54 protein-coding genes and 1 tRNA gene (1 of these 55 running past the window's edge) are annotated in these 57,671 nt (G+C 53.1%); 28 read left to right on the top strand and 27 right to left on the bottom strand.

Going from position 1 to position 57,671, the window contains the following annotated elements; translation table 11 throughout:
• Positions 1-102: 102 nt before the first annotated feature.
• Positions 103-1,668 carry an AmpG family muropeptide MFS transporter gene (locus TH5_RS03675; RefSeq protein WP_114120727.1) on the top strand — a complete coding sequence of 522 codons (1,566 nt, stop codon included), beginning with the start codon at positions 103-105 and terminating at the stop codon, positions 1,666-1,668.
• Between the two features lie 116 nt (positions 1,669-1,784).
• Here TH5_RS03675 and ptsN read toward each other — a convergent pair whose 3' ends face one another.
• The 13 genes from ptsN to rph form a co-directional block, all read right to left on the bottom strand.
• The gene (gene ptsN / locus TH5_RS03680) at positions 1,785-2,249 is read right to left on the bottom strand and encodes a PTS IIA-like nitrogen regulatory protein PtsN (protein ID WP_062950151.1); all 465 of its coding nucleotides are present in this window, start codon (positions 2,247-2,249) and stop codon (positions 1,785-1,787) included.
• Between the two features lie 41 nt (positions 2,250-2,290).
• Positions 2,291-2,890 (bottom strand): ribosome hibernation-promoting factor, HPF/YfiA family, encoded by a 600-nt coding sequence (gene hpf / locus TH5_RS03685; RefSeq protein WP_114120728.1) that lies wholly within the window; start codon positions 2,888-2,890, stop codon positions 2,291-2,293.
• Positions 2,891-3,052: 162 nt separating this feature from the next.
• The gene (gene rpoN, locus TH5_RS03690) at positions 3,053-4,621 is read right to left on the bottom strand and encodes an RNA polymerase factor sigma-54 (protein ID WP_114120729.1); all 1,569 of its coding nucleotides are present in this window, start codon (positions 4,619-4,621) and stop codon (positions 3,053-3,055) included.
• A 49-nt stretch (positions 4,622-4,670) separates the two neighbouring features.
• A complete protein-coding gene (lptB, locus tag TH5_RS03695) occupies positions 4,671-5,498 on the bottom strand; it encodes an LPS export ABC transporter ATP-binding protein (protein WP_114120730.1) in 828 nt (275 codons plus the stop codon).
• A gap of 15 nt (positions 5,499-5,513) precedes the next feature.
• Positions 5,514-6,377 carry an LptA/OstA family protein gene (locus TH5_RS03700; protein ID WP_114120731.1) on the bottom strand — a complete coding sequence of 288 codons (864 nt, stop codon included), beginning with the start codon at positions 6,375-6,377 and terminating at the stop codon, positions 5,514-5,516.
• The gene (gene lptC, locus TH5_RS03705) at positions 6,374-7,081 is read right to left on the bottom strand and encodes an LPS export ABC transporter periplasmic protein LptC (protein WP_114120732.1); all 708 of its coding nucleotides are present in this window, start codon (positions 7,079-7,081) and stop codon (positions 6,374-6,376) included. The genes TH5_RS03700 and lptC overlap by 4 nt, the downstream gene beginning before the upstream one ends.
• A gap of 3 nt (positions 7,082-7,084) precedes the next feature.
• On the bottom strand, positions 7,085-8,083 hold the full coding sequence (locus tag TH5_RS03710; RefSeq protein WP_114120904.1) for a KpsF/GutQ family sugar-phosphate isomerase: 999 nt from the start codon (positions 8,081-8,083) through the stop codon (positions 7,085-7,087).
• A gap of 215 nt (positions 8,084-8,298) precedes the next feature.
• Positions 8,299-8,910, bottom strand: a complete 612-nt coding sequence (locus TH5_RS03715) for a ribonuclease D (protein ID WP_114120733.1) — start codon at positions 8,908-8,910, stop codon at positions 8,299-8,301.
• 139 nt (positions 8,911-9,049) lie between these two features.
• The gene (locus TH5_RS03720) at positions 9,050-10,000 is read right to left on the bottom strand and encodes a glycosyltransferase family 2 protein (protein WP_114120734.1); all 951 of its coding nucleotides are present in this window, start codon (positions 9,998-10,000) and stop codon (positions 9,050-9,052) included.
• Positions 10,001-10,140: 140 nt separating this feature from the next.
• Positions 10,141-10,227: transfer RNA gene (locus tag TH5_RS03725), tRNA-Leu, on the bottom strand.
• Between the two features lie 169 nt (positions 10,228-10,396).
• Complete coding sequence (gene hemW, locus TH5_RS03735) at positions 10,397-11,590, bottom strand: radical SAM family heme chaperone HemW (RefSeq protein ID WP_114120736.1); 1,194 nt, start codon at positions 11,588-11,590, stop codon at positions 10,397-10,399.
• Between the two features lie 112 nt (positions 11,591-11,702).
• Entirely contained in the window at positions 11,703-12,299 is a 597-nt protein-coding gene (gene rdgB, locus TH5_RS03740) for an RdgB/HAM1 family non-canonical purine NTP pyrophosphatase (protein WP_114120737.1), read from the bottom strand.
• A gap of 98 nt (positions 12,300-12,397) precedes the next feature.
• Positions 12,398-13,114: a ribonuclease PH gene (gene rph / locus TH5_RS03745; RefSeq protein WP_097051831.1), complete on the bottom strand. Its 717-nt coding sequence runs from the start codon at positions 13,112-13,114 to the stop codon at positions 12,398-12,400.
• 335 nt (positions 13,115-13,449) lie between these two features.
• Between rph and hrcA the strand changes: the two genes are divergently transcribed.
• The 4 genes from hrcA (at position 13,450) to TH5_RS03770 (ending at position 16,605) form a co-directional block, all read left to right on the top strand.
• The gene (hrcA, locus tag TH5_RS03755) at positions 13,450-14,508 is read left to right on the top strand and encodes a heat-inducible transcriptional repressor HrcA (protein WP_114120739.1); all 1,059 of its coding nucleotides are present in this window, start codon (positions 13,450-13,452) and stop codon (positions 14,506-14,508) included.
• Positions 14,509-14,557: 49 nt separating this feature from the next.
• The gene (grpE, locus tag TH5_RS03760; RefSeq protein WP_114120740.1) at positions 14,558-15,208 is read left to right on the top strand and encodes a nucleotide exchange factor GrpE; all 651 of its coding nucleotides are present in this window, start codon (positions 14,558-14,560) and stop codon (positions 15,206-15,208) included.
• Positions 15,209-15,357: 149 nt separating this feature from the next.
• Complete coding sequence (locus TH5_RS03765) at positions 15,358-16,101, top strand: NAD-dependent deacylase (protein WP_114120741.1); 744 nt, start codon at positions 15,358-15,360, stop codon at positions 16,099-16,101.
• A gap of 36 nt (positions 16,102-16,137) precedes the next feature.
• Entirely contained in the window at positions 16,138-16,605 is a 468-nt protein-coding gene (locus TH5_RS03770; RefSeq protein WP_114120742.1) for an SRPBCC family protein, read from the top strand.
• 20 nt (positions 16,606-16,625) lie between these two features.
• Here the strand turns inward: TH5_RS03770 and TH5_RS03775 are convergent, their stop codons facing one another.
• A complete protein-coding gene (locus TH5_RS03775; protein WP_114120743.1) occupies positions 16,626-17,333 on the bottom strand; it encodes an ArsR/SmtB family transcription factor in 708 nt (235 codons plus the stop codon).
• A gap of 75 nt (positions 17,334-17,408) precedes the next feature.
• Between TH5_RS03775 and TH5_RS03780 the strand changes: the two genes are divergently transcribed.
• The 3 genes from TH5_RS03780 to TH5_RS03790 are packed head-to-tail and all read left to right on the top strand — an operon-like array spanning position 17,409 to position 19,052.
• Positions 17,409-18,332 carry a DMT family transporter gene (locus TH5_RS03780; RefSeq protein ID WP_114120744.1) on the top strand — a complete coding sequence of 308 codons (924 nt, stop codon included), beginning with the start codon at positions 17,409-17,411 and terminating at the stop codon, positions 18,330-18,332.
• Between the two features lie 28 nt (positions 18,333-18,360).
• The gene (locus tag TH5_RS03785; protein WP_114120745.1) at positions 18,361-18,690 is read left to right on the top strand and encodes an NIPSNAP family protein; all 330 of its coding nucleotides are present in this window, start codon (positions 18,361-18,363) and stop codon (positions 18,688-18,690) included.
• Positions 18,687-19,052 (top strand): antibiotic biosynthesis monooxygenase family protein, encoded by a 366-nt coding sequence (locus TH5_RS03790; protein WP_114120746.1) that lies wholly within the window; start codon positions 18,687-18,689, stop codon positions 19,050-19,052. The genes TH5_RS03785 and TH5_RS03790 overlap by 4 nt, the downstream gene beginning before the upstream one ends.
• An 84-nt stretch (positions 19,053-19,136) precedes the next feature.
• Here TH5_RS03790 and TH5_RS03795 read toward each other — a convergent pair whose 3' ends face one another.
• Entirely contained in the window at positions 19,137-20,045 is a 909-nt protein-coding gene (locus TH5_RS03795) for a DMT family transporter (RefSeq protein ID WP_114120747.1), read from the bottom strand.
• Between the two features lie 246 nt (positions 20,046-20,291).
• Here TH5_RS03795 and TH5_RS03800 point away from each other — a divergent pair, with 246 nt between their 5' ends.
• The 9 genes from TH5_RS03800 to TH5_RS03840 all read left to right on the top strand — a co-directional run bounded on the left by TH5_RS03800 (position 20,292) and on the right by TH5_RS03840 (position 28,056).
• Entirely contained in the window at positions 20,292-21,233 is a 942-nt protein-coding gene (locus tag TH5_RS03800) for a LysR family transcriptional regulator (protein ID WP_114120748.1), read from the top strand.
• A gap of 75 nt (positions 21,234-21,308) precedes the next feature.
• Positions 21,309-22,301 carry a UDP-glucose 4-epimerase GalE gene (gene galE, locus TH5_RS03805; RefSeq protein WP_114120749.1) on the top strand — a complete coding sequence of 331 codons (993 nt, stop codon included), beginning with the start codon at positions 21,309-21,311 and terminating at the stop codon, positions 22,299-22,301.
• 150 nt (positions 22,302-22,451) lie between these two features.
• Positions 22,452-23,291, top strand: a complete 840-nt coding sequence (locus TH5_RS03810; protein ID WP_114120750.1) for a glycosyltransferase family 2 protein — start codon at positions 22,452-22,454, stop codon at positions 23,289-23,291.
• 153 nt (positions 23,292-23,444) lie between these two features.
• The gene (gene ppa, locus TH5_RS03815) at positions 23,445-23,969 is read left to right on the top strand and encodes an inorganic diphosphatase (protein WP_062950116.1); all 525 of its coding nucleotides are present in this window, start codon (positions 23,445-23,447) and stop codon (positions 23,967-23,969) included.
• 377 nt (positions 23,970-24,346) lie between these two features.
• Positions 24,347-24,520: a macro domain-containing protein gene (locus TH5_RS26135; protein WP_385970117.1), complete on the top strand. Its 174-nt coding sequence runs from the start codon at positions 24,347-24,349 to the stop codon at positions 24,518-24,520.
• 81 nt (positions 24,521-24,601) lie between these two features.
• Positions 24,602-25,099 carry a L,D-transpeptidase family protein gene (locus TH5_RS03825; RefSeq protein ID WP_244204812.1) on the top strand — a complete coding sequence of 166 codons (498 nt, stop codon included), beginning with the start codon at positions 24,602-24,604 and terminating at the stop codon, positions 25,097-25,099.
• Positions 25,100-25,168: 69 nt separating this feature from the next.
• The gene (locus TH5_RS03830) at positions 25,169-26,143 is read left to right on the top strand and encodes a DUF2333 family protein (RefSeq protein WP_114120752.1); all 975 of its coding nucleotides are present in this window, start codon (positions 25,169-25,171) and stop codon (positions 26,141-26,143) included.
• Between the two features lie 162 nt (positions 26,144-26,305).
• Positions 26,306-26,875 carry a NifU family protein gene (locus tag TH5_RS03835; RefSeq protein WP_114120753.1) on the top strand — a complete coding sequence of 190 codons (570 nt, stop codon included), beginning with the start codon at positions 26,306-26,308 and terminating at the stop codon, positions 26,873-26,875.
• A 194-nt stretch (positions 26,876-27,069) separates the two neighbouring features.
• Positions 27,070-28,056, top strand: a complete 987-nt coding sequence (locus tag TH5_RS03840; RefSeq protein WP_114120754.1) for a glucosaminidase domain-containing protein — start codon at positions 27,070-27,072, stop codon at positions 28,054-28,056.
• Between the two features lie 77 nt (positions 28,057-28,133).
• Here TH5_RS03840 and TH5_RS03845 read toward each other — a convergent pair whose 3' ends face one another.
• The 4 genes from TH5_RS03845 to TH5_RS03860 all read right to left on the bottom strand — a co-directional run bounded on the left by TH5_RS03845 (position 28,134) and on the right by TH5_RS03860 (position 32,320).
• Positions 28,134-28,595, bottom strand: coding sequence for a hypothetical protein (locus TH5_RS03845; protein WP_114120755.1), 462 nt, complete (start codon positions 28,593-28,595; stop codon positions 28,134-28,136).
• Positions 28,596-28,697: 102 nt separating this feature from the next.
• A complete protein-coding gene (locus TH5_RS03850) occupies positions 28,698-29,306 on the bottom strand; it encodes a hypothetical protein (RefSeq protein WP_147250046.1) in 609 nt (202 codons plus the stop codon).
• On the bottom strand, positions 29,260-31,527 hold the full coding sequence (locus TH5_RS03855; RefSeq protein ID WP_114120757.1) for an NADP-dependent malic enzyme: 2,268 nt from the start codon (positions 31,525-31,527) through the stop codon (positions 29,260-29,262). The genes TH5_RS03850 and TH5_RS03855 overlap by 47 nt, the downstream gene beginning before the upstream one ends.
• Positions 31,528-31,822: 295 nt before the next feature.
• Complete coding sequence (locus tag TH5_RS03860) at positions 31,823-32,320, bottom strand: hypothetical protein (RefSeq protein ID WP_007088542.1); 498 nt, start codon at positions 32,318-32,320, stop codon at positions 31,823-31,825.
• 183 nt (positions 32,321-32,503) lie between these two features.
• On the opposite strand from TH5_RS03860, the gene mutS reads away from it, so the two are divergent.
• From mutS to trpS, 4 genes are all read left to right on the top strand, one after another.
• Complete coding sequence (gene mutS, locus TH5_RS03865; protein WP_114120758.1) at positions 32,504-35,227, top strand: DNA mismatch repair protein MutS; 2,724 nt, start codon at positions 32,504-32,506, stop codon at positions 35,225-35,227.
• Positions 35,228-35,450: 223 nt separating this feature from the next.
• On the top strand, positions 35,451-38,204 hold the full coding sequence (locus TH5_RS03870; RefSeq protein ID WP_114120759.1) for a [protein-PII] uridylyltransferase: 2,754 nt from the start codon (positions 35,451-35,453) through the stop codon (positions 38,202-38,204).
• 546 nt (positions 38,205-38,750) lie between these two features.
• A complete protein-coding gene (gene murJ, locus TH5_RS03875) occupies positions 38,751-40,301 on the top strand; it encodes a murein biosynthesis integral membrane protein MurJ (RefSeq protein ID WP_114120760.1) in 1,551 nt (516 codons plus the stop codon).
• A 172-nt stretch (positions 40,302-40,473) separates the two neighbouring features.
• Positions 40,474-41,472 carry a tryptophan--tRNA ligase gene (gene trpS / locus TH5_RS03880; RefSeq protein ID WP_114120905.1) on the top strand — a complete coding sequence of 333 codons (999 nt, stop codon included), beginning with the start codon at positions 40,474-40,476 and terminating at the stop codon, positions 41,470-41,472.
• A gap of 75 nt (positions 41,473-41,547) precedes the next feature.
• On the opposite strand, the gene TH5_RS03885 is transcribed toward trpS, so the two are convergent.
• Positions 41,548-43,074, bottom strand: a complete 1,527-nt coding sequence (locus tag TH5_RS03885; RefSeq protein ID WP_114120761.1) for a hypothetical protein — start codon at positions 43,072-43,074, stop codon at positions 41,548-41,550.
• A 196-nt stretch (positions 43,075-43,270) separates the two neighbouring features.
• On the bottom strand, positions 43,271-44,419 hold the full coding sequence (gene ribA, locus TH5_RS03890; RefSeq protein WP_114120762.1) for a GTP cyclohydrolase II: 1,149 nt from the start codon (positions 44,417-44,419) through the stop codon (positions 43,271-43,273).
• Between the two features lie 235 nt (positions 44,420-44,654).
• Here ribA and TH5_RS03895 point away from each other — a divergent pair, with 235 nt between their 5' ends.
• Positions 44,655-45,344, top strand: a complete 690-nt coding sequence (locus TH5_RS03895) for a response regulator transcription factor (RefSeq protein WP_114120763.1) — start codon at positions 44,655-44,657, stop codon at positions 45,342-45,344.
• 275 nt (positions 45,345-45,619) lie between these two features.
• Here TH5_RS03895 and TH5_RS03900 read toward each other — a convergent pair whose 3' ends face one another.
• A complete protein-coding gene (locus TH5_RS03900; RefSeq protein ID WP_167443457.1) occupies positions 45,620-46,315 on the bottom strand; it encodes a YggS family pyridoxal phosphate-dependent enzyme in 696 nt (231 codons plus the stop codon).
• 55 nt (positions 46,316-46,370) lie between these two features.
• Between TH5_RS03900 and TH5_RS03905 the strand changes: the two genes are divergently transcribed.
• A complete protein-coding gene (locus TH5_RS03905) occupies positions 46,371-47,009 on the top strand; it encodes a thiamine phosphate synthase (protein WP_167443458.1) in 639 nt (212 codons plus the stop codon).
• Positions 47,010-47,043: 34 nt separating this feature from the next.
• Positions 47,044-48,264 (top strand): glycosyltransferase family 9 protein, encoded by a 1,221-nt coding sequence (locus TH5_RS03910; protein WP_114120766.1) that lies wholly within the window; start codon positions 47,044-47,046, stop codon positions 48,262-48,264.
• A 74-nt stretch (positions 48,265-48,338) separates the two neighbouring features.
• Here the strand turns inward: TH5_RS03910 and TH5_RS03915 are convergent, their stop codons facing one another.
• From TH5_RS03915 to TH5_RS03930, 4 genes are all read right to left on the bottom strand, one after another.
• Entirely contained in the window at positions 48,339-49,343 is a 1,005-nt protein-coding gene (locus tag TH5_RS03915; protein ID WP_114120767.1) for a porin, read from the bottom strand.
• 313 nt (positions 49,344-49,656) lie between these two features.
• Entirely contained in the window at positions 49,657-50,679 is a 1,023-nt protein-coding gene (locus tag TH5_RS03920; RefSeq protein WP_114120768.1) for a porin, read from the bottom strand.
• Between the two features lie 511 nt (positions 50,680-51,190).
• Positions 51,191-52,213, bottom strand: coding sequence for a porin (locus TH5_RS03925; RefSeq protein WP_114120769.1), 1,023 nt, complete (start codon positions 52,211-52,213; stop codon positions 51,191-51,193).
• Positions 52,214-52,649: 436 nt separating this feature from the next.
• Entirely contained in the window at positions 52,650-53,663 is a 1,014-nt protein-coding gene (locus TH5_RS03930; RefSeq protein WP_114120906.1) for a porin, read from the bottom strand.
• A 251-nt stretch (positions 53,664-53,914) separates the two neighbouring features.
• Between TH5_RS03930 and TH5_RS03935 the strand changes: the two genes are divergently transcribed.
• From TH5_RS03935 to holA, 4 genes are read left to right on the top strand one after another with little or no spacing between them, the layout of a single operon-like run.
• Complete coding sequence (locus TH5_RS03935; RefSeq protein WP_114120907.1) at positions 53,915-54,484, top strand: DUF3576 domain-containing protein; 570 nt, start codon at positions 53,915-53,917, stop codon at positions 54,482-54,484.
• A gap of 31 nt (positions 54,485-54,515) precedes the next feature.
• Positions 54,516-55,184, top strand: coding sequence for a hypothetical protein (locus TH5_RS03940; RefSeq protein WP_147250047.1), 669 nt, complete (start codon positions 54,516-54,518; stop codon positions 55,182-55,184).
• Positions 55,181-55,690, top strand: coding sequence for a hypothetical protein (locus tag TH5_RS03945; protein WP_114120771.1), 510 nt, complete (start codon positions 55,181-55,183; stop codon positions 55,688-55,690). Before TH5_RS03940 ends, TH5_RS03945 begins: the two co-directional genes overlap by 4 nt.
• A 13-nt stretch (positions 55,691-55,703) precedes the next feature.
• Entirely contained in the window at positions 55,704-56,735 is a 1,032-nt protein-coding gene (gene holA / locus TH5_RS03950) for a DNA polymerase III subunit delta (protein ID WP_114120772.1), read from the top strand.
• 87 nt (positions 56,736-56,822) lie between these two features.
• On the opposite strand, the gene TH5_RS03955 is transcribed toward holA, so the two are convergent.
• Positions 56,823-57,671 carry the 3' portion of a ParB/RepB/Spo0J family partition protein gene (locus tag TH5_RS03955; protein ID WP_114120773.1) on the bottom strand. The gene runs 396 nt beyond the window's last position, so the window shows 849 of its 1,245 coding nt (coding positions 397-1,245); the start codon falls outside the window, past its right edge — the gene reads right to left on this strand; its stop codon occupies positions 56,823-56,825.

Here is a 57,671-nt window from a genome sequence, read left to right on the forward strand (position 1 = left end):
CTTTTTTTGTTTTTCCTCATATATTTGGCGCCATGCGTTTCGGCATTCCTTAACCTGTTTTCCCTACCTTCAGGCAAGGTGGCATTTAGACTGGGGAAATCCATGCACAACACCGCTTTGCGCAGTTGGGGTGATTCATTTCGCGCCTTTGTCCATCCGCGCGTCATTACTATGCTGTTCATGGGCTTGTCAGCGGGGATTCCGATCCTGTTGATCTTTTCCACCCTATCGATCTGGCTGCGCGAGGCCGGAATAGACCGCTCGACCGTGACCTATTTCAGTTGGGCTGCCCTCGGATATTCTTTCAAATTTGTCTGGGCTCCGTTGATCGACCGGCTGCCATTTCCGGTTTTGCATGGTTTGCTTGGTCGCCGGAGGAGTTGGTTGCTCGTTGCCCAATGTGGCATCATCGGTGCCATCTTGTGGATGGGCTTTACCAATCCGGCCGACAATCTGACCATAATGGCCTTTGCCGCCGTTGCGCTCGGCTTTGCCTCTGCCACACAGGATATCGTGATCGACGCCTATCGTATCGAAGCTGCCAATCCCGACCTTCAGGCAATGATGAGTTCATCCTACATCGCTGGCTATCGCATCGGGATGATTGTCGCCGGTGCTGGTGCATTAACCATCGCCGGTCTGTTCGAGACCGAAGGCACCTATGAACCGCTAGCTTGGACGGTCGCCTATGGTTGCATGGCGCTGGCGATGGGGGTCGGCGTGATCACGACTCTACTGATTAGCGAACCAGTCGTTAACCGTATCGATAGCAAATATTTCCATAAAACATCGGATTATGGTCGTTTCCTTTTGATGTTTGTGCTGACTGTAATCGCCTTCATCATCGCCAATATCTATGCAAGTGACCTGACCGACCCATTGAAAACCGGCCTGACAGAAGGCGGTATAATCGGCGAACTTGCAGGTTTTATTGCAGGGACAGTTAAACTGGCAATTTCGATCACGGCGGCAATAATTGTCGCATGGCTTACAACCCGCGTCGGGGTTACACCAACCGGCATGGTGCAGGAAACATATATAGCACCGGTCAAGGACTTCATTGATCGTTATGGCAAAGCTGCCATTGTCGTGCTGGCACTGATAGGTGTCTATCGCATAGCCGATATCGTTATGGGAGTTATGGCCAACGTTTTTTACACTGATCTCGGCTTCTCCAAGGAAGAAATCGCCGCGGTTTCCAAAACATTTGGTCTGTTGATGACCATAGCGGGTAGCTTCCTCGGTGGTATTTTATCAGTTCGTTATGGTGTGGTCCGCATCCTGTTTCTGGGAGCCTTCCTGTCGGCTGCTACCAATATCCTGTTTGCCATCATGGCCCACCTAGGGCCGAATACAGTAATGTTTTCTGCCGTTATTATGGCTGACAGCCTCTCGGGTGGTCTAGCAACGGCAGCCTTCATAGCCTACCTCTCAGGTCTGACCAATATTTCCTTTACCGCCATGCAATATGCGATCTTCAGCTCGATCATGACGCTCTTTCCCAAGATTCTTGCGGGATTCTCCGGCACTGTGGTCGATGTAATCGGTTATAGCTGGTTCTTTATAGGTACAGCCTTGATCGGCATTCCTGTGCTTTACCTGGTGGTTCTGGCCAGTCGCATGACTGCGTTTAATGCAGCGGAAAAATCGGAACCAAAGCCACAATAAACCACCGGTACCGTATTCCCCATTGTTCAGAAAAAGTAAAGCCGGGCACCGCCTTAACGGCGCCCGGCTTTGGATATCTTGCTATTTGCCGAACTTGCACCCAGTCAATTGCGCGTTCAGGCGGCCTGTTCCGCCTCATCCTGGGTCAGCAATGCATAGATCGCATCTGCTGAACCAGCACCGCGCAACTTGTCACACATGCCCTGATTACGCAGCAGACGGGAAATCCGCGCCAGTGCTTTCAGATGGTCGGCACCGGCTTCTTCCGGTGCTATCAACATGCAGAACAAATCGACAGGATGTTCGTCAACAGCATCGAACTCGATCGGGTTCTGCGCGCGCGCAAAGATCATGTGCAACCGGTCGAGATCAGCCAGCTTGCCATGCGGAATCGCGACACCACCACCTACACCAGTGCTGCCAAGTTTCTCGCGATCAAGCAAAACGGAAAAAATTTCGCCTGCTTCACGCCCGGTGACTTCGGCTGCCTTTTCGGCAAGTTCCTCAAGGACAGCCTTTTTCGCGCCGGACCGCAAGGCCGGTATCACCCCCGAAGGGGAAAGAATCGATGATATGTCCATTTTTCGCGTTGCGTTGTTTGGCTCGGAAGAATCTGTATCCGTCACGCTGCACCAGCCTCCTTATCGGATGGGTCAAGCCACCCGATATTGCCGTCAGCACGACGATATACAACATTCAATCCGCCATGTTTGCCATTCCGGAACATAAGCGCCGGAATGTCCCCCAAGTCGAGCCGCATAACAGCTTCTCCGACAGAGAGCGTGTCAATGCGATCCGGTGTTTCAGCGACGATCACCGGCTCAAAGCCGTTGAGATGTTCGTCCTCTGAATGGTCTTCATCTTCCTGTGCAATCACATAATGTGTCGCATCAATTCTTGCCTGCTCATACTGATCACGGTTGGTATTGTGGTGATCACGCAATCGCCGCTTGTAGCGTCGCAACTGTTTGGCGACCCGATCACAGGCAGAATCGAAAGCAGGATACACTTCATTCGCCGATGCCTTCGCCTGAACCAACATGCCTTTGCCGACATGGACCGATATCTGCGCAATATAGAGATGTGCCTGTTTGGTGATGGTCACCGTGGCCTCGATCGCATGATCGAAATATTTCTCTACCGCAGGGTCCAACGTCTCGACGACGTGTTGACGGAGTGCGTTACCAACGTCGAGTTGCTTACCAATAACCGTAATTTGCATGGATCGCCTATCCCCAGTTGAGTGACTTCCCAGTACATATGGACCTTCAGTGCCCCTCAATCAGGAGGCCGCACCATATTCCCTCGTTAATGCCAAGTCAACATTTGGGTATTATTGGTTAATATACAACACCTTAGGGTATATTTTGCAGTGTTTGACCGGCTAGGAAACCCGCGACTTTTTTTCGCGCCGTCGCTGGACCGACGAGGGAATTCTCATCGCTTCCCGGTATTTTGCCACTGTTCGGCGGGCGATGTCGATCCCTTCCTTTTGAAGCAGCTCGACAAGTTTGTCATCGGACAAAATCTTTTTCGGATCTTCCCCATCTATCAATGACTTGATGCGATGCCGAACAGATTCAGAAGAATGCGCATCTCCCCCGTCCGCAGACGAAATTGCCGTGGTAAAAAAGTATTTCAGTTCATAAACGCCACGCGGGGTCGCCATAAACTTGCCGTTGGTCACTCGTGATACCGTGCTTTCGTGCATGCCTATTGCTTCGGCGATATCGCGCAGGATCAGCGGACGCAAATGCGATACGCCGTGATTGAAGAATCCGTCCTGCTGGCGCACGATCTCGCTTGCGACCTTCATAATTGTAGTTGCACGTTGATGCAGGGCCTTAACCAACCAGTTGGCGTTCTGGAGCTTCTCGCTCAAGAAGCTGCGTTCCTCTCGATTCCGCACCCCCTGTCCAATCTGTACGGCGTAATCCTCATTCACCAGAACACGTGGCAATGCCTCGCTGTTGAGTTCCAGATGCCAATCGCCATTACCGGCCGCACGCATCAAAACATCCGGGATTACCGGCGTTGCCGGTTCCCCGTCAGCTGTTCGTCCCGGACGCGGGTCAAGTGTACGGATTTCGGCAATCATATCCGCAAGATCGTCAGCATCGACGCCGCAAATCCGGCGCAGACGATCAAATTCACGCCGGGCCAGCAGATCCAGATTGGTAAGCAAAGCCGCCATTGCCGGATCGAACCGGTTACGTTCACGCAGTTGCAGTTCGATACATTCAGCAAGATTGCGGGCAAAAATGCCGACCGGCTCGAATCCCTGCATGGCCGCGAGCACACGCAACACATCCTCCATATCGCATTCAAGCGATTCGGCAACTTCTTCCAGTGGCCCTGCCACATAACCACTTTCATCAAGCATATCGATCAGATAACTGCCGATCATGCGTGAAACGGCATCGGCAAAGGCAATGTTGAGCTGATCATCAAGCAACTGTCTCAGGGTCGCCTGATCGGCCAGAGTCTGTTCAAGCCCTGGTAAATCTTCGCCACTGGCACCACCGCCTGTCCCACCGCTGTAAGGTGCAGAATAATCATGATTTCCGGCAACAGGGGCACCATCGGAACTGATTTCACCTTCGCCATTATAAAGGGCGTCCGGCGCACAATCGAGCGGACCGGAATCGTCGGTGCTCATGGTTTCGCTGGATGTCAGCCGGTCAGTACCGAAACGATCCTCTCGATCCGAAAAATCATCATTTGTACGGAAGTCGATGCCCTGGTCGCCATTGCCGACAGCTCCGTCGCCAGCTTCGGCAAAAGTCTGACCAGGATCAACACGTTCCAAAAGCGGGTTTTCCAGCAACTCGCTATCGATGAAATTGGAAAGCTCGATATTGTTAAATTGCAGCAGTTTGATCGCCTGCTGCAATTGAGGCGTCATAACAAGAGACTGGGACTGACGAAGATCAAGCCGCGCCTTCAGGGCCATTATGAACTACCCCGTGTCAATCCGAACCCCCCAAGAAGCAGGTGTTTCATCAAAGGCTGAAACGATCGCCCAGATAAACCCTTCTGACATCGTCATTCCTGACGATTTCATCGGGACCACCTTCCATCAAAACCCGACCGTCATGCAAGATATATGCCCGGTCAATGATGTCCAGAGTCTCGCGCACATTGTGGTCGGTAATCAAGACCCCAATGCCACGATCTTTCAGATGACGTACAAGATCGCGAATATCACCAACTGCAATCGGGTCAATCCCGGCCAGCGGTTCGTCCAGCAGAACGAAGTTCGGATGGGCTGCAAGGGCACGTGCGATCTCGCAACGACGGCGTTCCCCGCCCGACAGGGCAAGGGCCGGAGTCCGACGCAAATGCTCGATGGCAAATTCGGCCAGAAGGTCTTCGAGATTCTGCTCGCGCGTGATCCGGTCATCCTCGACAACCTCAAGCACAGCCATGATGTTCTGCTCAACGGTCATACCGCGGAAAATGGATGCTTCCTGAGGCAAATAACCGATTCCCATGCGGGCACGCTGATACATCGGCATCATGGTGATATCCCGCCCGTCCAGCGAAATATTACCGCGATCCGGGGAAATCAGGCCGGTAATGATATAAAAACTGGTGGTCTTGCCTGCGCCATTCGGACCCAAAAGACCAACAGCCTCACCACGCTGAACCGACATCGATACATCTTTCAACACCGGACGCTTCTTGAAACTTTTGCCAAGATTGTGCGCAACCAGCCCCTTGTTGGCTGTTACCAGTCGCGGGCCATTACCGGAGGATGCATTACTGCCACTGCCGGCCTTGTTTGCATGTGTGCTGTCGGATTTTCCGCTTTTGCGCGACCAGAACAAATTCCCGACCCTTCGTCAGTTGCCATTCCCGGATTGACCCGGGCTGTTTTCTTCGTCTTTTTCCGGCACAAGCAGGCCGCGGACGCGACTTTTGCCATCGCCATTTCCGTTGGCGGTCAATCGGCTGACCCCCGTATTCAGGTCAACCACAGCACGATCACCGTTCAACTGGTTCTCGCCGCGTGTGATCTTAACCGATCCGACAAGGGTTGCGATACCCGTTTTCGCATCGTAAACGCCTTGATTGCCAACCACAAAGTCCGTTGGTGTACGAATGGTAACGTTTCCGTTGCCATCGATCCGGCTCAGCTCGTTTTCGCCGTTCTTGCCCACCTCGAACCGTGCTGTCAGCACATCCCCTCGAAGAGTGCGGTCATCAGAAATAGCAACCGCATTGCCACGGGCGACTGCCATGCGTTCCGCTTCCCAATATTCGAGACTTTCTTCAGCTGTCAGCGTCTCGGTCGGCGTTTTGTATTGCAGATCTTCACCCGTCAACACGACAACCGCATCGTCAATGTCATAAATTGCCTGATCGCCGGTCGCGACGTCGGTTTCCGATGACAGTTTGACGTTGCCGGTCGCGATAATACGGTAAATCTCGCTTTGTCCATCACGATCACGATAAAGCGCGCGCAGCTCGTCGGCATCAACGCGCGAATTGCCGCGTTTGGCAACTGCATTACCCCGAGCAATCAGAACCTGCTCGTTGCGCCGCCATTCGATGCCGTTATCAGATTCGACCTCAAGCCCTCCACCGCCGCTTTGGGCAAGACCAAGCGGATCAGCATACGCGACCCCGCACGGAACCATCACCGCACCACCCAAAACTGCTGCCATCAAAAAACGACGCATCGCAAAAGGCGCAATTGCGATCATGACTTCCCTTTCAATGCACTATCGAAAATCACCAGCCGGGCATTTCCCAAAAAGCGGATTACCGACCCCTTGTCTTCAAGCTCGAACCCGGTGTCTGATTTGATTGTTCCAAACGGTCCCTGCCCGTCGACCGGTTCATTACCTTTGGCACTTCCGTTACCCAATGCAATCTCGGCCTGCTCGGTATGAATTTCGAACCCCTGATCGTGATACATATTCACGGTACCGACCAAATCGAGGAGCTCGTTGCTTTCGGTATAGAACCCCGTATCCGCGGTCAGTGCAATCCAGGACCCGTCCTCAAGCGTGATATCGGCCTGCGGCGCATCCAGACGCACGTGCGCCAAGCGGTCTTTGTTTTCGGGTTGCTCGACGGCTTCATTGGCCGTCACGGTAAAGGGCTGCCGGTTACTGTCCACACCAAAAAAGCGCGGATTGCTCATGGTGACATTTTCCATCAGATCGTCGGGGGTGGTCGAAAAGCCAAGGCGGAAACCACTTTCCTGCACTTTCTCGATCTGAGGCCACAACACGACAAGTGCGACAAGCGTCGCCGCAATCAGCGGCAGAACCAGCTTAAGCATATTAACAATCGTTCGGCGGAACGGATTGATCTGCACATCGCGCCGACCGGACGGCATGCGATCGTTCATGCGTGCTGTGCGCGCCGCCCGTTCGATCTCAGCCTTCCGATCCTCGCTCATGGATTACGCAACCCCCAGACGCAGAAGGTCATGGATATGAACAAGTCCTACCGGTTTGCCGATATCGTCGACAACAAACAGGGCCGTGATGCTACGATCATTCATAACAGCAAGTGCCTCGACTGCCAAAAGATCGGAACTGGTCGCTTTGGGGTTACACGTCATAACATCGACAACCCGCATCGCCACCAAATTGTCCGCCATATGCCGACGCAGATCGCCATCGGTAACAATGCCAGTCATCTTGCCGTCGCCATCAAGCACACCGACACAACCAAACGATTTTCCGGTCATGATTACCAATGCTTCGGACATCAGGGCGTCTTCGCCGATCAACGGAATATCGGCAACATCATGCATGACGTCGCTCACACGCAGCAACCGCTGCCCCAGCTTACCACCGGGATGGAAGGTTCGGAAATCATCGGCACTAAAGCCTCGGCGTTCCATCAGCGTCACGGCAAGTGCATCAGCAAAGGCCAGCATCGCCGTAGTCGAGGTCGTCGGTGCCTGTTTGTTGGGGCATGCTTCCGGACTGTTGGGCAGGATCAACGGATAGTCGGACTGCATTGCCAATGAGCTTTCCGGGCGACGGGTCATCCCGATCAGCGGGACATTAAAACGTCTGGTATAGGCAATGATGTCAGACAATTCCGGAGTTTCACCAGAATTCGACAAGGCAAGGACCGCATCGTTCTTGCCGATCATGCCTAGATCGCCATGGCTAGCTTCGGCCGGGTGGACAAAAAAGGATGGCGTCCCGGTGGAGGCGAAGGTCGCAGCAATTTTCTTGGCGATATGACCGCTTTTTCCCATGCCTGTCACGACCAGACGACCCGCAAGACTTTCAATCAGATCAATTGCCTTGCAGAAATCACCGTTCAGCGATTCCGAAAGATCACGCAGCGCATCCGCTTCAATCGCCAAAACCCGGCGGGCGACTTCAATATCCTTTTCCGCTGCCGGTTCGGGTGTGTTTTGCAGTCTCGGGATTTCTGTCATTGGTTTCTTTTTCATTTCCCTGCAAAAGCATTCCTAAAATATTCACAGGGAAGAGATGGGCGGGAATATCTATGCTGGCAAGCCACGAAAGCCAATATGTACCTGCGCTTCAACATGGTCAATTCCCATACCCGAAGCCGGTTTACACAGAATTAACATCGTAGTCCTGGACTGTAAAAATTTGACGGATGGAATCAGTTGGCAAACGGACGCATTTAGTGTGCGAAAATATCCGCCTCTTCCCAGCCCAAAAGATCCAGCGTCGCCCGTATCGGAAGGAACTCAAAGCAGGCCTGTGCCAGTTCGGTGCGGCCTTCTCGCTCCAAACGCCGATCAAGCTCTTCCTTGGCCTTGTGCAGATACAGCACATCGGACGCTGCATAAGCGATCTGTTCATCTGAAAGTTCGGCCGAGCCCCAGTCAGAACTTTGTTGCTGCTTGTCCAGATTGACGCCAACCAGTTCACGCACCAGATCCTTCAGGCCGTGTCGGTCGGTATAGGTACGCACCAGTTTCGATGCGATCTTGGTGCAATAGACAGGCGCGCACCGCACACCGAGATATTTGTCCATCACAGCAATATCGAACCGCCCAAAGTGAAACAGCTTCAGAACCGACGGATCATCCAAAAGCTTCTTAAGGTTGGGCGCCTCGTAATTTTCTCCGTCGAACTTCACCAGATGGGCATCACCATCTCCAGCCGAGAGCTGAACGACGCACAGACGATCTCGGTGCGGATTAAGGCCCATGGTTTCACTGTCAATGGCAACGACTTTGCCAAGATCAAGCCCGTCGGGCAAATCTCCGTGATGGAGGAAATTGGTCATCGCAATTCTCCAGAATGCTGGTTTGGCCCTGTATTAACACAGCATCCCCGCCGTCGCGATGCAAAAGAGACACCGCATCGCATGTTTCGTATCCGCTATTGAATAGAGATTTTCTGAAACACAAAGGAGAATCATGCCATCACGGTTTGGCTGACCTCCTGATGCCGGAAAGATTTTGAAAAACGAATGCAAAACGGCTCAAGTCCGCCGGGTCATTCCGACCAAGACCAATTTTATGTGCCAGATAACGAAGATCGAGATCAAGTGTATCGAAGGGCGCACCATAACGTTTGGCCTTGCGTGCCGCCGAAATGCACTTGCCGAATATTTTGCGACGCTTGTCAGGTGCTATTTCGGGATGCGCACGCAAAAAATTCGCATACGTTAAGAAGCGGTCGTGATGCTGCTGCATTTTATTCGCCGAAAGATGATTTCCCGCATCGGGAATGGCGGTCACGACCATGTCGGCATCAATCACACGGCGCGCACGCAACGATAATCGCAATGGCAGGGATTCATCCTGAATGAACACATCGGGGTCGCATCCTCCTGCCTGCTCGAACAATATCCGTTCCACCAACCATGTCATCCGCACCATGCCTCGCCCCAAAATGCGGCCCAAGACATCATCAAATGTCTTTACATCAATATTACTGCCGATCATCCCGGCTCTCGCCTGCTCGATTGGCACGTCGGTTTTTCGTCCCTTACCATGCACCATGTCGGCGTCATGATCGCGAGCAAGATCCAGCATCACTGTGACCGCATCAGGAGCCAGCAACTCATCGCAATCAAACAGTGCAAGGTATTTTCCCTGCGCCTGAGCAGCTCCCTGATTAAGCCGGATTGCAGGACCAGCATTGGTATCGTTGGCAATCACCCGGACAAAATCATGCTTTGCCGCAAAGCCGTCCAGAACTGAACGCGATAAATCCGTTGAAGCGTCATCAATGAAGATGACCTCGCCCGAAAACTGTCCCTGCTGCGCAAGCAGACTCGCAAAAAAATACGGCAAGGCCGCCGCCTTGTTATAGACCGGCAGAATGAAACTGACGTCAGGCGCCACGCCATCAGAGCGAGAAGAAAACATTTCAACTCTCTATTATACGGGTGTTCAGCCGTCTTAACACAGCCATCCTCCAGCCGCGACGCAAAAGTCATGTGCAGCAAGGCTTTTGCCAAAACCCCAAAACGACAATACCCCAGCACACCGTCGGGTGTACTGGGGTATGGTGCCCAGGAGAAGACTCGAACTTCCACGACCTTGCGGCCACTGGCACCTGAAGCCAGCGCGTCTACCAATTCCGCCACCTGGGCATAGGGGCTTGTGATATTTGCCCGGCGAAACCCGCCGGAACGGGGCGCAATATACGCTGCCAAACTTCGGTGTCAACAACCTTTTTGGCGGTTTTGCAAAACGAATCTTTGAAAACCGGCCATCGCTGCAAAACATAAGGAAAATCTTGATTTTCCGCCGCAGCCAAGATCACGCCGAATGGTCGAACAAGTATCTGAGAACCCCGTTCAAACGGTTCCGGCCCTGATCAGTCGCACGCAATCCGGTGTGATCGAAAATCAGATCGCCCGACGCGATCAGGGTTTCAAGCCGCTCTGAGTCCAATGCCTTGCGCGGAGCTTTTCCAATAATCCGCTCAAAACGCCCCAACGGAATCGGCTCATTCAGGCGCAGCCCCATCATCACCATTTCGATCAAACGTTCATCGGCTTCCAACGCTGTTTCTTCCTGGGTGCCGTGTCCCTGCTTTTCCACACGGTCAAGCCAGATTTCCGGCGCACGATGACGGCGTACCGCCATCGGTTTCGTGCTGCCATCTGGCTGAATAACAGCTTCGCGGCCGTGCGCCCCTGGCCCGATACCAAGGTAATCGCCATAGCGCCAATACACCAGATTATGGCGGCTTTCCTGCCCCGGACGGGCATGGTTGGAAACCTCGTAGCAGCTATAACCTGCAGCGCTGGTTTCTTCCTGGGTGATTTCATAAAGATCGGTCGCTAGGTCTTCGTCGGGTACAACCAGGTCACCGCGCTGATGCAGGGTGTAGAACTGCGTACCCGGCTCGATTGTAAGCTGATAAAGCGAGATATGACCGCGTGCGATATCAAGTGCTTCGCGCAATTCCCGACGCCATGCTTCCGGATCATGTTCGGGCCGGGCATAAATCAGATCGAACGAAAACCGGTCAAAGACATTGGCCGCAACATCAAGGGCACGCCTGGCTTCCGCCGCATTATGAACGCGCCCCAAAAATTTAAGGTCCCGATCATTGAGCGCCTGAATGCCTATTGATACCCGGTTGATGCCGTTGGCTGCAAAAGCGGAAAACCGGTTGATTTCAACCGTTCCCGGATTGGCTTCCAGCGTGATTTCGATGTCATCGGTTACCGGCCAGAAGGTTTTGATATCAGCAATCAATGCCCCTGCCGTTTCTGGATCCATTAGTGATGGCGTGCCACCACCAAAAAACACCGACCCGACAGTCCGTCCGGGATGGCGTGCCGCCCCCGCCGCAAGTTCGGCCCGAAGGGCTGCCCGCCAACGCGCATGATCAATCTTGTCCGCAACGTGACTGTTGAAATCACAATAGGGACATTTCGACAGGCAAAACGGCCAATGGATATAGATGCCAAACGGGACGGCTTCTGCGTTTGCTTGGGACACGCGGTTCTCGATCTTCGACTACGGGAAAGACGGATAAAGTAACACGCACCGCCGATGGTTACATCAGCGATGCGCGCATAGGTTCGATGCAGGCAGCTTGACCGCCAAATCTTTACTTGAAACAAGCTCTGACCAACTGGCGAAACGCATCCGCCCGATGGCTCATTTCATGTTTCTTTGCCGGGTCCATTTCGCCAAAGGTCTGATCATAACCCTTTGGTTGGAAAATCGGGTCATAGCCAAAACCGTGCATCCCGCGCTTCGGCCAGACAATTTCGCCTTCAACCCGACCTTCAAAATTCTCGACATGGCCATCGGGCCAAGCCAGCGACAGGGCGCAGATAAAAGCCGCCCGGCGATCGGGATGGTTACCAATACCGTTCTGGACCTTTTCCATCGCCATGTCGAAATCCTTGTCCGGTCCGGCCCAGCGGGCCGAATAAATGCCCGGCGCCCCGTCAAGAGCCGAAACAGACATGCCGCTATCATCGGATAAGGCCGGCAAATTGGCAGCCCGGGTCGCGGCAAGCGACTTTAACTGCGCGTTGCCAATAAAGCTGTTTTCGGTTTCTTCGGGTTCGGGAAGGTTCAAATCACCGGCGGAAATCACCTCGATCCCGAACGGATCGAGCAATTCGGCGATTTCCTTGATCTTGCCTTTGTTATGGCTGGCGATGACAAGTTTTTTTTCCGTAAAGCGACGGGCCATGATGCTGCCTGAGATAGTCGGGTCGTTAAGACGAGGACGGGTGGGAAACACAGATGCAGTTCCGGGCGAGACAACAAATGCCTCGCCGGAAATAATTCTTAAAGACCGATGGCCGCACGCTGTTTGGCAAACAGTTCTTTGCAACCTTTTTCAGCCAGTTCAAACATCCTGTCATAGGCAGAACGATCAAACGGCACATCTTCAGCTGTCGCCTGAACTTCGACAATGCCGCCATTGCCAGCAAGGACGAAATTGGCATCTGCGCCGGCATTGCTGTCTTCGGCATAATCAAGATCAAGCACCGCTTCGCCCTGATAAATTCCGCAGGAAATTGCTGCGACCGGCTGGGTCAACGGAATTTCCTTGATCAAACCAAGACGGCGAACGCCCTGGAACGCCAGATGGGCTGCAACATAAGCCCCCGTGATCGATGCGGTACGCGTGCCCCCATCTGCCTGAATCACGTCGCAATCAAGGCGCATCTGCATTTCGCCCATGCCTTTGAGGTCGGCCACCGCACGGATCGAACGACCAATCAAGCGCTGGATTTCCTGGGTACGTCCCGACTGACCACCGCGTGCAGCTTCGCGTTGCATACGGCTGTCGGTTGCGCGCGGCAGCATGCCGTATTCGGCTGTGATCCAGCCCTTACCGGAATTGCGCATCCAGCCCGGCACTTTGTCCTCGACCGTCGCGGTACAAATCACATGGGTATCCCCAAATTTGATCAGGCAGGAGCCTTCAGCATATTTGGAAACACCGGTTTCGATGGAAACGTCGCGAAGCTGATCGAAATTACGGCCGGATGGACGCATGGGGTCTAAACCTCTTTAATCTGGGTCGGATCAGCCCTAATTGGCTGATCAAAGATAGCTGAAATTGCGGCCAAAGCTACTGAGCATCTCCGTAAAGGTCCAGCAGTTTCCCGGAAAATAACGGCAAAAACCCGGCATCATCACCACGAGACTCCAACAAGAAAAGTCGCAAACCACAGACGATTAGCGACGAATTCAACGGATTGGCAGGTCTAAGTTCCTGATCCATAGCAACCTTCAGATCTTCGCCTGCTTCCTCCGATCCGCCAGCTTCATTGACGCCTGCCCGACACCTCACTAAATTCCACGCAACGCATTTCTTTTTCAGGTTTGGCATGGCGCTGTTTGACGACACAATACTAGGCGATATGAATGCGCGGTCTCGCGAAGTATTTCGCCAGATCGTCGATGCCTATGTCGAAACCGGCGAACCGATCGGCTCGCGGTCGATTGCACGCCGTATGTCGGAAAATCTTTCGGCAGCAACCATCCGCAATGTGATGTCCGATCTTGAAGAAATGGGTCTTCTGGTCGCCCCCCATATTTCGGCTGGTCGTTTACCAAGCGAAAAAGGCCTGCGTCTTTTCGTTAATGCCCTGATGGAAGTCGGCGATCTGCCCAACGCCGAACGCGATCAATTGACCAAGAATTGTGAACAGGCAGGCTATTCGCTTGATCAGATGCTGGGCGAAGCCACCAGCATGCTATCAGGCCTGTCACGATGTGCCGGGCTTGTCGTTGCACCGAAAACCGATGGCATCCGTTTAAAACAGATTGAATTTGTTGCCCTTTCACCGGGAAAGGTTCTTGCCGTTCTGGTATCGCAAACCGGCAATGTCGAGAATCGTATCCTTGATGTTCCGCCCGATTTGCCGACCTCGGCATTGACAGAAGCGTCGAACTATCTAAATACCCGGTTGGCCGGAAAGACACTTGATGACGCCCGGCAATTGATGAGTCTCGAACGCGACCGCATCAAACAGGAACTCGACGAATTGTCGGCAGGTCTGATAGATGCCGGACTTGCGACGTGGGCCGGCGGGGTCAAGGGTTCGTCCCTGATCGTCAAGGGCCAGTCGCAGCTGCTTGAAAATATCGACACGATCGAACAGCTCGAAACTGTCAGACGGCTGTTTAACGTGCTCGAAGCACGCGATCAGATGATTGAATTGCTTGATGTCACCACGATTGCCCAAGGTGTGCAGATTTTCATCGGGTCCGAGAATAAGTTGTTCGGCGGATCGGGACTTTCGATGGTGATTTCGCCTTATCAGAATGCCGAAGGCAGCATTGTGGGCGCAATCGGGGTTGTCGGACCGACCCGGATCAATTATGCCCGGATCATTCCGCTGGTCGATTACACCGCCAAGCTGGTCGGGCGACTGATTGGATAAACGTTGGCGCTGCGTGTCAGGCCACACAAATTGAAGGTACAGGTTAGCCATGTCGGAAACCGCAAAGAACAACCCGGAAGATCTGAACGGCGCTGCTCGCGCAGACGAAGCTGTCGTTGAAGATGTCGCAGCAGAGGCGACAGATGCCGAAGCAGAAGGCGGCGAAACTGCGAATGCTGATCCCGTTGCCGTACTCGAAGCCGAAGTTGCCGAATTAAAGGACCGTCTGCTGCGCGCCGCCGCCGAGGTGGAAAACACCCGTCGCCGCGCCAAAAAAGATGTCGAAGACGCCAGCAACTATGCCGTCACAAAATTCGCTCGTGATCTTCTTGATGTTGGCGATAACCTTCGCCGCGCTCTTGAAGCCGCGGGCAACGATGCCAATGCAGATCCCGCAATGAAGACCCTGATTGACGGTGTCGAAATGACCGAAAAGTCCTTGCTCAAGGCGTTCGAGCAGAATGGCATCGAAAAACTGGAACCGCTGGGTGAAAAGCTTGATCCCAATCAGCATCAGGCCGTGTTCGAAATGCCAAACCCTGCTTATCCCGATGGCCATGTCGCCCAGGTGATGCAGGCAGGTTATGTGCTCAAAGGACGTCTGCTGCGTCCGGCAATGGTCGGGGTTACCAAAAACCCGGCTGGTCAGGAAGCTGCAAAAAGCGACGAACCGGGCAGCAATGTCGATACATCAGCCTGATCAGCTGACGGATTAAAAAGTAAAATGCAAACCGGTTTTTGCGGATTGGGTTTTACAAACGGCTCTGCCACAGACGTGGCGGGGCCGTTTCTTTTTGGACGATCTGGCGCTAGGCTGAGCCAATTGCAACATTGCAAACGGAAACCACCATGCCGCTTCGCTCTGACATTATCGATATTCTACGCGCTGATGCTGCCCCGATTGTCGTTCTGACCGGAGCCGGGATATCAAAGGAAAGCGGCCTGCATACCTTTCGTGATCCCGATGGTATATGGGCTCGGTATGACATCTCCGAAGTCGCAACGCCTGAGGCGTTCATCAATAATCCCGATCTGGTGCATCATTTCTATAATGACCGGCGTGCAGGCGTGCTTGATCCGGCCGTTCAACCCAATGCGGCACATTTGGCTCTTGCCCGGCTCGAAGCAGAATGGCCAGGCGATGTGCTTCTGGTAACCCAGAATATTGACGATCTGCATAACCGGGCAGGTTCAAAAAACCTGATCCATATGCATGGCGAGTTACTGAAAATCCGCTGCAATCATTGTGATCTTTTGACCAACTGGTCCGAGCCGCTCGATCAGGGCATCCCCTGCCCATCCTGCGCCAAGCAGGGCGGCCTGCGCCCCCATGTTGTCTGGTTCGGGGAAATGCCGCTGGAAATGGAACGCATTTATACGGCCTTGGCTAATTGTGGCCTGTTCATCTCGATCGGGACATCAGGCAATGTTTATCCGGCAGCCGGTTTTGTGCAAATGGCCCGCGAGGAAGGAGGTGCCGAAACCGTAGAACTCAATCTGGAGCCAAGCAACGGTGCGACATCGTTTGAATACAGCCGCTATGGTGCTGCGAGTGAAATCGTTCCATCATTTGTCTCATCACTGATCGGCTGATAAATTACCTTCCTCAATCATAAGAGGAACGCCACCATGAATTTTAAACCGGAAACACATGAACTGAGCCTGACCCGCCTGCTTGATGCCCCGCGCCAAAAACTTTTCCGCTGCTGGACGGATGCCGAATTGCTCAAACAATGGTTTGTCCCCAACCCTTGGACCATTGCCCGAGCTGAATTGGACGTTCGCCCCGGTGGATCAACCCTGATTGTCATGAAAAATCCCGAAGGCGATGAATTCCCCAATCCGGGTATCTATCTTGAAATCGTTGAAAATGAAAAGATCGTCCTGACCGACGCCTATACAAGCGCGTGGGTCCCGTCGGCAAAGCCATTCATGACCGCAATCGTCACCTTTGCCGATGAAGGCGATAAAACCCGTTACACCGCAATCGCCCGCCATTGGTCCGAAGAAGACCGAAAAGCGCACGAGGAAATGGGCTTTCATGAAGGTTGGGGCATTTGTGCCGATCAGCTTGAAAAACTCGCCCAAAGCCTTTGAGGCAGGGTTAGGGGATCATCTCAACTGATTCTTCCTGCCGCGGGCTCCCGACCGTCACAAAGCGTGTGGAACTGCTTTTCGCCCTCCAGGCTGAAGCGGACCACACGCGAGTCCCGTCTGCGTTGCGCCCAACCCAGTTCATAAAATCGGTTCAATAATGCCGCCCCGAATGCCCCGGCCAGATGTGATTGCCGTGCGCTCCAATCCAGACATTCCCGGCATAGCGGCCGAGGCGTATTACGCAACGCCATAAGATCAATGCCAAACCCGGCGGCGAAATCCGCCCCTGCATCGGTCAGTATCACACCGTTATGATCAATGGCGATCAGTTCACGTTCTTCAAGTGCGGCAAAAAGGGCAACTCCCATTTCGCCAGCCAGATGATCGTAACAGACTCGCGCCTTGCGCAATTCCGGGTCCTTCGGGCCGGTTCGCACCCGGTTATGGCCAACCCGGCTGGCAATCCCCATCAGGACTTCCAATACCTCGACAATATCAGGGCCGGAAAGCGTAAAGTAACGATGCCGCCCCTGCTTGCGCGGGGTAACGATCTGACCGGCTTCAAGCTTTGCCAGATGCGAACTTGCCGTTTGGGGCGTCACACCAGCCTCTTGTGCAAGTTCGGCAGCAGTCAGGGCGCGGCCGCTCATCAGAGCGGTCAGCATGTTCGCGCGTGCCGGATCGCCAAGCAATGCAGCCACGCGGGCAATATCGGGTCCTTCTTTCATAGTTCGATGTTAATCGAAGCATTGACTACCAGCAATCGGTTATCTGTTCGGAATTGCCCCTGCCCGGAGATCCGAATGACATCGTCCAAAATATCGCTACCCTTTGAAATCGGTTTGTTGGCTGTGCTCGCCCTGCTTTGGGGATCGTCGTATCTGTTTATCAAAATCGCGCTGACCGATATCCCACCAATTACCCTGATCGCAATCAGGGTAGGCATCGCATCACTGTTTCTTTTTGCCGTCATGTCCTGGCGTGGCGAACGTTTTCCAAGGGATGGCAAGGTTATCGGCATGCTGCTGATACAGTCGGTTTTCAACAGCCTCGGCGCATGGACCGTCCTTGCCTGGGGACAGCAACATGTCGAAAGCGGCCTTGCCAGTGTGCTGAACTCGACGTCTCCGGTTTTTGTGTTCCTGTTCACGGCCCTTCTGACACGGCATGAACGAATTGACCGGTTTCGTCTTGCCGGTGCGTGCCTTGGCATTGCGGGTGTGGTGCTGATTGTCGGCCCCGGTGCGCTTACCGGGCTTGGGCAACATCTCGGCGGGCAACTCGCTATTATTACCGGGGCGATCCTTTATGCCGGGGCAGCGATCTATGGCAGACGCTTCAACACCCTGCCCGCAACGGTCACCGCCGCGGCAACCATGATCTGGGCCAGCTTCTTTCTGATCCCGGCAAGTTTGGTACTGGATCAGCCTTGGACCCTGACACCGTCAACACCCGCCATTCTTGCAACGCTTGCCCTATCGGTCTTTTGCACGGCAATTGCCTTGCTGATCTATTTCCGGCTGTTGCGCACGCTCGGATCAATGGGGGTTGCCAGCCAAAGCTATCTCCGTGCCGGGATCGGCGTCTTGCTGGGCGTTCTTTTGCTTGGTGAAAGCATAAGCCCGCCGGTTATTGGCGGTATCCTCTGCACGCTCGTCGGCGTCGCCATCATCAATCTGCCGCTCACCTTCTGGCAAGGATCCACATCACCTTCTTCAAAATTGTGAAACAATCAACCATCCAGGGAAATTGAAAATGATCACCTGTTTCATCCGCTACGAAATCGATCCTTACAAAAAGGACGCCTTTGTCGAATATTCTCGCAACTGGGGCGAGGCAATCCCGCGTTGCGGGGCCGATCTGGTCGGCTATTTCACCCCGCATGAAGGATCGATCTCGACGGCTTATGCTGTCTATCATTTACCCGATCTGGCATCATATGAAGCTTATCGTACACGCCTGTCGCAAGATCCGTTGGGCCGTGAAAACTATCAGTTCGCCCAACGCGAAAAGTTCATTCTGCGCGAGGAACGCCAGTTCTTCAAAATCGCTTCCACCCCGCATGCGGAGCTGATCAAGCCATGATTGCCGTTATTTTCGAAGTCCTGCCCCACAAACAGCATCGCGACGAATATTTCTCGATAGCCGGGGACCTGCGTCCGATCCTTGAAACCATCAACGGGTTCATTTCGATTGAACGGTTTGAAAGCCTGACCGAACCGGGAAAGGTCCTATCCCTATCCTTCTGGCGCGACGAGGAGGCCGTCATGGCCTGGCGCAATGTCGGTGAACACCGCATTGCCCAAGGCAAAGGTCGCAACCGGATTTTCGATGATTATCGGCTGCGTGTCGCCCATGTCATGCGTGACTACGGAATGCATGAACGTGCGCAAACACCGGACGATTCCCGCAAATTGCATGGCGATACATCTTCAGGAATCAACTGAGAAAATCGCACATACCCGCATTGGACATAGCCGGGTGTGCGCTAAACCTTTGCCGTGGCGACCTTGCTGTCATCATTGTCATTGTCATTGTTCATGCCCGGCGGGAGCAACAGGTACCGGTTTTGCGCCACCTTTATAGTCAAGCAACGCAACCGCCAGCACAACAATCCCTGCACCGATAAAGATGACGGGCACGGGCAACATGTCAAAGAAGATCAGATCCATCGCCACCGAAAACGGCAAGGCCGTATAAGCCGCCGGTGAAATGACACTGGCATCAGCCACCCGGACAGCACGCAGGACCATATAATTGGTCAGCATGGCAAAAAAGCCTGCCCCGGCGGAATAAAGCCAGTCAGCAAGGGCGGCTGGTTGCCACATGATAACCGCGACCGGCACCCAGATGACAATGGCAACAATCTGTGGCCAGAACAGCATTGAAAAATTCGTCTCTGTCCGGGTCATCACTTTGGCAAAAAGTGTCTGGGCGGAAAAACAGAATGCCCCGATCAGGGCAGCAGCAACGCCGAGCGGCACGCCAAACCCGTCCATCTTCGGCACACACATCACCCAGACACCAACAAGGCCGAGCAAGGTGGCCGTCACTTTGCGCGCTGTCAGTTTTTCACCCAGAATCACAACCGCCAGCATCACGGTCAATAATGCCTCGATGAACAGATAGGCATTAACCTCGGCAATGCTCATCTGTCGCAGGGCGAAAAACACAAAAAACAGCGATCCATACCACAACACACCACGCGCCAGATGGGCATAAGGCCGTTTGGTCCGGATCGACCGGGTGCCTATAAACATCAGGATAATCAGGAATATAGCGACTGTGGTTACTGCACGCATGGCAAGGATTTGTGCGGTTGGCACATCATGGGACACCAGCTTGGCACAAACATCGACAAAAACGCCCGATGCCATCGCCGCTGTCATCCATAAAACGCCGCGAAAATTACCGCTGAGGCGCAAAAGCGTCCCGGTCATCACCTATGATCCTGATCACTGAAGTAAAAAGGGGGTTTCCGACAGCGGGGAGACTGCTGCGGGGTGGCGCAAGGAGACTATCTATTGCTCAGCCGGAAACCCTTTTCATTCATCAGTGTGCCCGTAAAAATTGAAAAATACGAATGAGGACTTTTCAGCGATTGATGAGAATTTTTTGCCCCAAACCATCGTCAGGCCTGCTACACAGGAACGAACTACAAAAACCCTGTCCCACGGAAATGTTCGATGCGCCGCAAACTGCCCCCATTACGCGCGCTTGTCGCCTTTGAAGCCACCGCCCGCCATCAGAGTGTCAAGGCGGCAGCCGAAGAACTGCATGTCACGCAAAGTGCAATCAGTCATCAGCTCCGCCAGCTTGAAGAATGCCTCGGCGTCGTCCTGTTTGTCCGCAAGGGACGCGGTTTAAGTCTAACAAAATCGGCAATACAGCTACTGCCCCGCCTCACGGAGGCGCTTGACGGTATTGCCGACATCACCGGGGAAGTTGGCCCGGACAAGGGCAAGGCAATTCGGATCGGTGCGCTGGCAACCCCTGCCCTGACGGTTCTGCTTAACGAGCTTGGCGGTCTGCAGGCCCGCATGCCCTCAGACATCCCTGTCCAGTTTCGAAAAATCGAATTTGATGATGATCTCGATCCGCTCGAAATTGATATCGCGCTTCAGATCGCCCCAAAGGATTTACCAGGGCTCGATGGCTGGATCACGGAACTTTTGACACCCGAAATTTACAATGCTTTTGCTGCGCCGGAATGGCTGGAAAAGCGCGGGCTCGACCCCTGCAATATCGATGTCAGCTCACTGGGGCCGCGCGATATCCTGCTGATCGACAGCGATAGCGAACAATTTTCCCAGATTGCAAACTGGTTTGATCAGGCAACTTTCTCGCTCGATGATTGCTGGACCTTCAGCCATCACATCTGGGCACTCGAAGCCGCTCGCGCTGGTCAGGGGATCGTCGCCAGCACTGATGTCGTTGCGCGCAACTTTGTTGACCGCGGCGAACTGGTACCGCTTAATTTCCCCGATTTCGTATCGCACTGGTGGTACCGGCTACTCATACGCCCGGCTAGGGAAAAAGACCCTGCTGTAATCGCGACCGCCAACTGGATCCGCGAATTGATCAACCCGCATACGGCATCGCTGAAACGTAAAATGCTCAAGAAATAACCTAAGCATTCCCTTATATTTCTCCCGATGCCACCTAAACAATGCGCCGGGATATTGAAAAGAGCATCGGATTGTATGGAAAAAATACTGGTAACGGGCGGAGCCGGATATATCGGTTCCCATATTTGCTTGAAATTGCGCGAAAGCGGTTATCAACCTGTCGTTCTAGACAATCTGTCAAACGGTCATCGTGATGCACTCGCCAACGATATTCCCTTTGTTCGCGCGGACATTCGCGACCGCGCCGCTCTTGATGATACTTTCAAAACATTCCGGCCAACTGCGGTCATTCATATGGCTGCCTTGATTGAGGCGGGCCTTTCGATGGAAGAGCCAGCCAGTTTCTACGAAGTCAATACAGCCGGCTCCCTTAACCTGCTTGAAGCGATGCGGCAGCATGGATGTTGGCAAATCGTTTTTTCGTCAACCGCAGCCGTATATGGCAATACCAATCTGGAAATGCTTGACGAGACCCTGCCAGTTCGACCTGAAAATCCGTATGGTCGCTCAAAGGCGATGATCGAAACAATGCTCGCAGACTTTTGTTCAATATATGGCTTACGCGCCATTGCTCTGCGTTATTTCAATGCCGCCGGTGCCGATCCTGCTGGCCGTGCAGGTGAAAGGCACAATCCTGAAACACATCTTATCCCGTTGGCACTCTCGGCAGCTGCTAGACAGCGAAATGGTCTAAAAATATTCGGCAGCGATTATGACACGCCCGACGGAACCTGCATTCGTGATTACGTTCATGTTGATGATCTGGCTGCGGCCCATATCAGGGCTCTTGATTATCTGATCGCTCAGACGAATTCCTTTTTTGATATCGTGAATATCGGAACTGGAAAAGGTTGTTCCGTAAGTGACATCTTGTTGTTTTGCCAAGAAGTGACTGGTAGCAAATTTCCGATATCTACTACGGCACGTCGCCCCGGTGATCCGGCAAGGCTGGTTGCCAACCCGGCAAAGGCGAAATCATTATTAAACTGGACACCAAGATACGCAGACCCACGCGAAATGATTTCTCATGCATGGAGCTACTATTTTGACAACTCCGAAAAGTCATGAATGAACACAAATTGGTAACGTGTTCATGTGATATACGATTTTGTGAGTTACAACTTTTTTATAATTGACCAAACGGAGCGAAAATTGGCTCCTGCATCAAGAACCACCGGGAACACTGGTTCTATGCATTACTGTAATTGGGGGAATTACGTGCATAAGGTTTCTGTGATCGTTTCGACCTATAACTGGCCCGAAGCGCTTGAAATGGTTTTGCAATCGCTGATCGACCAGAAAGACAGCAATTTCGAGGTGATCGTGGCGGATGACGGGTCCGGTCCGGAAACAGCAACAACCATTGCCCGTTTGCAGCAAAAGTCTCCGGTACCAATCAAGCATTTCTGGCAGGAAGACATCGGTTATCGCCTGTCACGAGTCCGCAACGGCGCAATCAACCTCGCAGAAGGTGACATTATCGTCTTTACCGACGGTGATTGCTGCCTCATGCCAGATTTCGTATCAAGTCACAGGAAAGCAGCCGAACCGGGGTGTTTTGTCACAGGAAAACGCGTTTTCCTCAAGCGACGATTCACCAAATTGGTTATGGAAAAGCGCTTTGCATTCCATAAATGGCCTCGCGCCCTTCTGTTCATGCTGGGCCTTTCCGGGCAATGCAATCGCCCCTTTCAGTTCATGCCAATCCCGCAAAAGGATGAGAGTCTTTGGGCTCATCAAAATTGCTGGAAAAAAGCACAAGGCTGCAATATTGCGGCTTTTCGTCACGACATTCTGGCAATCGGTGGATTTGACGAAGCCTATGAAGGACACGGATTGGAAGATTCCGATTTTGTGTTGCGCATGATCCGGTCGGGAGTCAAACGAAAATCTGTCGAATACAGCGCACCGGTGCTTCACCTTTATCACGGACGGTCGATCGGGCAGCGACATGCGAACAAGTCAAATAACGGTACTTGTTTCAAAGAGCTTGAAGCAGATATTCACCGGTTCCAGCCAAGAAAAAGCGCGCTCATCCCGATTGCTGCTTCCGCATAAGGCTGTCGAACCGATACCGGCTCTTGGAACGGCGCAGATTTCGCGATAAAAGGGCCCCATAATTTATCGCACCCTCGAGAATCTCGGGTGTCAGTGCGTTGTCGTCACCCCGGAAACGGGCATTTTATCAAAGAATGAAAGGGATTTTCCCACATGGATCTCAGCAAGATTGCCGTTGGCAAAGATGTTCCCTGGGACGTTAACGTCGTCATCGAAATCCCTCAGGGCGGGCCGATCAAATACGAAGTCGACAAAGACTCCGGTGCTGTATTCGTTGACCGTTTCCTGCATACCTCGATGTATTACCCGGTCAATTACGGTTTCATCCCAAACACTCTTGGCCTTGACGGTGATCCGGTCGATGCCATGGTTATGTTCCGCGAGCCGGTCGTAGCTGGTTCGGTTATCCGCGCCCGTCCGATTGGCGTGCTGATGATGGAAGACGAAGCCGGTCAGGATGAAAAACTGATCTGCGTACCGCACGATAAAATCGATCCGTACTACACCGATATCAAATCCCACGAAGATCTGCCGCAAATTCTGCGTGATCAGATCCAGCATTTCTTCGAGCGTTACAAAGACCTAGAAAAAGGCAAATGGGTAAAGGTCACCGGTTGGGAAGGCGCTGAAAAAGCAGCCAAATTGATCGAAGAAGGTGTGACGCGTCTCGGCAAATAAGCCGGTTGATGTGTAATGGCTTTTACCGCCCCGCCCGGTTTTTCCGGTGCGGGGCGTCGTTATTTTGACATGCTCCTAAAAAAATGCATAATCTCAATTTGTTGGGGACCTACCGGGCAAAGGATTTGTTCCGTATCTATGTCTTCTGACAAGCAATCATATCGGGCTCCATCCTGTACGATACATATCGTCGAAGCCGATATTACCGGCCTTGAAGTCGATGCCATCGTAAATGCCGCGAACGAGACTCTTTTGCCCGGTAGAGATGTTTGTCGGGCCATATATCTTTCTATCGCGCCGGAACTAGCGCCTGTAAACCCTTGGCATCCTGATACCGGAATTCCGTTCTCCTTGCCCGGCAGAACGGGCTGCGATCCATTGCCTTTCCCGCCATTTTCACAGGTATCTTTGGCTATCCCGAGGACCTGGTCGCAAATATTACCGTATCAACCTTGCGTGGCCTAATTGCCGCTAAGACTGCGTTGCCACAAATTTACCTTTGTTGTTTTTCAACATCCTCCTGCGATTTTCTGCAAAACGCCCTGACATAAACACATAATGTATCCGGGATTTAGAGTTTCGAACCGATGCAAAGTAGCCTGCAAGTGCCTTCCCCATTCGAACCTATCGAGATGATTGTCTCGACAGATGGATTGCTGCACTTTGAAGACAGGGAATTTCGCTGTGCGCTTGGTAAAAATGGCGTGGTATCTTCCGATGCCAAGACTGAAGGAGACGGCAAAACTCCGGCAGGAATCTGGCGGTTGCATTATGTCATGTATCGTTCGGATCGTCGGCCTTGCCCGCACACCGATCTTCCGGTAACGACGATTTCCTTTTCAGACGGCTGGTGTGATGCTCCGGCCCATCCTAATTACAACCGACCTGTAAAGCTGCCATTTGATGCCAGCCACGAAAAGCTGTTTCGTGAAGACGGGCTTTACAACATCATTGTCGTGCTTGGGCACAATGACAATCCACCTGTCCCCGGCAAGGGTTCGGCAATTTTCATGCATATTGCCCGACCGGATTACAGTGGTACCGAGGGCTGCATCGCCCTATCAGAACACGATCTTGAAACCGTATTGTCGATGTGCACGGCCGAAAGCTATATCCGGATCGATATGTAAAATCATGGACTTGCCGTCACGGCAATGACACCCTAGTTTCATGCGGTAAGAAATTGACCGGGACGGATCATGATTGAAGACGATTATCTCTACAAAAAAGACGGCATTTCCGGCTTCGGAGCACGCATGAGAAGTGTTTTCGGATCGCGCAAGTTCTGGCTGCGTGGCCTTGCCGTTATTGTATTGGTTGCTGTCGTTTATTATCCGGTCGGCATGGCCGTCGTGCACAAGATTGATGATAATCCCGATTTTACAGGTAGCTATCAGGGTGGCAGTCATTCGGTCAGCACCGCGTCCGCCCTGATTGACCGGGAAATCAATCAGAACCGCTGGACAGCAAACGACCCCTTCTTCCTGCCAAGTGCCGCATTGGACAACATGCCGAACTTTCAGACCGGTATTGTCTATGCCCTGTCGCGCTTTGCCATTGAACTGTCCGATCAGATCGGTCGTACCCGCGGCTCCAGCCAGGTCGACCCGGATCTGGATGATGCCGCCGGTCTCCTGAAATTCCGCGGCGACAAATGGGTGTTTGATCCCAGCATATCCCTATTGCCCGGGGTTACCTCCGAACAGCAATACCGTCAGGCAATTTCAGCACTTGACCGTTACAACCAGCGCTTGGCAGACGGTCAGGCCGTTTTTGAACGCCGTGCCGACAATCTGCAGGAAACCCTGAATCGTTTTGCCAATGACCTTGGGTCCGCCTCGGCCCTGATTGATGATAAGGTCGAAGATCCGTCATTGTTTGATCGCACGGCAGATGACGTATTCTATGCCACCAAGGGGCGCCTTTACGCTTACAGCCTGATCCTGCGTGATCTGGGCACGGATTTCGAACAGGTCATCAATGAACGTCAGGTTGCACCGGCTTGGGCAGAAATGATCGGATCGCTTCAGGCCGCTGCTGCACTTGATCCGTTGGTAGTCGTCAACGGTTCCGCTGATGGCATTATTTTCCCCAATCATCTGGCGGGGCTTGGCTTTTACCTGCTTCGCGCCCGCACCCAGATGCGTGAAATCAGCTCTATCCTGCAGCGATAAAACTGGTTTCCTACCCCAGATATCAGATCACGAATACCTGAGTTGCGCACTCAGACTTGATCTTTTCCTGTTTTTGCCCCATTTAGGGCCTAACCAGACGAAATCGGGAACGCCGTGCGGGCAGGTTTTGCCCCGGCACCCAGAGTGAGAGGACAAGCCGACATGTTCATTCAAACCGAACCGACACCGAACCCGGCGACACTGAAATTCCTGCCCGGCGAGGACGTCATGGGCCGTCAGGGCACGGCCAACTTCACTGTAACCGATGCCGATGTGAAATCACCGCTGGCCCGAAAGCTGTTTGAAGTTGAAGGCATCACCGGGGTGTTCCTTGGCGGTGACTTCATCACCATCACCAAGGACGCTGCCAAAGACTGGCAGACACTGAAACCACAAATCCTTGGCGGTATCATGGAGCATTACACCTCCGGACAGCCGGTTCTTGATCAGAATTCCGGTGCCGCCACCGGTGCCAGCACCGCATCAGATGGAGATGATGAACTGGTCAGCCAGATCAAGGAACTGCTTGATACCCGCGTGCGTCCGGCCGTGGCACAGGATGGTGGCGATATCGTCTTCCACAAGTTCGAAGACGGCGTTGTCTTCCTTGAAATGCACGGCGCATGCTCCGGCTGCCCGAGCAGCACGGCGACCCTTAAAATGGGCATTGAAAACATGCTGCGTTATTACGTACCGGAAGTTCAGGCCGTAGAACCGGTCATGGCCGACTGATTTCCGATTCGCGAAAATTTTTTCCGCCCGGCGCGCACAAAACGCGATGCCGGGCGTTGTCATTCCGCGCCCAACGCAAACGTGGTTAAGGGAAAATTAACCTTTGTGATATTGCAGGTTGCGATTAAACCTGCGGACGGGCATAGATAACGGCTCTTTTGGAACCGACAGTTTTACTGATCTGGAGAAACATAATGAATAGCGCAAAAGAAGGCAGTTACCGTAAAATTGCGCTTGCTTCAGTGTTTGGAGCAGTAGGATTACTGTATGTTGGTATTATTGGCGGATGGGATGTGACCCCTTCCCCAAAAGGAATGAGCTTTGATGAAGTGGCTGCAACCACCGTTGCGCCGGAAAAGAAAAACGTCAAATCGCTCTACCGCCGTGATCCGGAAGTGATCGCGCTTAACCAATATTATCAAAGCATCGGTTACAGCCTGTCGGGTGTACAGGAAATTCCGCGCGTCTATATCAAACGCGTCCCGAAGGGCCTGCGGGATCTGGCATCGGTTGACGAACGCAAACAGATTTTCCTGCGTATCATGTTGCCTCTTTCTCTGCGTGTGAATGAGGAAATCATGGCACGTCGCGAACGCCTGATGGCCATCCAGAGCAAGAAATATTCCGGTGACCCGATCAGCTCGGCTGAAAAAGAATGGGTCGACCAGATGCTCAAGCGCTACCGCGTAACCGACGGTGGTGTGACTGCACTGCTTGAGCGCATCGATATCATTCCGCCATCGCTGATGCTTGCACAATCAGCGGAAGAAAGCGGCTGGGGCACCTCCCGGTTCGTGCGTAAGGGTAATGCCCTGTTCGGTCAGTGGGCCTGGGATGAAGAAGGCATCGTTCCCGAGGACCGTGCCGAAGGCAAAACCCATGTGATCAAGTCGTTCAACAGCCTGATCGATAGTGTTCGTGCCTATGCACGCAACATCAACTCGCATCCGGCATATGCCGAATTGCGGGCCGAGCGCGCCAAGCTTCGCGAAGGTGGTGAAGTGGTGCTTGGCTGGGACCTCGCAGATACCCTGACCAAATATTCCGAGCGCGGTTCAGAATATGTCGACTCGCTGCATGCGATCATGCGCGTAAACGGTCTGGAGGCATTTGACGGGATCGGGTTTGCATCCGGTGACATTCCGCCACCGCCAAATGTCCTGGCTCTGCTGTCAGACTGATTGCGCGGACCATGTAAGAAAGAAGGGACCGCGCATGAGCCGGTCCCTTTTTATATTTGCCGAAGGATATTGCGGATTTAAGGCCTGTAAATCCAGCCCTTCTCGGATTTTACCAGCCTGATTTCACTTTCGACGATACGTCGGTCACCGGCTTTGAAATCGCCTTCCTTCAAAGCCAGCATCTTGGTCTTCACGAGGTCGATCGCCTCGCTGACCGTATTGCCAACCGTATCAAGATCACCGGCCGACTTACCCTTTTCCGTCACATCATCTGCGAAATCGGCAATCGAACGATCAAATACCAGCTCGTAACGCACCATGACGGTCGTTTCATCATTTGCTTCTTTGATGCTGTTGGTCTTGGTCACATTTTCAACGTGGCCGACTTTGGCATACGGATCATCACGAAACCGTTCGATCACTGCTGTGGTGATTTCATCCCCGGTTGGCCCTTCCGTCGTCGCATCATCACAGGCAGACAATAACGCCAGCGACGGCAAAATCAGGAAAAATGCAAAAAAACGGTTGATGCGCTGCATCTATAAGTTCCTTGTACCTGAATGCGGTTTATGGCGCTGACCTATTACAGTCCGATGTGGCAGAAATCGGGTCAATATGCCGGTAACGAACCAGTATCAATGTCAGGGTTGCCCAACCCATTTCCCTTTTATCTTAACGAAATCGATCTCGCGGACCACGTTAAAGCGCTGACCTTTTTCAAATTCACCATAAAGACTGGTTAGCCCTGTCAATTCGACAGTTCCAATAATACCAAGATGATCCCGAAACCGTTCGCGTTCACCCCCGGAAACCGAACCCGGATCGGCCAATATGCGGATGGCTCGGGAGAAATCCATGTCAAACACAAGTTCATACCGAACCGATACCCGACTGCGATCACCGGCAATCGGTTCGATCCCCGAAATCGTGACATCTTCAAGATGCGATACTAACCCGATCAGGGTTTCTTCATGCGACTCTTTCAAGCTGGCTGTAACGATCTCCGGCAATGGCCCGGATTCATTGCAAGCAAACAGCATCAATAGAACGGCACAAAATCCGATGCGCCATCTGCGTATAAATTCCAACGTCTCGTTCCCACGATTAACGGTTGTTTTTTTGTTATATAACGGCCTCTTAAAGTAAAATGGCGGAGATTGCATCCGCAATTCCGCCATTTCAAAAATATTGTTTTGCTGAACTTTAGCCGTGTTCGGCCTCGTGTGCGGCCAATGCAGCCAGATTGACAAGGTCGTTGACCGTACTGCCCATCTGAGTGATCTGTGCCGGCTTCTCGAGCCCGATCATCACCGGACCAACAACCGTACCACCGCCGAGCTTATCCAGAAGCTTTGATGCTGTTGTCGCCGCATGAAGGGCCGGCATTACAAGCACGTTGGCCGGGCCGGAAAGGCGGCAGAATGGATAAAGCTTCAACAGTTCGGTATCAAGCGCCACATCCACCGCAATATCACCATCGAACTCAAAGTCGACATTGCTGCGCCCAAGTATGCCGACCGCCTCGCGAATACGGTCGGTATCAGCACTCCACGGGTTGCCAAACGTCGAATGCGATACCATTGCCACGCGTGGCTCGTGACCAAGCTGACGGGCTTTCTCGGCCGCCTGGATCGCAATCTCGGCAAGCTGCTCGGCATCGGGCATGTTATGCACGCGCGTATCGGCAATAAACACCGTCCGGCCTTTGGCAATTGCTATCGAAAGACCCATCGGGATTTCGCCCGGCTTGGCATCAATTACCGAACTGATATCGGTAAAGCTGCGATGGAAGTTGCGCGTCAATCCGGTAATCAGGCCATCCGCATCACCTTTTGCCACCATAACAGCAGCAAAAACGTTGCGCTTCTGGTTGACCATGCGCTGGCAATCACGCCACAGGAAGCCCTTGCGCTGCAGGCGGCCATACAAGAATTCGGCATATTCCTTGTTCTTGTGCGAAAGTGCCGCGTTGCTGATTTCAACACCCTCAAGGCTTTCAATGCCAAGCGATTTGGCCGATTCCGCAATCCGGTCCTCACGCCCGATCAGGATCGGGGTACCGTAACCGGAATTACGATACGCCACCGCTGCACGAATAACCGTTTCCTCTTCGCCCTCGGCAAAGGCGATACGTTTCGGATGCGCCCGTACATAGTCGGAAATCAGCTGAAGATGTGCCGCCGTCGGGTCAAGGCGACCGCGCAGTTGGTTTTCGTATTCGGCCATGTCAATGATCGGGCGACGTGCCACACCGCTATCCATCGCGGCCTGCGCAACGGCCTTGGGCACCGCGATGATCAAACGTGGGTCAAATGGTGCAGGAATGATATATTCCGGCCCATATTGCAGACGACGACCGGAATAAGCCGCTGCAACCTCGTCAGGTACATCTTCACGCGCCAATGACGCCACCGCATGCGCGGCGGCAATTTTCATGTCTTCGTTGATTGTTGATGCCTGAACATCAAGAGCACCGCGGAAGATATAGGGGAAGCCGAGTACGTTGTTGATCTGGTTGGCATAGTCCGAACGACCGGTTGCACAGATAGCGTCATTGCGGATAGCAGCGACTTCTTCCGGGCTGATTTCGGGATCCGGGTTTGCCATGGCAAAGATAATCGGCTGTTTGGCCATGCTTTTGACCATGGCTGCGGTAACCGCGCCCTTGACCGACAGGCCAAAGAACGCATCCGCCCCGTCCATCGCTTCTTCCAACGTGCGGGCATCTGTTTCGGCCGCGTGCGCCGATTTCCACTGGTTCATGCCGTCTTCGCGGCCCTTGTAAATCACCCCGCGCGAATCGCACATGATGACGTTATCGGGTGTAACCCCCATGCTTTTGACCAGTTCGCAACATGCAATCGCCGCCGCACCGGCACCGTTGATCACAAGCTTGATGTCTTTAAGCTCGCGCCCTGTCAGGTCGCAGGCATTGATCAGACCGGATGCGGCAATGATCGCCGTACCGTGCTGGTCGTCATGGAAGACCGGAATATCCATCAGTTCGCGCAGGCGTTGCTCGATGATGAAGCATTCCGGGGCCTTGATGTCTTCAAGGTTGATCCCGCCGAACGACGCGCCAAGGAAGCGCACGCAATTGACGAACTCGTCAACATCCTCAGTCGACACTTCAAGGTCCAGCCCGTCAACATCAGCAAAACGCTTGAACAGGACCGCCTTGCCTTCCATTACCGGCTTGGATGCCAGCGCACCCAGATTGCCAAGCCCCAGAACGGCCGTACCATTCGAGATCACGGCGACGATATTGCCCTTGGACGTATAGTCATAGGCCGTCGCCGGATTCTTGGCGATTTCGAGGCATGGCACCGCCACACCTGGTGAATATGCAAGTGAAAGATCGCGCTGTGTGGTCAGCGGCTTCGACGGAGTAATTTCGATTTTTCCGGGGCGGCCACTTGAATGAAACAGCAGCGCTTCACGGTCACGAACCTTGATTTCTGAATCTGACATATATTTTCACTGACGCTTGCGTGGTGGATTGGAAAGCGGTGAGAACCTGTAAACTTTAATCCGGCAATCAGGTGTGGAGCCGTCATGCCGGACCGCTCAATAAATCAGGCTTCTGGCCCGGGGTCAAAGGCGACGTTAACGGCAACCGCAAAATTACGTAGCGTTTTCCGTATGTTGCAGCGCATCATATGTCAACCGGACATAAGAAAGGCGATCATTTCTGATCGCCTTTAACGTTTTAGCAAACCATGTCCGTCATTCCGAAAAATGCAAATACGCACTCAAAATCAAGGAATTATCCCTGATGAAGATGAATGTTTTCCGCACCGTGCTTTTTCAGAATCGCGGTCGCCTTGGCTTCTGCATCATCCTTGTCGGGATCAATCCGCACCCACAGGATCACCGACCCGGCATTGATCGCGCGGGCGAAATCTTCGGTATGCGGGGTTGATGTAACTTCCTCGATAAATTCGCGAAGCGCCACGGCGCCAACGCCCGCACCAACCGCAAGCGCCACCGGCGCGGTTGCCGCCCCGCCAAACAGTGCAATCGCCCCCGATGCCACCAAGGGCACCTCGTATTTTGCTTCACCAACCAGCGCGGTCAGCACATCGGACCAGGACCGGCCATCCGACCCGGCAACATCAATTGATTCATGGGAACTTAAAACCGACAGGTCCGTGCGCGAAAATCCGCTATCGCGCAATTCCCGAACCGCGGCATCAAAGCCGTCTTTTGTATCAAATAATCCAACCAGTTCCGGTGCCTGACGGGTCGCTTGGTCTGCTGCCATCTTCTTATCTCCTTGGTCACTGGTCAAAGGGCGGCAAATCGGCGATGATCGCGCTACTTTGCAGCCTGCGTATCTTAACATATTTTACAGAAAATCAGGCATTGCAATGGCATAGGTCAAAAACTGCTCCCAGGCCGTTTCATCCCCTCGTCAATGCCTTCAGGGTTTGCTATCACACTCGTCATGAACAATATTGCCGATCCTTCCGATACCCAGACCGTCCCACTTTCGTTCGATACCGAAGGTGCGACCCCGATGATGATGCAGTTCCTTGAAATCAAGGAACAGTACCAGGACTGCCTGCTGTTTTACCGCATGGGCGACTTTTACGAGCTGTTCTTCGACGATGCCGTCAAGGCGGCCGAGGCACTCGATATCGCACTGACAAAACGCGGCAAGCATCAGGGTAACGAAATTCCCATGGCCGGTGTTCCGGTCCATAGTCACGAAACCTATTTGCAGCGTCTGATCCGCAAGGGTTTCCGTGTCGCTGTCTGCGAACAGATGGAAGATCCCGCCGAGGCCAAAAAACGCGGTGCCAAATCCGTTGTCAAACGCGGCGTCGTTCGCCTGATCACACCCGGCACCCTGACCGAAGACAGCCTGCTGGATGCCCGGCGCCATAACTATCTGGCTGCCGTATCCGAAGTCCGGGGCAAAGTCGGTCTGGCGTGGCTTGATATGTCCACCGGTGATTTTTACGTTCAGCCCTGCGATATGGGGGGGCTTCCGGCTGCGCTGGCACGTCTTGATGCAGGCGAACTTCTGATATCCGACAAGCTTCTGAATCGTTCGGAAATGTTCGATATCTACGCCGAATACAAAAACGTCATCACTCCGCAACCCGCATCTCGCTTTGATGCCGAGAATGCCCAGCTGCGCCTTAAAAAACTATATGAAGTTTCTGCTCTTGACGCTTTTGGCGGATTCGAAATTGCAGAACTTTCGGCGGCCGGGGCGCTGATCGATTATGTCGATCTGACCCAAAAAGGCCAGATGCCGCGCCTTGCCCCACCCCAGCGCATGGCTGCGGGTGCCGCGATGGAAATCGATGCTGCCACCCGCCGTTCACTGGAATTGACCCAGACCCAATCAGGTGAACGCAAGGGATCGCTTCTTTCCGTCATCGACCGGACCCGGACCGGTGCCGGTGCGCGGTTGTTGGCCGCCCGCCTGTCCGCACCACTGACCGACGCCAGCACAATCAACAAACGTCTTGATCTGGTCTCCTATTTCCATGATCGCGATGCCCTGCGGTCCGATTTGCGTGCCGCCCTGGGCGAATGTCCGGATATCGAACGTGCATTGTCACGTCTGTCCGTCGGTCGTGGCGGCCCACGCGACCTAGCTGCCATGCGTGATGGTCTGGCCTGTGCCTTTGCGATTGGCAACCTTTTGCACAAACCCGATGGCGGCAATGACGGCCTGACTGCGCAACCCGCTGCCCTTGTCGATCATTTGACCGATATGGGCCATCACGGTGATCTGGTTGACCTTCTGCGCCGGTCGCTCAGCGAAAATCTGCCGTTGCTGGCGCGTGATGGCGGTTTTATCGCGGGTGGCTATCACCCACCGCTTGATGAATTGCGCATGCTTTCAAGCGAAAGCAAAAAGCTGATCGCCAATCTTCAAGCCCGATATACCGAACAAACGGCCATCACCAGCCTTAAGGTCAAGCACAACAACGTCCTTGGCTACTTCATCGAAGTACCGGCCAAGCAGGCCGACCGGATGATGGAAATCGATGAATTTATCCATCGCCAGACCATGGCCAATGCGGTTCGTTTCACCACTGTCGAACTGTCCGAACTCGAAAGCAAGGTTTCAAAGGCTGGGGATCAGGCGCTTGCGCTTGAACTTGAACTGTTTGACTCACTGGTCGCAGGTGTCCTTGAACATGCAGATGCCATTGCCCGCTGCGCGCAGGCGCTGGCCGGGCTTGATGTGTCGACCGCCTTGGCCGAACTGGCACGTGATCAGGGATGTATCCGCCCGACCATTGATAACAGCCTTGCCTTTGATATCCGTGGCGGTCGCCATCCGGTAGTGGAAGCCGCTCTGCGCGAAAATGGCGACAGTCCATTTGTCGCCAATGATTGCCGCCTTGAAGGTGAACAAAGCCTGTGGCTGATCACTGGCCCTAACATGGCCGGTAAATCGACTTTCCTGCGCCAGAATGCCCTGATCGCGGTTCTGGCGCAGATCGGTGCCTTTGTGCCCGCTGAAACCGCCCATATCGGTGTAATTGACCGGTTGTTTTCGCGCGTCGGGGCAGCGGATGATCTGGCGCGTGGCCGATCGACCTTCATGGTCGAAATGGTTGAAACCGCCGCCATCCTTAATCAGGCATCCGATCGTTCGCTGGTGATCCTTGATGAAATCGGGCGCGGCACGGCAACATTTGATGGTTTGTCGATTGCCTGGGCGGTTGTCGAAAACCTGCATGAGGTCAATAAATGTCGCGGCCTTTTCGCAACTCACTATCATGAACTGACAGCCCTTGCCGCCAAGCTCGCCCATCTGTCCTGTCACACAATGCTGATCAAGGAATGGCAGGGCGAAGTCGTCTTCCTGCACGAAGTTGGCGCGGGCAGTGCGGATCGGTCTTATGGCATTCATGTCGCCCAGCTTGCTGGCCTGCCCAAACCGGTAATCAAACGCGCCGAACAGGTGCTTAAGACCCTTGAAAAGGGCGAACAGGGCGGTGCCGTTTCAAAACTGGCTGACGATCTGCCGCTTTTTGCTGCCGCGATTGAGCAGGTTAAACAGGAAGAAAAAGTCAAAACCCCGGCATTATCGCCGGTACAGAAGGCTCTTCTGGACGCGGTGGGTGAAATCGATCCCGACAACATGACCCCGCGCGAGGCGCTTGACGCGCTATATCGTTTGCGTGCCATGCGCGATTGATTTCGGTCGCCCGAAAAATATCGGTCAACGCATTAAAAACAGGCACTTTGCCCTTATATCAGGCAAGTGCCTGTTTGCTTTTTGATGCTACACTCTCTGGTGGACCGCTTGCGACTGGTATTGGCAATACGGCATGCCATATGCATTGGGACATGCCCAAAGGGCAACCTGCCTTTAATATCTATCTGGCCAAACCAGACTCGACCCAAGGAAACCGCTTCAAGTGACGTATAGAATCAAGAAACAGCGCGAAATCATCGACCGCCGCAAAATCTTTGCCGAGCTTGAGTCCATCGCTGCCAATGCAGAGCTGACATCCTTCAAACAGCGTGCGGAAATCCTTAAACGCCTCAAAGCCGTTCTGGAAGACGGCCGCAAGGTCATTCGTGCCCGCTTCGAAGAAACCAATTCGGGGCAGGACGCGGTCTTCTCCAACAGCTTCCTGATCGATCAGATTGTCCGTCTGATCCATGATTTCGCCCTGAAATTCGTCTATCCGCTGCACAATCCAACCAATGAACAACGCATGGCGGTTGTCGCAGTCGGCGGTTATGGTCGCGGCGATATGGCGCCGCAATCCGATGTGGATATCCTGTTTCTGTTCCCCTACAAACAAACCGCGCATGGCGAACAGGTTGTCGAATACATCCTTTATATGCTTTGGGATCTGGGGCTTAAAGTTGGTCATGCCACGCGCTCGATAGATGATTGCCTGCGCATGGGCAAACAGGACATCACCATCCGCACGAACCTGCTTGAAAGCCGGTTCGTCTGGGCGGATGAGGATGTCTATAAAACCTTCCGCACCCGTTTCATGGAAGAACTGGTCAAGGGCACCGGGCTTGAATTCATCGAAGGAAAGCTAAACGAACGCGATGAACGTCACATCCGCATGGGTGATTCACGTTATGTCGTTGAACCCAACGTCAAAGACGGAAAAGGCGGCCTTCGCGATCTTCACACCCTGTTCTGGATTGGCAAATATCTTTACCGTGTCAGCAACCCGCTTGAACTTGTCGACCTCAAGGTGCTGACCCGCAAGGAAGCACAAGGATTTCTGAAAGCACAAAACTTCCTGTGGTCGGTGCGTTGCTGGCTGCACTACCTGACCGGACGTGAAGAAGATCGCCTGACATTTGATATGCAGCGCGATATTGCCGATAAGCTTGGCTATACCGATCATGCAGGCGCGTCAGGCGTCGAACGCTTCATGAAACACTATTATCTGATGGTGAAGCATGTCGGCAACCTGACCCGCATCTTCTGTGCTGCCCTTGAAGAACGTCATCAACGCAAACCCCTGATTCGCTTTCCGGCCCGCTTCTTTGGCAGCAAGGAAGTCGACGGTTTTCAGCTACGCAATGATCGCCTGACGGTCGATAGCCTCGAAACCCTTCAAAATGATCCGATCCAGATTTTGCGCCTGTTTCTTGTCGCCCATCAGAACGGGGTTGGCATTCACCCCGAAACACTGCGATGGGTGACGCAAAGTCTGAAACTGGTTGATCACAAGCTGCAAAAAGATCCGGCCGCGAACGAGGTCTTCCTTGAAATCCTCACCCACCGCGATACCCCGGATATCCCGCTTCGCAAAATGAACGAGGCTGGATTGCTGGGCCGCTTCATCCCGGATTTCGGTCGTGTCGTTGCCCAGATGCAATATGACATGTACCACACCTATACGGTGGACGAGCATACCATCCGTGCGATTGGCATATTGAACCAGATCGAACGTGGCGAGCTGGCCGAAGAAGCCCCGGTTGCCACCCGCATCATGGAAAAGGTGATTTCACGTCGCGTGCTTTATGTCGCGGTATTACTCCATGATATAGCCAAAGGCCGGGGCGGTGATCATTCCGAACTCGGTGCCGAAGTCGCTGAAAAGCTATGCCCGCGTCTTGGTCTGTCGCCTGCTGATACCGAAACCGTCGCTTGGCTGGTTAAGGCCCATCTGTGGATGAGCCTGACCGCATTCAAGCGCGATCTGAACGATCCGACTACCATTCGCGCCTTTGCCGATCTGGTCCAGTCACAGGAACGGTTGCGTTTGTTGCTGTGCCTCACGGTTGCCGATATCCGGGCCGTAGGTCCAAATGTCTGGAACGGATGGAAGGCAACGCTGCTGCGTGAACTTTTCTATGCCACCGATGATCTGCTTTCGGGCGGCCTGAATGCCGACAGTCGCGATTCGCGCGTCGCTCGCGCCCAGCAGGAATTGCGTGATGCCCTTACCGCACCCGGTTCTGACTGGTCAGAACAGGATGTCGAGGATTTCATTGACCGCGGCTATCCTTCCTACTGGCTCAGTTTTGATACTGAAACCCATGTGCGTCATGCCCATCTGACCCGTGATGCCAAGGCAAGCGGGGCAGATATCACGGTCGATATGCGCATCGAGACCGATATCGACGCCACCGAAATTATTGTTCACACCACCGACCATCCTGGCCTGTTTTCCCAGATTGCCGGGTCGATGGCGCTTTGCGGGGCCAACGTTGTCGATGCCAAAATCCTGACCCTTGCCGATGGCATGGCGCTTGATACCTTCTTTATCCAGGATACCAATGGCGAGGCATTTAACGACAATGCCAAGCTCGAAAAACTGCGCGAAACGCTTGAACAGGTGATTTCGGGTCGTCTGCGTCCCAGTCAGGAAATCGAACGTCGCCAGATCAAGGATAACAAACACCGCACCGCCGTCTTCAAGGTCGAACCGAACGTCATCATCGACAATAAGGCAAGCCGAACCCACACCGTCATAGAAATCACCGCCCGTGACCGGCAAGGTCTGCTTTACGATGTCACTCGTACATTGCGCGATCTTTCGCTGCAAATCGCATCGGCGCGGATTTCGACCTTTGGCGAACGCGCGGTTGACGTTTTCTACGTCAAGGATGTGTTTGGTCTGAAAATTGACAGCCGTACCAAGTTCCTGCAGGTCAAGGAAACCCTGACCCAAACCTTGGAAAACGGCTGAACACGATCCCGAAAACACAAAACCCCCGCCCCTGCGATTGGCCAAACGCCAAATCGCCCCGGCGGGGATCCGTGTTCAATGGCGCAAGCACCATGATCGAATTTTGATTTTGTATCGGAAGTTTGAACGGACGAGGGCTGGTCGGTCCTGAAACCTGATGTTATGGCCTGTTGTCCCATAACATCATATTCCTCGGAATGCAGCAGGTTGAGGTGGAGCGCCTTTATCCCTCGTCCGGTCAGAATAGCGAGGCTCGCGTCCCAACGAATCCTCAGCGAGATGCAATGTATGAGGAATGCGACATATTTTCTGTGACGGTTATCACAACCAACTGAGTTTTTTACAAAAACGCGCGCCATTTCACAAAAGTTCAACGTCCGGACGTCATTGTGCACAGAAATAATCCTGCTTTAGCCGCCGCCAATCCGCCGTCATTACGAGTTATTCACTTTCGACTGGCAGATTTCATGGCTGCCGAACCGGCCGCATCTTTGCTGCCATTAAAAACATACTCTGGTTCATAATCTAATTCGGATTTGATCGCGAATGTCGCTTGTACGTTCCATTGCCACGGTCAGTGGTTTTACCCTGCTCTCGCGTCTTTTGGGCTTTGCCCGTGACATCATGATTGCCGGGATGCTCGGTGCCGGCGGCATGGCCGATGCCTTTTTTGTTGCGTTCAAATTCCCCAACCTGTTTCGCCGCCTGTTTGGCGAAGGCGCGTTTAACGCTGCCTTTGTGCCCTTGCTAGCCGGTGATATTGAAAAACGGGGCCTCGATGTCGCGCGCGAATTTGCCACTCGTGCCATGTCGATGCTGATCCTGATTACCGGCTTTCTGGTCGCGATCATCGAAATCACCATGCCTTGGGCAATGCATGTCTTTGCACCGGGCTTTGCCGAAGATCCGGAAAAGTTTGCACTTGCTGTCGAACTGTCGCGCATCACCTTCCCCTATCTTGCCTTTATTTCGGCTGTTGCCCTAATGTCGGGTGTGCTCAACACTCTTCACCGCTATGCGGCGGCTGCGGGTGCGCCAATCATCCTCAATATCTGTCTGATCGGTGCCCTTCTGGGGCTGACACCGATGACCGAAACACCGGCTCATGCCCTGTCATGGGGGGTTGCAATTGCCGGTGTTGCCCAGTTCATCTGTCTGGTGATTGCATGCAAACGCGCCGGTTTTGCCTTCAAATGGCAATTACCCAAGATTGATGACCGTGTGAAATTGCTGGGCAAACGAATGATCCCGGGCATGATCGGCGCAGGCGTCTATCAATTGAACCTGTTGATCGATACCATGCTGGCATCCCTTGTTTCGGATGGCGCCGTATCCTGGCTTTACTATGCCGACCGCGTCCATCAATTACCGCTTGGCGTCATAGGCATCGCAATTGGCACGGCCCTACTGCCGACACTGTCGCGCCAGCTTCAGGGAGCAGATCCCAAAACCGCAATGTACAGCCAGAATCGCGGCATCGAAATCGCATTGCTGCTGACCCTGCCTTCTGCGGTTGCGCTTGGCGTAATGGGTATTCCGATCATCAATGTCCTGTTTGAACGTGGTGCCTTTGGTGCCAGCGAAACGCTGATGACCGGCATGGCATTGACCATTTTTGCCTTTGGCCTGCCAGCATCGGTTCTGGTCAAGGTTCTCGCACCGGGCTTTTTCGCCCGTGAAGATACCAAAACCCCGATCCGCATCGGCATTACCGCCATGGTAATCAATATCGTTCTGATCGTCGCCCTGATGCCGGCATTTGGCCATCTTGGCATCGCAGCCGCGACGTCAACCTCGGTCTGGATCAATGCTCTGTCACTGGGATGGATTTTGCACAAACGCGGTGATCTGGCCCTTGATGACCGACTCAAACGCCGAATACCACGCATTTTACTGTCATCGGTTCTGATGGGGGTGGCGTTGTGGTTTGCCATCGATATTTTGTGGCAAAATGATGCACTGTCGATCACGCGCATCCTGATCATGACCGGTCTGATCTGTGGCGGTCTTCTGGTTTACGCGCTGACCGCGCAACTTTGCGGCGCAACCAGTTTTTCCGAACTCAAGGCGACCTTCAAACGCAGCAAAGCCGTGTGACCACGGATATTGCACGTTATTTCCATCATTTCGGGACAAGCCGCTTGACCAAATCCGGTCCGGCGGCTTAACTCCCGCCCGAAGATTTGCAAGCTCGTCCGCCGGCGGGTGTCCAAAACCTGGCGGAGCATGCAGATCAATCAACATATTTTTGGAAATGGACGACATCGTTATGGAACGTGTTTTTTCGGGTGCTCAGCCCACCGGTAATCTTCATCTTGGCAACTATCTTGGCGCGATCCGCAACTGGGTCACGCTTCAGAAGGATTTCGAATGCATCTTCTGCGTCGTTGATCTGCATGCCATCACCGTCTGGCAAGAGCCCAATGAACTGCGTTCCAACATCCGTGAACTTGCTGCCAGCATGATCGCGTCCGGCATTGATCCGGAAAAGCATGTCCTGTTCAATCAAAGTCAGGTTTCGGCGCATGCCGAACTAGCCTGGATTTTCAACTGTGTTGCGCGCATCGGCTGGCTGAACCGGATGACCCAGTTCAAGGAAAAAGCTGGCAAAAACCGCGAAAACGCGTCGCTTGGACTCTATGCTTATCCAAGCCTGATGGCCGCCGATATTCTTGCCTATAAGGCGACACATGTACCGGTCGGCGAGGACCAGAAACAGCATCTTGAACTGACCCGTGACATTGCGATCAAGTTCAACAACGATTTTGGCGTCGAATTTTTCCCGCAGCCAGACCCGCTGATCCTTGGTCCGGCAACACGTGTGATGTCGCTGCGTGACGGTTCGAAAAAGATGTCGAAATCCGATGCATCGGATATGTCGCGCATCAATATGACGGATGATGCCGATACGCTAGCCAAGAAAATCCGCAAGGCCAAAACCGATCCGGAGCCGCTGCCAAGCGAAGCAGCCGGTCTTGAAGGCCGCCCCGAAGCCAAGAACCTGATCACCATCTATGCCGCCCTGACCGACAAAACAGTGGCGGACGTTCTGGCAGAACATGGGGGGACCCAGTTCTCGGGCTTCAAACAGGCCCTGACCGATGTCGTTGTCGAAAAACTGGCACCAATCACCGAAGAAATGGCACGTCTTAAAGCCGACAATACCTATATCGACGCAGTTCTGGCAAAGGGTGCGGATCGTGCCAATGCGATTGCCCAGCCGATCCTCAAAGAGGTCAAGGAAATCGTTGGTTTCCTGAACAGCTAGAACTTCATTGCCAAATCAAAACAAAACCCGGCAGTCATCCGATTGCCGGGTTTTTTATATCTTGTGATCTGATGATCAGATCGAATTGCCCGCAGGCTGCTGGCGGCTTTGCTGCATTGCCTGATATTTCTTGAGCCCGTCCATCATGGTCTGGCTGAACCAGACACCGACCGGCTCATCATTCTGCACATGGGTTTGCGCTTGTTCCATCAACGGATGGATGGTTTCGGCCTCGGCTACACTATCATTGCGTGCAACTTGCTGGCTATTGATAGCACCATCACTGCGGTTGGTCTGATTGCTGACAGCGGGTTTATTCTGTGCGACTGCATTGGTTGACGCAACGGCATCATTTGCCATCATCTGAGCACGTTCGCGGCCAAGAGCTGCATTAAAGCGTGCCGCCATTTCCGCAGCACTCAACGGACCCTGTTGCCCCTGCTGTGCTGATGGTCCTGTATCAGGCTTCTGCGATGCCGCCTGTTTGGTCACATCATCCTGATTAAGCTTGGCATATTTTGCTTCGCGTGCGGCAATTTCCGGGGACACACCAAATTGCGAAGGGCCACGGCTCAGACGGCCCGAACTTTGTGCACGTGCCCAGACCGTATCGCCATTATCACTGCTAAAGGAGGCACGCTGGATTATACCCTGATGTCCGTTGCGACTGGCCTCTGTCGCGCGCATGGTCATGTTTGATGCAATATCGGTTTGTCCCGCACGGGCAATCGCCACGGCCAGTTCGGCCGGATCGGCATCCTGAGCATTGTTCGTGCCAGTAACATCATCGCCTGCCTGCGCCAAAAGGCGCTGGGCAGCCTGGATTGCCGGATCATCGGAAGGTGCTGCTGGTTGCGGAGCAACCGACTGCGCCACGGTTTGCGCTGTGGTCGGGCTGGTTAACGGATAGGTACCGGTATTACTTACCACCCCACCCCACGGCGTCACCAGATCAGCCGCATTGTATGCGTTCGTACCGGATTTGGCTGCCGCGGCCGACACGCCGTTCATTGCCAGCGTTTCAACGCCGGCCACCGGGGCGGCATTGGTAATCGTTGCCTGTTCGGCTGGATCGACCGGCAGGCCTTTGATACCCGCCATTGATGTATCGCCAGCCGCCCATGGCAGAACAAGATCGCCTGCACCATCGGCGGCTACACCGGCACCGGATGCATCAGCCATCACAGGCTGGTCTGCCGGGGCTTGGTCGTCCTCGAACATTGCCATGATGTGCGAACCGGTATCCTCTCCGGTCGTCAGATCGACAACCGCATCAACGGCTGCACCGGCCAGACCGAAAATACCGCCAAACAAACCACCGCCGACAACCCGCGCACCATTCCCCAGCTCGTCACCGGTAATGCTGCGGTAAATCATGCCCACGCCGGGGATATGCTGCAAAGGATTGATCACGTCGAGGAAATCGGTGAATTCAAAGCCGTCATCGCCGAATACATATTCGGAAAAGCTTCGTTCCTGCGGCTCACCATCGACAAGCTGCTTGGCCGCACTTGATCCGGCAGACGCGCTACCAGCCGTTCCGCTTGCAATGCTTGCCCCGTTACCGGGCGATATTTGCCGCCAATCTGCACCAATCGACATGTCTGTCCTCCTCTTGCCGACTATTTTGCAAAAGGAGTGCCAGTTTTGGCATTTATCAATTCGTTGATTTTAAAAGGATTTTTAGAATTCAGACATGACGTAAAACTGCCCGTCGGAATCTTCTGCCGGGTGGCAATCAGGAAGGTCATGATAATGCCCTTCCTTCTGTTAATCCGTGCGAGCCGTCATGCACGGATTAAAACAGGTGACCGGCCCGATCCTTCTTGGTCTGAAGGTAAAATTCGTTATGACCGTTGGAAGGAAATTTGTGCGGTACGCGTTCAACCACGGTCACGCCCCAGCTTTCAAGTCCGGTAAGCTTTTCAGGGTTGTTGGTCAAAAGCCGAACGGTTTCAAAGCCCATCTGGCGCAGCATTTCGGCCGCCGGGCGATAAACACGTTCATCGGCATCAAAGCCAAGTTCCTCGTTGGCATCAAGCGTATCAAATCCGCGGTCCTGCAACGCATAGGCACGCAGCTTGTTCACAAGCCCGATACCGCGCCCTTCCTGTCGCAGATAAAGGATAATCCCGCCCTTCCCGCTTTTGGCAATTTCGGCGATTGCCCCGCGCAATTGGGGCCCGCAATCGCACCTGAGCGATCCGATCAAATCCCCGGTAAAGCATTCCGAATGCAAGCGGATCAAAACCGGCTGATCATGTGCCGGTTCATCGATCACAATCGCCAGATGTTCCTGGCCACCATCTTCGGGACGAAACGCAATCACCGTGGCATTTTCGGCATTTTCCAGCGGCACGCGCGCTTCACTGACCTGACGCAGGGTCGCGGCCGATGCGTCTTCGTATCCGTTGATGCTCTCGGACTGCAGCACCAGAAGGTTCTGCGCCTTCGACAACATTTCAAGCTGCTCAGGTTCAACCGGCGCGGTCACGACAGCTGGCAACAACCTTGCCAGCTTGGCAAGCCGTATGGCTGCACTTTCGGCCATACTGACCGGGCGCCATGCACCGGCAGGCATGCCTTCAAGGTCCAGCAACGGATTGGCTATCTCGGCAAAGGCTTGCGCATCAACGCCGGACTTTTTTGCACTTACAAAAGCAATGAAATGATCATTCTTGCAGGCCTGTCCCAGTGACTTGGCACGCACACGCGGCAAAACAATCGCCGTATTTCCGCTTTTACCGGCAATGTCATGCAGCCTTGCCAACCCGTGATCCGAAAGCGGTTCGGCAGCAATCACTGCAACACAATGGGCAATACCGTTTGCCTGTCCCTGAACCAAAACGATTTCGCCGCGCCGCAAATCGGCAACAGCGCGCGATACGGTCACCAGATCGGTCGTGGAAACATTGGCTTGTGATGGCACGGCAGCAGATTGGGTCATTGCAGTCTTTTTTCTTCAAGCTCATACACGGATGATCACAACATCGCGATCCGGTCGGTATGGGGCTGGATTACATACAGGTCAATGGGCTAAAGCGAAAACAGTTTGTTCTTGAAAACGCAGTATGAGACTCTGATCCTAAGTATATGGCGGGCCCACGAAAACAATGCCACAAAAAGAACCGTCGGCAGGCCCAGAATATAGGCGGGATTTAGCAAGCAGCAAGGGATGGCGAATGTCGACAGGTAAACAGGTTCTGGTGGTTGAAGATGACGCTGCACTGAGCCAGTCTCTCACCGAACAGCTCCGGCTTCACGAGGAATTCGAATGTGTCGTTGCCAATAGTGGTCAAAACGCCCTCGAAGTCGCCAAGGAAAATTACTACGACATTATCCTTCTTGATGTCGGCCTACCCGATATGGATGGTCGCGATGTCTGCAAACTGATGCGGCGCGCCGGGGTCAAATCCCCGATCATTATGCTGACCGGTGCCGATAGTGATTCCGACACGATCCTTGGTCTGGAATCGGGTGCCAACGACTATGTAACCAAGCCGTTCCGCCTTAATGTACTTCTGGCACGCATTCGCGCCCATATCCGACAGCACGAACAAAGCGAAGACGCTGTTTTCGTTATCGGCCCCTACAGCTTTCAGCCCAGCGCCAAACTTCTGATCGAAACCGTGACCGAGAAAAAAGTTCGCCTGACGGAAAAGGAAACCTCGATCCTGAAATTCTTGTTCCGCGCTGGCGACAAGCCGGTCACACGCGAAACCCTGCTTGATGAGGTTTGGGGCTATAACGCCGGGGTGACGACCCACACGCTGGAAACCCACGTCTATCGCCTGCGCCAGAAAATTGAAAAGGATCCATCAAACGCGACGATTCTGGTGACCGAACCGGGTGGTTATAAACTGGTTCCCTGATCCGCACGCGTGCTCCCCCTTGAAATCATGCCGATTTGCAAGAAACCCGCCGGACTAAACCGTCCGGCGGGATTTTTTTTGATTTTTTTGTCACAAAACGCCTTTGAAGGCGTCCTATACTTATGGCCAAGTTATCCACATTTTTTTGCCAGATTCCGGATTTTGCTCAAAAACAACGCTTTAATGGTCTTAAACCGGCCTAAACAGCACTTTATTTGCGATAAGATCGGCTGAAATTGCATTTTTGGTGTCCCTGAATGGCACCTTCTGGCAATTTAATAGCCCCGCGACCCGAAAATGGCTGTCCCGACGCGGATATGTGTCGCGCCAAGCCGGATTGCCGCCTCGTAATCACCACTCATGCCCATGCTGCGAACAGTCAAGCCATGACGGTCAGCGATTTTACCCAGCAACGCAAAATGCGGTGCCGGTTCCTCATCGACCGGCGGGATGCACATCAGTCCCCTGATCGGCAACTTCAGGCGTTCGACACAATCGGTGATGAACGCGTCGGCATCCGCCGGAGATATGCCTGCCTTTTGCGGTTCTTCACCGATATTGATCTGGATATAAAGGTCGGGGCATTCGCCGGTCGTATCGCGATGCTTTGCCAGCGCATTGGCAAGTTTTGGCCGATCAACGGTTTCAATCACGTCAAAGAGGGCGACAGCATCCTTCAGCTTGTTGGTCTGAAGCGGCCCGATCAGGTGCAGCTCGATATCATGGAACTCTTTGCGTAAGCTCGGCCACTTTCCCGCGGCTTCCTGTACCCGGTTTTCACCAAACACCCGCCGCCCGTCGACAAGAGCGGGTCGCACATGATCGGCATCGTGGTTCTTGCTGACACAGATCAGGGTGACATCGCTGCGTACGCGACCAACCGCTGTACAGGCTTTATCGATATTTTGCTGGATCTCGGCAAGATTGGCCGCGATGTCGGGATTGCCGGATGACAGATGCTGATCGCTCATGGATGATGGCCCAAATCGGTAGAGGAATCGGTGAAACAGAATCGGGATACTATCAATGGATGTCACACTGGCAAAGCAGGCCCGCCAACTCAATTTGCGCAATGGCGGTCCTGATTGCCCAATCCCGCCGATCATATTGATGACTGACGACAAACGCATGCCCGATCCGATCCCGGCAATCGTCGGTCTGCCGCGCAGAAGCATGGTAATTTTCCGACACTACGGGCTCAACCCTAAGGACCGTGCACACCTTGCCTACATCGTTCGGCGAACCTGTCGCCAATATGGTCACCTTTGCCTGATTGCCGATGATCTTGCACTGGCCTTGCGCCTAGATGCCGATGGTCTTCATTTGCCGGAATACCACATCGAGAAAAGACCGCATGTCTATCGGCAAATTCCACACCACATGCTTGTGACCTCTTCCTGCCACAACATGCAAACGCTGCGCCTGCTGGCACTTCTTACCCCCGATCAACGTCCGGACGGGGTCCTGATCTCGCCGGTTTTTGCCACTCAAAGCCACCCTGGCCAACCGGGCATGGCATTTTCGGCCTTTCTGCAAAGAACTGCCCTTTGCCGGAGTGTTGGCCTCATCCCCGTCGCCCTTGGCGGTATAAATCCAGACAATGTCGCCTTGTTAAGAGGATCGGGCGTTGCATCTTTGGCCGGGATCGGGTTCTCTGCCACATAACACCGAGCAAAAGGTGACCGGAGATCGCCCCAAAATGCCTGCACATCACCATCCCGCCCGCAAGAAATTTACCCGGTTTGCATCAAAGCAGCCTTTTCAATTCGGCCTGCCCAATGTCAGCCCGGACCTCGTGCAGGCATCGGATAACAGTCCTGCCTATTTGACACGCACAACATCGCTTTTGCGGCAGCAGGTTTTGGCCAATGCCCCATCGGTAAAGATCATTTCGGACACTATTTTCCCGGATGTGCTGGCGCGCAATGCATGGGCCGATACCGATTTTGATCGCAAGCGGGTTTTATTTCTGATCCCGGATGATGCGATTGGCGATTGTGTTGGCATGGCTCTGTTTTTGCGGGCTTTTGCAGCAAAGTATCCTCGAGCAAAGATTGCCGTGCTTAACAGTGGCAGCGCATCGGACATATTTGCAACGCTTCCCGATATCGCGATTTTTCAGCTTTTCGTCTCTACCAAGCGCCTGAAGACGTTCGATTTCCTGATTGATTTCAGTGAAATGGAAGGCTGGAAAAATATCGCCACCATGCCAGTCAATCCGGAAGAGGCGCTTTGCGAGGCTTTCGGGATTGCGCCCATCCCGCTTGCATCCGAAAGATCGCCCAAACTGTCACCGGGCGCAAAGATCGGCATTTTGCCAATGGCATCCTCGCCGCTTCGCACCCTGCCGCCTGAGCTGGTGCGAGAAACCACTGAAGTGCTCGCAAAGTCCGGATTTGAAGTTACCCTGATCCTGAATACCTATCAGGGTGTGATGAAGAAATACAAAGATACGATTGGATCGTTTGACGAGCCGAATATCCGGATCGTCGATGGCTTCAAAACCATCGGAAATCTTGTGTCTTTCATCAGCGAACAGGATTATGTCGTGCTGGCCGATAGCGGCCCGGCCCATATCACAAAACTGTTTCAGACACCGGGAATTGGTATTTATAGCTCAGCCTCTGCAGGCATCTTGCAAGGCCGTCACCAGAACCTTCTGCCGTGGCAAAGTACTTACAAGGGAGATTTCTGCGAAGCACCCTGTGGACTTGCCAAATTACGCGCAACTGTGTCCGGTACAATCGGCTGCATGGGCAGCCTTGGAGTCCCTGTGTCGGAACTGATTAACCTGCCCGTCAATTCGGACAAATCACTGGCAGAACGGCTCGTCACTGAAAAACCGGTGCCCTGTGTCGCCGATCTTGTCGCGAAAAAAGAACCCTTTTTCGCCTTCCTGCGCAGTGATCTCGGGATTTAAACTGGAATTCGACGGAGCAATAAATAAGGGGGCGGAAATCCGCCCCCTTTAATCCTATGTCTCACCTGATCAGATCAGAAATCAAGGCGGATACCGGTTACAGCGCCATAACCGTCATTATCCGGATCGGTGTCATTTTTCTCGTCAAACCAGAAGACGGATGACTGCCAAGCCACCCCGGCACCCAGTTCATAGGCCAGACCAAGATCGACAGCCTGAACATCACCAGTCCCAAAATCTTCATAGCCATAACTCAGCGAGACAGATGCCGCATCCATGGTATAGGAAACACCGACATCAAACGCGTCGAGGTCCTGGCCATCTTCATTCAGACCATAATCGTCTTCGGTATGACCATAGGAACCACCAACGGTAAAGTTACCAACCCCGACATTGGCACCAAAGCCGTACCATGCACCGTCACCCGATTCTTCACCGGTTGCCGATAAGCCAAGCGACCAGCCATCAAAATCGCCCAGATACTCAAGACCCGCGGATGCAATATTGTCGCCTGCACCATTGATACCATTATAGGTTTCATCGTTTGCCTGGCTATCGTCAGCAAAAGATACACCTGCACGGAAACCGCTCAGTATAGGAGTATAGTAGGTTACACGATTCTGGGTACCGCTCGAACGAACGGTATCAATCAGATAAACATCAACCCAGTTCGACATATCACCATCGTTGACACCGACGGGACCTACAGCAGGTGCAATGATTCCCATTGCGTCGGCAGCACTGTCGTTTTTACCCATCTCGAAACGGCCAAATCCGCCATTCACATACAGATATTGCGCATCAATCTGGTCGTCAGAGGTTTCACCTTCAAGCTGAACAGTTGCACCGATCTCGATACCGTTATCAAGGGTGGTCGAACCGTCAAAGTGAACCTCTGTATCTGACTGGAAGGCATTTGGACGACCTTCGCTGTCAATCCCTGCACCGTCTTCGTCAGAAAAGCCGGCCCACTGTTCCATGAAGCCGCCGACCGACAGTTTAATAGGCTCCGACGCAGAAGCCTGGCCCGCAAAAGCAACAGCAACAAGCGCAGTAGACGCAACAAGAATCTTCTTCATTTTACCCCCGCACAAAAATGACTGATTGAGATCAAGATCGAGCCATCTCGTTTCCGTTGATGAGCCCTTCGCTATGATGGAGCCACTTTCCCGATTACAGGGCAATTACAATTGTGTGTAAATGTTACTTATTCGCAACCATGTTGCATCGCAGCAACACTTTTGCCTGTGTTATTTAATAAAACCGCTGGCATGACCAGGAATGCAGCGCCAGAACGCTTTCTAATATGACACTTCACCGAGCATTTTAACTCAGTAATAGAAAGGGGGCGGAAAATCCGCCCCCCTTTTAAATCACGCCAATTCCGAAGAATTAGAAGGTCAGTGCAAAACCGGTCACAACACCGTAACCGTCGTTGTCCTCTGCGCCGTCGACTTCGTCGTCAAACCAGAAGATCGAGGATTTCCATTCAACACCGGCACCAAGGGTATAGGCCAGGCCGAGATCAGCTGTACTGATTTCGCCGGTGCCATCACCACGGCTGCCGTTGCCATATTCTGCATAGCCATAGGTCAGGGAAACAGCCGCTGCACCCATTTCATAGGAAACGCCGATGTCGAACTGATCGGTGTCATCCGGGTCGCTATCGCCCTCGCTGAAGCCATAATCATCATCGGTGTGGGAGTAAGAACCACCGACGGTGAAGTTGCCAAAGCCGACATTCAAGCCACCACCAACGAGGTTGCCTTCACCCCAATTTTCACCAATCGCAGAAACACCAAGGGAAATGCCGTTCAAATCAGCTTCGTATTCCAATCCGCCGGAGACAATATTGTCGCCCGAACCGTCCTGATTGTTATAGCCGTTTGCACCGTTGCGATTGCTGTCATCCGCAAATGATACGCCGGCACGGAAACCACCAAAGCTTGGCGTGTAATAGGTCACGCGGTTCTGGTCACCGGTCGGGATTGTCGTGTCGATCAGGTAGGAATCGACCCAGATATCCAGATCCCCATCGTTGATGCCAACCGGACCAACCGCAGGAGCAACGAGTTGCATTGAATCGGCAGCACTATCGTTTTTGCCCATTTCAATACGACCAAAGCCGCCGTTAACGAACAGGTATTGCTCGTCGATCTGGTCGCCAGAGGTTTCACCCTCAAGCTCGACAACCGCACCAACCTCAATCCCGTTATCAAGGGTGGTTGAACCCTTGAAGTGGATTTCAGTATCGGATTGGAAGGCATTGTTGCGATCACCGACTTCCTGATCGGCAAAACCAGCCCACTGGTTCATGTAACCGCCAACCGACAGTTTGATCGGTTCGGAGGCCTGCGCCTGGCCTGTGAAGGCAACAGCTACGAGCGCGCTCGTAGCAATCAGAATCTTTTTCATCTTACCCTCTTGGATTCATGTGTGAATCGAACATATCCAACCCCGATATGTCCGAACTCTCCAAAGCAAGAGAACAATTAAAATGACCGATGGTCAATTAATTTAACGAGGAGGATATCTTTTCCCAATGCGAGTGTTGCATATTGATCACTTTCATGCCGGAATATACTGGTTATTCTGTTATACAGAACGTTCAAGAAGGACCTTGCAAAACTTCGACACATAAAATATATGACCAATAGTCATTTAAGTCCAAGCCTGAAGCAACAGTATCAAAAATGCGGCTGCCACACACAGCCAAAGGTGACAATCGCGCAGGCATACCCTCATGCCTGCGCGAACTTTTATCCGGACACAAATTTCTAGCCGCCCAAAAAAATCCCAGAATGTTATTTGAAATCAGGCAAGAAAGCCAAAAAATTCCGTATTTTCAATAAGTTAACAGGGTCCCCAGAACAAAAAAGAAGGGGGCGGTAAACCGCCCCCTTCCAGTTGTGCCAATCCAAATAGATTAGAAGTCGAGACGAATACCAGTAACTACACCGTAGCCGTCATTATCAGCTTCGCCGTCATTTTCCTGATCGAACCAGAAGACCGAAGATTTCCAAGCAACGCCTGCACCAAGGGTGTAGGCAAGACCAAGGTCAACAGCCTGAATTTCACCGGTGCCGAAATCTTCATAACCATAGGTTGCCGAAACAGCAGCAGCATCCATGGCGTAGGAAACACCGACATCAAACGCGTCGAGGTCCTGACCGTTCGAACCGTCATCTTCCAGGTTAAGGCCGTAATCGTCTTCGGTATGACCGTAGGAACCGCCAACGGTGAAGTTGCCAAATCCGACATTCACACCGGCGCCATACCATGCGCCTTCACCCGACTCTTCGCCGGTGGCCGACAGTCCAAGTGACCAGCCATCGAAATCGCCGAGATATTCGACACCGGCGGAAACGATGTTGTCACCCGAACCAGACTGATTGTCATAACCATCTGCACCGTTACGGTTGCTGTCATCAGCATAGGAGACACCGGCACGGAAGCCGCCAAATGACGGGGTATAATAGGTCAGACGGTTCTGATCGCCGCTCGAACGAACGGTGTCGATCAGATATGCATCAGCCCAGTTGGACATGTCACCATCGTTGACACCAACCGGACCGACGGCCGGCGCGGTGATGCCCATATCGTCGGCTGCACTGTCATCTTTACCAAGCTTGACCTGACCGAAGCCACCATTGACGTACAGATACTGCTCGTCAATCTGGTCGCCAGAGGTTTCGCCTTCGAGCTCAACCGTCGCACCAACTTCGATACCGTTATCAAGGGTCGTAGAACCCTTGAAGTGAATTTCGGTGTCGGACTGGAACGCGTTCGGACGTCCTTCACCCTCAAGACCTGCACCGTCTTCGTCAGAAAAACCGGCCCACTGTTCCATGTAACCGCCGACCGACAGTTTGATTTTCTCGGACGCATTTGCCTGGCCAGCAAAAGCGACAGCGACGAGCGCGGTTGAAGCAACAAGAATCTTTTTCATCTTACCCTCTTGATGATTTGTAGCCGATCGGCAACACCGCAGACCACACATCGCAGCGACCGATCACTGAAAGAGAGTAAAACGGATATAATGACTTATGGTCAATTGATTTAAGTGACTACAGACCAGTTAAATAGTTAAGTGTGATAATTAAGTCACTAATTTCGGCATATTTTTGCCATTATTTCTGACCCAACGTCGATAATATATAATCAGTCAGTCGAACATCCGATGAAAATTTAAGATTAATAATATACATGACCAAAATTCATTAAAAAGGCTTGTTCCTGTACGGGCGCCTGATTGTTTAAAGGTTCGCGTGCGATGACGACGACAGCAAGCGAGTGTCGGAGAAATTACACATCACCACAAAAACAAAAAAGAAGGGGATGGAAAACCATCCCCTTCCAAACTGCTCAACTAATCCTGAATGAGATTAGAAGTTCAGAGCAAGACCGGTGATAACACCGTAGCCTTCGTTATCGGCATCTGATTCTTCGTCAAACCAAAAGACCGAAGACTGCCACGAAACGCCTGCACCAAGGGTGTAGTTCAGACCAACCGAAGCAGCCTGGATTTCTTCGTCGCCTTCTTCCTGATACGCATAGGTTGCCGAAACAGAGGCGGCATCCATTGCATAGGAAATACCGATATCATATGCGTCGATGTCTTCACCATTAGAGCCGTCGTCTTCCAGATTCAGGCCATAATCGTCTTCAGTGTGACCATAGGAACCACCAACGGTAAAGTTACCGAAGCCAACATTGACACCGGCACCATACCAAGAACCTTCGTTGACGTTTTCACCTTCAGCAGAAAGACCGAGCGAGAAACCATCGAAGTCAGCTTCATAGGTAAGAGCAGCAGAAACGACGTTGTCGCCGCTACCATCAATGCTGTTGTAGCCATCAGAGCCATTTTTACCGCTGTCATCAGCAAACGACACACCAGCCTGGAAACCGCCCAGCGACGGGGTGAAGTAGGTTACACGGTTCTGGTCACCGCTCGACGGAACGGTATCGATGATGCCAGCATTTTCATACCAGTCTTCAATGCCGCCATCGTTAGGGCCGACCGGGCCAACGCGCGGAGCAGTAATGCCCATCGAGTCAGCTGCGCTGTCGTTTTTACCCATTTCGATACGACCGAAGCCACCGTTCACGAACAGGAACTGTTCGTCGATCTGGTCGCCAGAGGTTTCACCTTCAAGCTCGATGCGTGCACCGATTTCAATGCCGTTATCAAGGGTGGTCGAGCCCGAGAAATAAACTTCGGTGTCAGACTGGAAAGCGTTGACACGACCTTCGGTGTCCGGAGCGTCTTCGTCAACAAAACCGATCCACTGTTCCATGTAACCACCGACCGACAGTTTAATCGGTTCGGAAGCCTGTGCCTGACCAGCGAAAGCAACAGCGACGATTGCGCTGGAAGCAAACAGAATCTTTTTCATCTTTTCCCTCAACGTCTTTGCAAGTGCGGAAAACCGCCTAACAAAAATAGGTGAACGACTTTTCCGCCGTTCGGTTCGCTGAAGATGGAGCCAGTAAATGCGGTTCGGGTCAACAACACTGTGATCGAAAAGATACATTTTCATATGATAGTTGCATATTTGACACACATGTTTTTGTTTGCTGAAACGCGCGCCGGCCCTATAGTGCGGTCAGTGAATTCTGCGCCTAGGACAAGGAATCGACCGTGCGACTGCCTTTTGTAAAAGTACTTGCTACATCCCTGATCTCTGTGCTTTTGGCTGCATGTGCCGGCTCGCAATCGGATTACGACAGTTATCCCGGCTCGGCACCTGGCGACCAGCGCGTCGGAACCAAAGGCCGCGCCGCCACAACTGCCGACATCAAAGAGCAGGGCACCCTCTTTGGTTCAGACGGGCTCAATTTTCTGGGCGGAGATGATAACAAACAGCAAGGCGGCGGCACCGGTATTGGTGTCAACAGCTTCCTGTGGCGCGCGTCGCTTGATACTCTTTCCTTCATGCCGCTCAATTCGGCTGATCCATTTGGCGGTGTGATCATTACCGACTGGTACAGCCCGCCGGAAACACCAAACGAGCGTTTCAAGATTACAGGCTATATCCTCGGTACTGCCCTTCGCTCGGACGCTATCAAGGTTTCTGTCTTCCGGCAGGTCCGTGTTGGATCGGATCAGTGGGCCGACGCAGTGGTTGAACCTGGCACCGTGACCGCAATGGAAGATTCAATACTGACCCGTGCACGTCAACTGCGCATCGATAGCGCCACGGCACAGTCTCAGTAAGCGTCATCTCCTGATAACGCCCGGCAAAAGCATGACAGACACACCTTTATATGTGTCACAGAATTACAACCCCCATTCGCTTGCTCGTGAATGGGGGTTTGTGTTGGCGGATCTTCGCCCGGTATTCACTTTGCAAAATGGCGATTTACGTACCGCTCGCCTTGATATTGCGAAGGACATACAGGCCCGTCTGCCGAAACCTGTAAAGAGTCTTCCGCGCCGTGCAGGCATGGTATCAACAGACTCCATCGACAATGATCCTGCATCCCTGCAACGACAGGTGGGCAGCGATATTCTCTGCCTGACGCTCCTCGCCGATGTTCCGCTTGATCGCCCGCTTCATATTACACAAAGCAGTCTGATTGGCCATTGGCGCTGGCTGCGTCAGGTATGGGCGCATCTGAGCACCCAAAAAGTATCTGAGGCATCAGGGTTAGAATCACTTGAATTCCAAAAGAGCCCGAAGAACGACGTGATCGATGAAATAGCCAAAGGCCACTTTAATACTGCGATTGCAGCCTTGCGCTCCGAGTTCAAAAGCTTACGGATTTCACAAAACGCATCGTGTGACCTCGATTCCAGACTTTCTTTCATTCGGAACCTAACTCTGTTTTGCCCTTTGATCGGAACGGAACTATTGTACCGTCTTGGTTATGCACCTGATGACACAAACCATCACGCAAAAGACAGCGAGGAATGACGTTGCGCTCTCTGATATCGATTATTGCCCTGCTCGCCCTCACCGGCCTTACAGCCTGTGGATTCCGCCCGCTATATGCTGAGGATAAGGGTGGCGACAGTACGGCAGCCGATATGGCCAAGGTCAAAATATCGATGATGGAAGACCGGATCGGTCAACTGACACGTAGCGTTTTGGTCGAAACATTAACTCCGCGTGGTCAGACGTCCCGCCCTGAATATTCCCTCGATATTGACTTAAGTGAAGCAGTCTCCGAGTTAGGTTATACCAAGGACAACGAAGCGACTATCGCCGACTATATCCTGAGTGCCAATTATCGACTTTCTCGTATTTCTGATTCCAAAGTACTCCGTACGGGTACGCTGCGCGCACGCACCACATACAACCTTGTCGAGTCCGACTTTGCCTCCCTCGAAGCCGAATCCGCTGCGCGGTCTGACGCCGCCCGCAACCTTGCTCGTCAGCTGGCCAACCAGGTCGCTATCGGCCTGCGCAGCGGGCGTTAGGTAACATTTCGTTATGAAGCTTAAGGCAGCACAGGTTGAAAATTTCCTTCGCGCCCCCGATGCGAAGGCACAACTCATCCTGATCTATGGTGAGGATGAAGGGCTTGTACGTGAACGTGCAGTCAGGCTTGCCAAAACCGTGGTCGGGGACCTTAAGGATCCGTTTCGTGTCGTCGATCTTGGTGCTTCCCAGCTTAAGGAAGACGCCAGCCGTCTACGCGATGAAGCAGCTGCCATCAGTTTCGGCGGCGGGCGTCGTGTCATCCGCATCCGCGACATTGGCGAGGCACAGACCCCAGTGATTGCTGATTTTCTTGCCGATCCGGCTGGTGATGCGCTAATCGTCATCGAAGCTGGTAGCCTTGCTTCCAAATCCAAACTGCGTCAGGCCGTCGAGAAAGCGGGCAATGGAATGGCACTACCCTGCTATGCGGATAGCAGTAGGGATATTGAGACCCTCATCAATTCCGTGATGGAAGATCACAAGCTGCGTATTGACCGCGATGCTATTCGCTATCTGGTCGGAAATCTCGGCTCTGATCGTATGATTTCCCGAAGCGAGCTTGAAAAGCTGGCTCTTTACGCCCTGAAAGAAGGTCAGGTTACTCTGGCCGACGCCATGGCCTGTGTGGGCGATAGTTCCGCCCGCCACTATGATGATGTTGTCCAGGCCGTATCACAGGGCAATGTCACAAACCTTGATAGCGCCCTGACCCGGCTGGTAGAAGAAGGCCTAAATCCGGTTGGCGCGCTTCGCATGATGATCGGCTATTTCCAGAAACTGCATCTGGTCAAAGGCCAGATGGCAAAGGGCACAAATGCCGAACAGGCAATGAAATCGCTACGCCCACCCCTGTTTTTCAAAGCTGCAGATCAGTTTCGCGCCAATTTAAACAATTGGGCTCTTAACAATCTGCAACGCGCCCTGCAAATCTTGCTCGAAGCCGAAAAGGATTGCAAAAGCGGCCTCGCCATCCCGGAAACCATTGCACACCGGGCCATGATCAAGGTCGCCGTCGCCCGTCAAAAACAGGGCAGACGCTAACAATCCGAATATTTTGCAAAGGAAAACGGCCCCGGCAAGCGAGTCGTACAGGGCCGTTAACGTGAATGGAATATCGATAAAACCTAGTCAGCTTCCTCGCGTTTGCGCTTTCTTTTCTGCAAGATGATCGTTTTGCACAATTTCCGCATCCGACAATGTCTCAAGCACCTCTTCGCCGACTTCGTCTTGCTCGATTGGCATGTCACCTTCCGGCTCATCGGAAAATGCACTTTCGGCATCCTCATCGACGTCAAACACTATGTCGGTTGCATCGGCAATCGATTCGAGCTCGTCGGTAAGAAGATCGCCATCGCTGTCATCTTCATCATCAATGAACATCGAGTCGAATTCGTTGTCACCCTCACTCTGTGGAACAAGCGGATCGTTATCATCGGAGCTTTGTGCCGTTTCGCCTAACCGTCCCTGACTAAGCCGTTTCAGAATATCGTCAAGTTGCTCCAGCGTTTCATACCGGACAGAAATTTTACCCCCCGCACCATCAAAGTCGATATTCACCGCCAACCCCAACATATTGCTAAGGTCGCGCTCCAAAGCCACTGTATCTGGATCTTTTTCGAGCCCACGTGCCGATGAAGACTTCTTCTGGCGCGCAGTTTTACCGCCGTCAGTCTTCACCAGTTTTTCGGTCTGGCGGACGTTCAGGCCCTTCTTGACTATCTGACTCGCCAGCTCGACCGCATTATCCGCCCCCAAAAGCGCACGCGCATGACCAGGGCTTAACACCCGGTCCGACAACATCTGTTTGATCGGTGCTGGCAGGGTCAACAAACGCAGGCTGTTGGCAATATGACTACGGCTTTTGCCGAGCGCCTGGGCCAGTGCTTCCTGAGTATGCGAGAAATCGCTCATCAGGCGGTTATACCCCTCGGATTCCTCAAGTGGCGACAGGTCCTGCCGCTGCAAATTTTCGATCAG

This window comes from Thalassospira xianhensis MCCC 1A02616, from assembly GCF_003326475.1.
In the GTDB taxonomy this organism is placed as follows: Bacteria; Pseudomonadota; Alphaproteobacteria; order Rhodospirillales; family Thalassospiraceae; genus Thalassospira; species Thalassospira xianhensis.

Excerpts from the sequence above, each read along its gene's own strand:
- TH5_RS03675 (WP_114120727.1), top strand. The coding sequence starts at position 103 with ATGCACAACACCGCTTTGCGCAGTTGGGGTGATTCATTTCGCGCCTTT.
- ptsN (WP_062950151.1), bottom strand. The coding sequence starts at position 2,249 with ATGGACATATCATCGATTCTTTCCCCTTCGGGGGTGATACCGGCCTTG.
- hpf (WP_114120728.1), bottom strand. The coding sequence starts at position 2,890 with ATGCAAATTACGGTTATTGGTAAGCAACTCGACGTTGGTAACGCACTC.
- rpoN (WP_114120729.1), bottom strand. The coding sequence starts at position 4,621 with ATGGCCCTGAAGGCGCGGCTTGATCTTCGTCAGTCCCAGTCTCTTGTT.
- TH5_RS03700 (WP_114120731.1), bottom strand. The coding sequence starts at position 6,377 with ATGATCGCAATTGCGCCTTTTGCGATGCGTCGTTTTTTGATGGCAGCA.
- lptC (WP_114120732.1), bottom strand. The coding sequence starts at position 7,081 with ATGAGCGAGGATCGGAAGGCTGAGATCGAACGGGCGGCGCGCACAGCA.
- TH5_RS03710 (WP_114120904.1), bottom strand. The coding sequence starts at position 8,083 with ATGACAGAAATCCCGAGACTGCAAAACACACCCGAACCGGCAGCGGAA.
- TH5_RS03715 (WP_114120733.1), bottom strand. The coding sequence starts at position 8,910 with ATGACCAATTTCCTCCATCACGGAGATTTGCCCGACGGGCTTGATCTT.
- TH5_RS03720 (WP_114120734.1), bottom strand. The coding sequence starts at position 10,000 with ATGTTTTCTTCTCGCTCTGATGGCGTGGCGCCTGACGTCAGTTTCATT.
- rdgB (WP_114120737.1), bottom strand. The coding sequence starts at position 12,299 with ATGGCCCGTCGCTTTACGGAAAAAAAACTTGTCATCGCCAGCCATAAC.
- rph (WP_097051831.1), bottom strand. The coding sequence starts at position 13,114 with ATGCGTCCATCCGGCCGTAATTTCGATCAGCTTCGCGACGTTTCCATC.
- hrcA (WP_114120739.1), top strand. The coding sequence starts at position 13,450 with ATGGCGCTGTTTGACGACACAATACTAGGCGATATGAATGCGCGGTCT.
- grpE (WP_114120740.1), top strand. The coding sequence starts at position 14,558 with ATGTCGGAAACCGCAAAGAACAACCCGGAAGATCTGAACGGCGCTGCT.
- TH5_RS03765 (WP_114120741.1), top strand. The coding sequence starts at position 15,358 with ATGCCGCTTCGCTCTGACATTATCGATATTCTACGCGCTGATGCTGCC.
- TH5_RS03770 (WP_114120742.1), top strand. The coding sequence starts at position 16,138 with ATGAATTTTAAACCGGAAACACATGAACTGAGCCTGACCCGCCTGCTT.
- TH5_RS03775 (WP_114120743.1), bottom strand. The coding sequence starts at position 17,333 with ATGAAAGAAGGACCCGATATTGCCCGCGTGGCTGCATTGCTTGGCGAT.
- TH5_RS03780 (WP_114120744.1), top strand. The coding sequence starts at position 17,409 with ATGACATCGTCCAAAATATCGCTACCCTTTGAAATCGGTTTGTTGGCT.
- TH5_RS03785 (WP_114120745.1), top strand. The coding sequence starts at position 18,361 with ATGATCACCTGTTTCATCCGCTACGAAATCGATCCTTACAAAAAGGAC.
- TH5_RS03790 (WP_114120746.1), top strand. The coding sequence starts at position 18,687 with ATGATTGCCGTTATTTTCGAAGTCCTGCCCCACAAACAGCATCGCGAC.
- TH5_RS03795 (WP_114120747.1), bottom strand. The coding sequence starts at position 20,045 with ATGACCGGGACGCTTTTGCGCCTCAGCGGTAATTTTCGCGGCGTTTTA.
- TH5_RS03800 (WP_114120748.1), top strand. The coding sequence starts at position 20,292 with ATGCGCCGCAAACTGCCCCCATTACGCGCGCTTGTCGCCTTTGAAGCC.
- galE (WP_114120749.1), top strand. The coding sequence starts at position 21,309 with ATGGAAAAAATACTGGTAACGGGCGGAGCCGGATATATCGGTTCCCAT.
- ppa (WP_062950116.1), top strand. The coding sequence starts at position 23,445 with ATGGATCTCAGCAAGATTGCCGTTGGCAAAGATGTTCCCTGGGACGTT.
- TH5_RS03825 (WP_244204812.1), top strand. The coding sequence starts at position 24,602 with ATGATTGTCTCGACAGATGGATTGCTGCACTTTGAAGACAGGGAATTT.
- TH5_RS03830 (WP_114120752.1), top strand. The coding sequence starts at position 25,169 with ATGATTGAAGACGATTATCTCTACAAAAAAGACGGCATTTCCGGCTTC.
- TH5_RS03835 (WP_114120753.1), top strand. The coding sequence starts at position 26,306 with ATGTTCATTCAAACCGAACCGACACCGAACCCGGCGACACTGAAATTC.
- TH5_RS03840 (WP_114120754.1), top strand. The coding sequence starts at position 27,070 with ATGAATAGCGCAAAAGAAGGCAGTTACCGTAAAATTGCGCTTGCTTCA.
- TH5_RS03845 (WP_114120755.1), bottom strand. The coding sequence starts at position 28,595 with ATGCAGCGCATCAACCGTTTTTTTGCATTTTTCCTGATTTTGCCGTCG.
- TH5_RS03855 (WP_114120757.1), bottom strand. The coding sequence starts at position 31,527 with ATGTCAGATTCAGAAATCAAGGTTCGTGACCGTGAAGCGCTGCTGTTT.
- TH5_RS03860 (WP_007088542.1), bottom strand. The coding sequence starts at position 32,320 with ATGGCAGCAGACCAAGCGACCCGTCAGGCACCGGAACTGGTTGGATTA.
- mutS (WP_114120758.1), top strand. The coding sequence starts at position 32,504 with ATGAACAATATTGCCGATCCTTCCGATACCCAGACCGTCCCACTTTCG.
- murJ (WP_114120760.1), top strand. The coding sequence starts at position 38,751 with ATGTCGCTTGTACGTTCCATTGCCACGGTCAGTGGTTTTACCCTGCTC.
- trpS (WP_114120905.1), top strand. The coding sequence starts at position 40,474 with ATGGAACGTGTTTTTTCGGGTGCTCAGCCCACCGGTAATCTTCATCTT.
- TH5_RS03885 (WP_114120761.1), bottom strand. The coding sequence starts at position 43,074 with ATGTCGATTGGTGCAGATTGGCGGCAAATATCGCCCGGTAACGGGGCA.
- ribA (WP_114120762.1), bottom strand. The coding sequence starts at position 44,419 with ATGACCCAATCTGCTGCCGTGCCATCACAAGCCAATGTTTCCACGACC.
- TH5_RS03895 (WP_114120763.1), top strand. The coding sequence starts at position 44,655 with ATGTCGACAGGTAAACAGGTTCTGGTGGTTGAAGATGACGCTGCACTG.
- TH5_RS03900 (WP_167443457.1), bottom strand. The coding sequence starts at position 46,315 with ATGAGCGATCAGCATCTGTCATCCGGCAATCCCGACATCGCGGCCAAT.
- TH5_RS03905 (WP_167443458.1), top strand. The coding sequence starts at position 46,371 with ATGGATGTCACACTGGCAAAGCAGGCCCGCCAACTCAATTTGCGCAAT.
- TH5_RS03910 (WP_114120766.1), top strand. The coding sequence starts at position 47,044 with ATGCCTGCACATCACCATCCCGCCCGCAAGAAATTTACCCGGTTTGCA.
- TH5_RS03915 (WP_114120767.1), bottom strand. The coding sequence starts at position 49,343 with ATGAAGAAGATTCTTGTTGCGTCTACTGCGCTTGTTGCTGTTGCTTTT.
- TH5_RS03920 (WP_114120768.1), bottom strand. The coding sequence starts at position 50,679 with ATGAAAAAGATTCTGATTGCTACGAGCGCGCTCGTAGCTGTTGCCTTC.
- TH5_RS03925 (WP_114120769.1), bottom strand. The coding sequence starts at position 52,213 with ATGAAAAAGATTCTTGTTGCTTCAACCGCGCTCGTCGCTGTCGCTTTT.
- TH5_RS03930 (WP_114120906.1), bottom strand. The coding sequence starts at position 53,663 with ATGAAAAAGATTCTGTTTGCTTCCAGCGCAATCGTCGCTGTTGCTTTC.
- TH5_RS03940 (WP_147250047.1), top strand. The coding sequence starts at position 54,516 with ATGACAGACACACCTTTATATGTGTCACAGAATTACAACCCCCATTCG.
- TH5_RS03945 (WP_114120771.1), top strand. The coding sequence starts at position 55,181 with ATGACGTTGCGCTCTCTGATATCGATTATTGCCCTGCTCGCCCTCACC.
- holA (WP_114120772.1), top strand. The coding sequence starts at position 55,704 with ATGAAGCTTAAGGCAGCACAGGTTGAAAATTTCCTTCGCGCCCCCGAT.